Source organism: uncultured Campylobacter sp., from assembly GCF_938030145.1.
Lineage (GTDB): Bacteria > Campylobacterota > Campylobacteria > Campylobacterales > Campylobacteraceae > Campylobacter_B.
In genome coordinates, this window is the sequence record NZ_CALHGM010000033.1 from 56,995 (window position 1) to 101,392 (window position 44,398).

At 48.7% G+C, this 44,398-nt stretch carries 44 protein-coding genes and 1 pseudogene (1 of these 45 cut by a window edge); 23 read left to right on the forward strand and 22 right to left on the reverse strand.

The features are described from left to right. The 8 genes and pseudogenes from Q0323_RS07375 to der all read right to left on the reverse strand — a co-directional run. Window positions 1–392 carry the 5' portion of a hypothetical protein gene (locus tag Q0323_RS07375; protein ID WP_298053081.1) on the reverse strand. It extends 61 nt beyond the left edge of the window, so 392 of the gene's 453 nt are visible here — the first part of the coding sequence; it begins with the start codon at window positions 390–392; its stop codon lies beyond the left edge, outside the window. 440 nt (window positions 393–832) lie between these two features. Then, a complete protein-coding gene (locus Q0323_RS07380) occupies window positions 833–1,246 on the reverse strand; it encodes a hypothetical protein (protein ID WP_298053082.1) in 414 nt (137 codons plus the stop codon). A gap of 24 nt (window positions 1,247–1,270) precedes the next feature. Then, window positions 1,271–2,608, reverse strand: coding sequence for a PFL family protein (locus Q0323_RS07385; RefSeq protein ID WP_298053084.1), 1,338 nt, complete (start codon window positions 2,606–2,608; stop codon window positions 1,271–1,273). A gap of 9 nt (window positions 2,609–2,617) precedes the next feature. Then, window positions 2,618–2,884, reverse strand: a complete 267-nt coding sequence (locus Q0323_RS07390) for an ACT domain-containing protein (protein ID WP_004321567.1) — start codon at window positions 2,882–2,884, stop codon at window positions 2,618–2,620. Between the two features lie 54 nt (window positions 2,885–2,938). Beyond that, window positions 2,939–3,436, reverse strand: coding sequence for a DUF2628 domain-containing protein (locus Q0323_RS07395; protein ID WP_298053089.1), 498 nt, complete (start codon window positions 3,434–3,436; stop codon window positions 2,939–2,941). Between the two features lie 10 nt (window positions 3,437–3,446). Further along, window positions 3,447–4,415 carry a tryptophan--tRNA ligase gene (trpS, locus tag Q0323_RS07400; protein ID WP_298053092.1) on the reverse strand — a complete coding sequence of 323 codons (969 nt, stop codon included), beginning with the start codon at window positions 4,413–4,415 and terminating at the stop codon, window positions 3,447–3,449. A 487-nt stretch (window positions 4,416–4,902) separates the two neighbouring features. Continuing rightward, window positions 4,903–5,397: pseudogene (locus tag Q0323_RS07405) on the reverse strand (shikimate kinase); the annotation flags it as partial. Then, window positions 5,384–6,769: a ribosome biogenesis GTPase Der gene (der, locus tag Q0323_RS07410; protein WP_298053095.1), complete on the reverse strand. Its 1,386-nt coding sequence runs from the start codon at window positions 6,767–6,769 to the stop codon at window positions 5,384–5,386. The pseudogene Q0323_RS07405 and the gene der, both read right to left, overlap by 14 nt. Window positions 6,770–7,242: 473 nt before the next feature. Between der and Q0323_RS07415 the strand changes: the two genes are divergently transcribed. From Q0323_RS07415 to Q0323_RS07495, 17 genes are all read left to right on the forward strand, one after another. Further along, window positions 7,243–8,148: a DMT family transporter gene (locus Q0323_RS07415; protein ID WP_298053097.1), complete on the forward strand. Its 906-nt coding sequence runs from the start codon at window positions 7,243–7,245 to the stop codon at window positions 8,146–8,148. 6 nt (window positions 8,149–8,154) lie between these two features. Continuing rightward, the gene (locus tag Q0323_RS07420) at window positions 8,155–9,087 is read left to right on the forward strand and encodes a DMT family transporter (protein ID WP_298053100.1); all 933 of its coding nucleotides are present in this window, start codon (window positions 8,155–8,157) and stop codon (window positions 9,085–9,087) included. An 85-nt stretch (window positions 9,088–9,172) separates the two neighbouring features. Next, complete coding sequence (locus tag Q0323_RS07425; protein ID WP_298053102.1) at window positions 9,173–9,928, forward strand: acyl-CoA dehydratase activase; 756 nt, start codon at window positions 9,173–9,175, stop codon at window positions 9,926–9,928. Window positions 9,929–9,945: 17 nt separating this feature from the next. After that, window positions 9,946–11,055 carry a double-cubane-cluster-containing anaerobic reductase gene (locus Q0323_RS07430; RefSeq protein ID WP_298053105.1) on the forward strand — a complete coding sequence of 370 codons (1,110 nt, stop codon included), beginning with the start codon at window positions 9,946–9,948 and terminating at the stop codon, window positions 11,053–11,055. 69 nt (window positions 11,056–11,124) lie between these two features. Further along, window positions 11,125–11,982 (forward strand): substrate-binding domain-containing protein, encoded by an 858-nt coding sequence (locus tag Q0323_RS07435; RefSeq protein ID WP_298053108.1) that lies wholly within the window; start codon window positions 11,125–11,127, stop codon window positions 11,980–11,982. Then, window positions 11,975–12,751 (forward strand): 4Fe-4S binding protein, encoded by a 777-nt coding sequence (locus Q0323_RS07440; protein WP_298053110.1) that lies wholly within the window; start codon window positions 11,975–11,977, stop codon window positions 12,749–12,751. Before Q0323_RS07435 ends, Q0323_RS07440 begins: the two co-directional genes overlap by 8 nt. Continuing rightward, entirely contained in the window at window positions 12,751–13,578 is an 828-nt protein-coding gene (locus Q0323_RS07445) for a radical SAM protein (protein ID WP_298053169.1), read from the forward strand. Before Q0323_RS07440 ends, Q0323_RS07445 begins: the two co-directional genes overlap by 1 nt. Before the next feature lie 265 nt (window positions 13,579–13,843). Then, the gene (locus Q0323_RS07450) at window positions 13,844–15,394 is read left to right on the forward strand and encodes a flavocytochrome c (protein ID WP_298053112.1); all 1,551 of its coding nucleotides are present in this window, start codon (window positions 13,844–13,846) and stop codon (window positions 15,392–15,394) included. A 277-nt stretch (window positions 15,395–15,671) separates the two neighbouring features. After that, the gene (locus Q0323_RS07455) at window positions 15,672–16,112 is read left to right on the forward strand and encodes a cytochrome c3 family protein (protein ID WP_298053114.1); all 441 of its coding nucleotides are present in this window, start codon (window positions 15,672–15,674) and stop codon (window positions 16,110–16,112) included. Then, complete coding sequence (locus Q0323_RS07460; RefSeq protein ID WP_298053171.1) at window positions 16,109–16,780, forward strand: NapC/NirT family cytochrome c; 672 nt, start codon at window positions 16,109–16,111, stop codon at window positions 16,778–16,780. Before Q0323_RS07455 ends, Q0323_RS07460 begins: the two co-directional genes overlap by 4 nt. A 363-nt stretch (window positions 16,781–17,143) precedes the next feature. Further along, the gene (proB, locus tag Q0323_RS07465; protein WP_298053117.1) at window positions 17,144–18,265 is read left to right on the forward strand and encodes a glutamate 5-kinase; all 1,122 of its coding nucleotides are present in this window, start codon (window positions 17,144–17,146) and stop codon (window positions 18,263–18,265) included. Window positions 18,266–18,679: 414 nt separating this feature from the next. Next, window positions 18,680–19,939 (forward strand): glutamate-5-semialdehyde dehydrogenase, encoded by a 1,260-nt coding sequence (locus Q0323_RS07470; RefSeq protein WP_298053119.1) that lies wholly within the window; start codon window positions 18,680–18,682, stop codon window positions 19,937–19,939. A 385-nt stretch (window positions 19,940–20,324) separates the two neighbouring features. Further along, window positions 20,325–21,068: an amino acid ABC transporter substrate-binding protein gene (locus Q0323_RS07475; RefSeq protein WP_297914992.1), complete on the forward strand. Its 744-nt coding sequence runs from the start codon at window positions 20,325–20,327 to the stop codon at window positions 21,066–21,068. 93 nt (window positions 21,069–21,161) lie between these two features. Then, entirely contained in the window at window positions 21,162–21,911 is a 750-nt protein-coding gene (locus Q0323_RS07480; protein WP_297905416.1) for an amino acid ABC transporter substrate-binding protein, read from the forward strand. Further along, on the forward strand, window positions 21,908–22,576 hold the full coding sequence (locus tag Q0323_RS07485; protein ID WP_298053122.1) for an amino acid ABC transporter permease: 669 nt from the start codon (window positions 21,908–21,910) through the stop codon (window positions 22,574–22,576). The genes Q0323_RS07480 and Q0323_RS07485 overlap by 4 nt, the downstream gene beginning before the upstream one ends. After that, on the forward strand, window positions 22,576–23,310 hold the full coding sequence (locus Q0323_RS07490) for an amino acid ABC transporter ATP-binding protein (RefSeq protein ID WP_177388051.1): 735 nt from the start codon (window positions 22,576–22,578) through the stop codon (window positions 23,308–23,310). The genes Q0323_RS07485 and Q0323_RS07490 overlap by 1 nt, the downstream gene beginning before the upstream one ends. A 25-nt stretch (window positions 23,311–23,335) precedes the next feature. Further along, complete coding sequence (locus Q0323_RS07495) at window positions 23,336–24,472, forward strand: PLP-dependent aspartate aminotransferase family protein (protein ID WP_298053124.1); 1,137 nt, start codon at window positions 23,336–23,338, stop codon at window positions 24,470–24,472. Window positions 24,473–24,907: 435 nt separating this feature from the next. Here Q0323_RS07495 and polA read toward each other — a convergent pair whose 3' ends face one another. Further along, window positions 24,908–27,724, reverse strand: coding sequence for a DNA polymerase I (gene polA / locus Q0323_RS07500; protein ID WP_298053127.1), 2,817 nt, complete (start codon window positions 27,722–27,724; stop codon window positions 24,908–24,910). 144 nt (window positions 27,725–27,868) lie between these two features. On the opposite strand from polA, the gene Q0323_RS07505 reads away from it, so the two are divergent. From Q0323_RS07505 to Q0323_RS07520, 4 genes are all read left to right on the forward strand, one after another. Next, window positions 27,869–28,213, forward strand: coding sequence for a hypothetical protein (locus tag Q0323_RS07505; RefSeq protein ID WP_298053130.1), 345 nt, complete (start codon window positions 27,869–27,871; stop codon window positions 28,211–28,213). A 17-nt stretch (window positions 28,214–28,230) separates the two neighbouring features. Beyond that, window positions 28,231–29,406 (forward strand): peptidase M50, encoded by a 1,176-nt coding sequence (locus tag Q0323_RS07510; protein ID WP_298053133.1) that lies wholly within the window; start codon window positions 28,231–28,233, stop codon window positions 29,404–29,406. Then, the gene (locus tag Q0323_RS07515; protein ID WP_298053135.1) at window positions 29,403–29,708 is read left to right on the forward strand and encodes a metal-sulfur cluster assembly factor; all 306 of its coding nucleotides are present in this window, start codon (window positions 29,403–29,405) and stop codon (window positions 29,706–29,708) included. Before Q0323_RS07510 ends, Q0323_RS07515 begins: the two co-directional genes overlap by 4 nt. A gap of 75 nt (window positions 29,709–29,783) precedes the next feature. Then, window positions 29,784–30,872, forward strand: a complete 1,089-nt coding sequence (locus Q0323_RS07520; protein WP_298053136.1) for a hypothetical protein — start codon at window positions 29,784–29,786, stop codon at window positions 30,870–30,872. Between the two features lie 96 nt (window positions 30,873–30,968). On the opposite strand, the gene Q0323_RS07525 is transcribed toward Q0323_RS07520, so the two are convergent. From Q0323_RS07525 to Q0323_RS07555, 7 genes are all read right to left on the reverse strand, one after another. Further along, entirely contained in the window at window positions 30,969–32,411 is a 1,443-nt protein-coding gene (locus Q0323_RS07525) for a Ppx/GppA phosphatase family protein (protein WP_298053138.1), read from the reverse strand. Next, the gene (locus Q0323_RS07530) at window positions 32,412–32,657 is read right to left on the reverse strand and encodes a YfhL family 4Fe-4S dicluster ferredoxin (RefSeq protein WP_005871264.1); all 246 of its coding nucleotides are present in this window, start codon (window positions 32,655–32,657) and stop codon (window positions 32,412–32,414) included. Window positions 32,658–32,707: 50 nt separating this feature from the next. Further along, window positions 32,708–33,955, reverse strand: coding sequence for a HAMP domain-containing sensor histidine kinase (locus Q0323_RS07535; RefSeq protein ID WP_298053140.1), 1,248 nt, complete (start codon window positions 33,953–33,955; stop codon window positions 32,708–32,710). A 38-nt stretch (window positions 33,956–33,993) separates the two neighbouring features. Next, the gene (hsrA, locus tag Q0323_RS07540) at window positions 33,994–34,665 is read right to left on the reverse strand and encodes a homeostatic response regulator transcription factor HsrA (RefSeq protein ID WP_005871260.1); all 672 of its coding nucleotides are present in this window, start codon (window positions 34,663–34,665) and stop codon (window positions 33,994–33,996) included. A 76-nt stretch (window positions 34,666–34,741) separates the two neighbouring features. After that, window positions 34,742–35,059, reverse strand: coding sequence for a dihydroneopterin aldolase (locus Q0323_RS07545; protein WP_177388069.1), 318 nt, complete (start codon window positions 35,057–35,059; stop codon window positions 34,742–34,744). After that, complete coding sequence (gene plsY, locus Q0323_RS07550; protein ID WP_298053143.1) at window positions 35,056–35,799, reverse strand: glycerol-3-phosphate 1-O-acyltransferase PlsY; 744 nt, start codon at window positions 35,797–35,799, stop codon at window positions 35,056–35,058. The genes Q0323_RS07545 and plsY overlap by 4 nt, the downstream gene beginning before the upstream one ends. Window positions 35,800–35,811: 12 nt before the next feature. Further along, the gene (locus Q0323_RS07555) at window positions 35,812–38,103 is read right to left on the reverse strand and encodes a DUF87 domain-containing protein (protein ID WP_298053146.1); all 2,292 of its coding nucleotides are present in this window, start codon (window positions 38,101–38,103) and stop codon (window positions 35,812–35,814) included. A gap of 94 nt (window positions 38,104–38,197) precedes the next feature. On the opposite strand from Q0323_RS07555, the gene Q0323_RS07560 reads away from it, so the two are divergent. Next, window positions 38,198–39,121 carry a methylenetetrahydrofolate reductase gene (locus tag Q0323_RS07560; RefSeq protein WP_298053149.1) on the forward strand — a complete coding sequence of 308 codons (924 nt, stop codon included), beginning with the start codon at window positions 38,198–38,200 and terminating at the stop codon, window positions 39,119–39,121. 973 nt (window positions 39,122–40,094) lie between these two features. Here the strand turns inward: Q0323_RS07560 and Q0323_RS07565 are convergent. The 6 genes from Q0323_RS07565 to Q0323_RS07590 all read right to left on the reverse strand — a co-directional run bounded on the left by Q0323_RS07565 (window position 40,095) and on the right by Q0323_RS07590 (window position 43,432). Continuing rightward, window positions 40,095–41,093 carry a beta-ketoacyl-ACP synthase III gene (locus tag Q0323_RS07565; RefSeq protein WP_298053152.1) on the reverse strand — a complete coding sequence of 333 codons (999 nt, stop codon included), beginning with the start codon at window positions 41,091–41,093 and terminating at the stop codon, window positions 40,095–40,097. Window positions 41,094–41,101: 8 nt separating this feature from the next. Beyond that, complete coding sequence (plsX, locus tag Q0323_RS07570) at window positions 41,102–42,094, reverse strand: phosphate acyltransferase PlsX (protein ID WP_298053153.1); 993 nt, start codon at window positions 42,092–42,094, stop codon at window positions 41,102–41,104. A gap of 4 nt (window positions 42,095–42,098) precedes the next feature. Beyond that, on the reverse strand, window positions 42,099–42,245 hold the full coding sequence (gene rpmF / locus Q0323_RS07575; protein ID WP_298053156.1) for a 50S ribosomal protein L32: 147 nt from the start codon (window positions 42,243–42,245) through the stop codon (window positions 42,099–42,101). 18 nt (window positions 42,246–42,263) lie between these two features. Continuing rightward, on the reverse strand, window positions 42,264–42,617 hold the full coding sequence (locus tag Q0323_RS07580; protein ID WP_298053158.1) for a hypothetical protein: 354 nt from the start codon (window positions 42,615–42,617) through the stop codon (window positions 42,264–42,266). Between the two features lie 9 nt (window positions 42,618–42,626). Continuing rightward, window positions 42,627–43,040, reverse strand: a complete 414-nt coding sequence (gene ndk, locus Q0323_RS07585) for a nucleoside-diphosphate kinase (RefSeq protein WP_298053160.1) — start codon at window positions 43,038–43,040, stop codon at window positions 42,627–42,629. Between the two features lie 107 nt (window positions 43,041–43,147). Further along, window positions 43,148–43,432 carry a 4Fe-4S dicluster domain-containing protein gene (locus Q0323_RS07590; protein ID WP_297903244.1) on the reverse strand — a complete coding sequence of 95 codons (285 nt, stop codon included), beginning with the start codon at window positions 43,430–43,432 and terminating at the stop codon, window positions 43,148–43,150. 180 nt (window positions 43,433–43,612) lie between these two features. On the opposite strand from Q0323_RS07590, the gene Q0323_RS07595 reads away from it, so the two are divergent. Next, window positions 43,613–44,209 carry a peroxiredoxin gene (locus Q0323_RS07595; protein ID WP_291939968.1) on the forward strand — a complete coding sequence of 199 codons (597 nt, stop codon included), beginning with the start codon at window positions 43,613–43,615 and terminating at the stop codon, window positions 44,207–44,209. The last annotated feature ends 189 nt before the right edge of the window (window positions 44,210–44,398 follow it).

A 44,398-nucleotide genomic window follows, 5' to 3' on the forward strand; every position in this document is an offset into this window, starting at 1 on the left:
ACCCCAATGCCAAAAGGCTCGAAAATATCAAGCGCGCCCTCGGCAAATCTCAGCAGCCACTGCGTATCGCGTGCGTAAAACGTGCATTGCGGCAGCCCAAACGGCAGATCGCAAACGGGCATGTCAAGCAGCCTAAGCTCATCCTCGCCCAAACGATACTCGCGTCTAAGCTCGTCTCGCAGGAAGACAAGAGCGTCTTTTATGTGCCGATCGATATCCCAGGCGTCGCTGCGCGAGCAAGACCCCACATCGTCCACATCCGCCGTATCTGCAGACACGAGACAAAACGGTACCTCGCTAGAGCTTTCGCTTTTTAGCTCTGCGTACCAAATAAAGCCCTCCTCCGTCGCGACTTTTTCAAGATCGTCAAATTTCCAAGCCATTTTTTGCATTTTATTTCCGCCTCATATTTTCGCTCATCTTTTAAAATTTTGATGCCGCGCCCGTTTTTGCGCGCCGTGTTTAAATCCGCCGCCGAAATAGAATCCCGCTCGCTTCTTAAGCGGACGAGCAATGATAACGAAGTAGATTGCTTTTAAATTTTAAAATTTTAATGCAAGCCGCTTTAAATTTAAAATTTCAAAAAACCCGCCGCTTGTCTGTCGTGAGCGGAGATGAAATTTTAACTCCGCGTCTTATGGCGAGATTTTAAAATTTTACCTCGCCGCGGGGATAGCGCCGTAAAATTTCACGGCGAAATTTCAAGCTGAAATTCTAACTCAAAATTCCACGCCCGTAGCACAGAATTTAAAGCCCGAAAAATTCCATCGCGGCGACTTAGAATTTTACTCGCTAAATTTTATAAATTTTGCGCGCTTTTAAATCCGCAAATTTAATACGCCTTTACGAGCCGTAAATTTTTTAGGTATATGACGCCGTCAAAAACGCCGCCTCCATTCGGCGCAGGCCAAGAAATGGCAATTCTTTTCGGCTCCTCGTCGTATTTGGGCTCGCAATAATTCTTTGAGCAGTCTATTTTAAATACCTCTTTATCGTTGCTATCGAAATCCGTCTGAGTAGAATCTTTAGGAATTTCCAGCGTGTGGATTATACGATACGGCTCGCCCTCTTTTGTGCGGGCGGACATTATTTTTATTAGCGTGTCTGTGCTGCCGTCCGAGGTCCTATAGACCCCGTCTTGCCCCAAGCCCGCCAGCTCGAATTTTTTCTCCTTGCTATAAAACGCCGAGATTATGGAGCAGCCGCTTAAAAGCAAAGCTGCCGCAAATAACGCAAACGCTCTCATCTTTCCTCCTTAAGTCGGTTAAATTTAGTTCTTAAAACTATGAATAGGCGCGGGTATTTGGCCGCCGCGGGCGATGAAGTTGGCGGACGAGTTTTTATTTACGCTCATCACGGGCGCGCTGCCCAGAAGCCCGCCAAACTCCAGCGTGTCACCCTCTTTGCCTTTTGGGATGATGCGCACGGCGGTCGTTTTTTGATTTATCACGCCGATCGCGGCCTCGTCGGCTATGATCGCGGCGATCGTCTGCTCGGGCGTATCCTGCGGGATCGCGATCATATCGAGCCCCACCGAGCAGATCGCAGTCATCGCTTCGAGCTTTTCTAAGCTTAGCGATCCTGCGCGCACCGCGGCGATCATGCCCTCGTCTTCGGAGACGGGGATGAACGCGCCGCTAAGCCCGCCTACTTGGTTGCACGCCATTACTCCGCCCTTTTTGACCGCATCGTTTAGCAGCGCCAAAGCCGCAGTAGTGCCGTGCGTGCCGACGCGCTCCAGCCCCATCTCCTCAAGCACGCGCGCGACCGAATCGCCCACCGCAGGGGTCGGAGCTAGCGAGAGATCTACGATGCCAAATTTCACGCCCAGTCGCTCGGACGCCATTTGTCCGACGAGCTGTCCGATGCGAGTGATCTTAAACGCAGTCTTTTTCACGGTCTCGGCGACCACGTCGAAGCTCGCTCCGCGCACCTTCTCAAGCGCGCGCTTAACGACGCCCGGACCGCTGACGCCCACATTTATGACGACTTCGGCCTCGCCCACGCCGTGAAATGCGCCCGCCATAAAGGGATTATCCTCGACGGCGTTGGCAAATACGACGAGTTTGGCGGCACCAAGATCGGAAAGCCGCGCGGTTTCTTTTATCACGCGCCCCATGTCGGCGACCGCGCTCATATTTATGCCCGTCTTGGTCGAGCCGATATTTACCGACGAGCAGACCTTTTGCGTCGCGGCGAGCGCGGCGGGGATGGAGTCGATTAAAATTTTATCGCCCTTTGCGTAGCCCTTTTGCACTAGCGCCGAAAAGCCGCCGATAAAGTCGATGCCGACCTTTTGCGCCGCCTCGTCCATCGCTTTAGCAAGCGGCACGTAGTCTGCGGCATCCGTCGCCGCGCCGATGATGGCGATAGGCGTTACGCAGACGCGTTTATTTACGATCGGGATACCGAGCTCTGCTGAAATTTCATTACCGACCTTTACCAGATCGCGCGCCTTGTCGGTGATTTTTGCGTAAATTTTCTCCGCGGCTTTGCCCATATCGGGATCGATACAGTCGAGCAGGCTGATGCCCATCGTGATCGTGCGGATGTCGAAATTTTGCTCCTCGATCATCGCGATCGTTTCGGTTACGTTTTTGATGTCCATATCGGGGCCTTAGATGTTGTGCATGGCGTCAAAGATCGCCGAGCTTTGGATGTTGATTTTAACTTTTAGCTTTTCGCCTAGCTCGTTTAGCTCCCCCTTTAGAGCCGTGAAGTCCTGCTTTTCCTCGCTGGAAACCACTGCCATCATCGTAAAAAACTCGTCCAAAACCGTCTGGCTGATGTCGTCTATGTTTAGCCCAAGCTGCGCGAGCTTAGCCGAAACGCCCGCCACAATGCCAACTTTGTCCTTGCCGATCACCGTTACGATCGCTTTCATTCTTACTCCTTTTTAAAATTTAGTGCTTTTGAGCGTGGAAGCCTTTTAAAATGACTAAGCTTTGCCGCCGTTTGAAATTATCAGCGCAAACACGATTGCGACCAAAGCGTAAAATATTACCGCGAGCCATATCGCCCATCTATTCACGCCGCCGCCCCGCCTTAGAGCTTCGTCGTCCTGTTTATCCAGCAATGAAACAAAACTATCGCAAACGCAATATTCCGCCATAGCCGCACTAGTAACGCTGACTGCGATCCCTACGGCACTATCGTGTCCATCTAAAAACGGAATAAAGCAGCTAGCCACCATAACGGCAAATAGGGCTGCGGCAATTTTATACTCCTTGCGGTACAGAAAAAAGAACAGCGTGCCGAAAAAGGCCCACCAACTCCACGTGCTTACGTAATTTAACTCACGCTGCTTGCCCGCAGCGAAAAATTTCTCGCAGGCGCGTGCGTAAATTTCAACCTTGCTAGGGGTTTGCAAGAAAATTTCCAGCTTCTGTCGAAGCAACTTGCCGTCAGATAAAATTTCTCTAGCGTAATCCGTCATCTCACCCTCCTTAACGATAAATCCCCACGGCGGCGCGAACCTTTTGCATCAATGAAGCAGCCGTCGCAGCCGCTCTTTGCGCGCCCTGTCTTAGCATCTCATCCAAAATTTCGCGGTGACTTTGATAGTATTCGAATTTATCTCGCGCGTCTTTGAAATAGCCCTGCACTAGCTTGTTTAGATACGCCTTGAAGTGCCCGTGCCCCTCGCCTCCGCGCTCGTAGCGAGCCTGTAGCGCCGCCTGCTCCGCTTCGCTTAAAAATAGCTTCGCGATATTATAGACATTGCATCCGCGCCACTGCTTAGGCGCCTCTAGCGGCTCGGAGGTCGTTACGATACTTGAAATTTGCTTCTTTAGCGTCGCGGCATCTGCAAAAATATCGATCGTATTGCCGTAGCTCTTACTCATCTTGGCACCGTCTGTGCCCGGCACGATCGCCACTTCATCATTTACGCGCGCTTGCGGAATAGTTAAAATTTCGCCGTGGGCGTTGTTAAATTTAAGCGCGATGTCGCGGGCGATCTCGACGTGCTGGATCTGATCCTTGCCCACAGGCACGACCTCCGCGCTGTATAGCAAGATGTCTGCCGCCATCAGAACGGGGTAGCTGAATAGATCGTGCTTGCTCTCAAAGCCCTTGGCGATCTTATCTTTGTATGCGTGCGCTCGCTCGAGTAGCCCCATCGGCGTATATCCGCTTAAAATCCAGTAAAGCTCCAGCACCTCTTTTACGTCGCTTTGCACCCAAAACACCGTCTTTTTCGGATCGATCCCCAGCGACAAAAACGCCGCGGCGGCCTCGTAGGTGGAGTTTTTTAGCTTTGCGCCGTCGCTTACGGACGTGAGCGCATGGTAGTTTGCGATAAACATAAACATCTGCTCGCCCGCGTTTTGCGCATCCACCATCTGCTTGATACTCGCGAAGTAGTTGCCCAAATGCAGCTTGCCGCTGGGCTGAAGACCCGTTAAAATTCTCATCATTGCTCCTTTAAATCAAAATCAAATCGCCGTCTACGAAGCCCGCAGCAACGTGCTTGCACTTAAAAATTTTTGCATCTGGCATCTGCTCTCGCAGCTCGCGTAAAGCCTGCACGAGCATTTTTAAAACCTGCCGCCACGAAAGCTCGCTTAAAAAATCAAGCTGCAAGCGCGAGCTTTGTGGATAAAACTCATCCTCGTCCTCGCACGCCCAGTCGTCGTCATCCGCGTCATAACTGCTCGATCCGGCCAGCTGTAGCGCGTAAGGCTCGTAAAGATCGAAGTGCCACGCGATTACGCGCTTTGGAATTTGCTCGCGCTCTAAGCCCTCTAGTAGCTCGCGCAGCTTTTGCTTTAGCGCCTCTTTCTTTTCAAGCTTATCGCCTTTGCTCTCTTTACCGTGCGGCTTGGAATTTTTGCCGCCGCCCGGGCACTTTTGTTTAGACATCTTTTTTCCTTTTAAATTTAGCCCGTCGCAGGCGGAGCAAATTTCTTTTACGATCTTTTTTACGCTTTTATTTTCCACGTCGATTACTATGTCGGCCTTTTTTTCATAAGCCCCGTCTCTTTGAGCGTGCAGCGCCGCGGCCTTTTGCAGATCGGCTAGCAGCGGGCGCTTGGCAAATTTTTTCTCCGCGTTTTCGCTGTTTTTTAAGCGATCAATAATCCCTTCAAAGCTTGATTTTAGATACACGACGGTGCCGATTTTGTTTAAATTTTTCACGGCGTAAAAGCCGCCGCCGGTGGAGATCACGGCGCAGCGGACGGACTTTTCTAAAAATTTTGCAAGGCTCGCTTCCATCTTTCTAAAGCTCTGCTCGCCCTGCTCTTTAAAAATTTGCCCGATCTTTTTATTGGCGTAGCTTTCAATCATATCGTCGCAATCAAGCGCAAACATCCCGCTTTGCGCAGCCAGCGCCCGCGCTACCGTGCCCTTGCCGACCCCCATAAAGCCGATAAGCACGATGTTACCGCTCTTCATCGCCCTCCCCTTTTTTGCGCGGCAGCAGCACTAGCGGACTTCCCGAAAGAGCAAAGCTCGCGCGCAGCCTGTTCATCAAATAGCGCTTGTAGCTAAAATGTAGCGCTTGCGGGCGGTTCATTACAAGAGCGATCTTCGGCGGCGCAAAGCCGATCTGCGCGGCGTAGTAAATTTTAACCGATTTGCCCCGCTCGCGAGGTATCGGATGCGCCTTTATCGCGGCTTCTACCGCTTCATTGATCCTTGCGGTGCCGAGCTTGCGCGTGAAATTTGAATAAACCTCCAAAATGAGCGGGTAAATTTTATGTATCCGCTTCTTGTCCGTCGCGCTGACGCTGATGATCGGCGCGTAGGAAAGAAATTTAAACCTATCGCGCAGATCGCGGCAAAACTCGTCGTAATCGCGCTCGCAAAGATCCCATTTGTTTAAAATTATGATGAGCCCGAGTTCAAATTTAGCCGCAAGCCCCGCTATACGCTCGTCCAGCTCGTTTAGCGGCTCGCTTGCGTCAAGCACCAAAAGCGCGATGTCGGAGTTTTGCAGGATTTTTTCGGTACGATTTAGCGCGAAACGCTCGATGCCTTCGATCTTACCGCGACGGCGAATGCCAGCTGTGTCGATAAACTCAAGCGTACGCCCCCCAAATTCCGTGCTTTCGTTCACCGGATCGATCGTCGTGCCCGCATAATCGCTCACGACTGAGCGCTGCGAACCCACAAGCGCGTTTAGAAGGCTTGATTTACCGACGTTCACCCGCCCGATGATACCCACGCCGATGGTTTTACTGGCGTAAAATTCCTCGTCGCGCCCCTCTTTCGGCTCGCCCTCGTCGTTAAAGCCCTCTATAAAATCATCAAAAATTTCATCCTCGTCCTGCTGCGCGGGCGCAGGGTCCAAGAAGCCATATATCCACTCTTTCAGCTCATCGATGCCGCTGTTGTGCGAGACGGAGATCGGGAAAAATTTAACGCCGAATTCGTTAAACTCCCAGCTGCGCTCCTCGTCGCGCTTGCCGTCGATCTTATTGACCGCCAAAGCGATGGGCTTGCCAAGCCTCTGCAGCGAGAAAAATATCCGCCGCTCATCATCACTCGGAAGCAGCTTGCCGTCCGTCATAAAGATTATCAAATCCGCGCCCTTGACCTCGCTTAGCGTCTTAGCCTGCACGCGCGCAAACAGCTCGGAGGCGTCGTCCAAGCCGCCCGAATCGATCACGCGCACGCGGCGATCGAAAATTTCCGCTTCGGCTCTATTGGTATCGCGCGTCGTGCCCGCAACATCGCTCGTGATGGCGATGCGAGCGCCCGCTAGGCGGTTAAAAAGGCTCGACTTGCCGACGTTGGGGCGTCCGATGATGATCAAACTTTTCACGTTCGTCCTTGTAGTTTTTGGCGCGATTATAACCAAAAATAGATTAAAGCCAAATTCTACGCGCTCGCTCGCGGAGCTAAGCGGCAAAATTTTATAAAATTTAGGCGCTAAATTTAGCGAAATTTTATCGCGACACTAGCGGAACGCCGCCTAGATAAAAGGCCTTAAGGCGCACGATCCGTCGCCGCGGATGACGCAAAACTGGAGCTACGCGTAAATTTATAAAATTTTAAAACTGAAGCCTGTCCGCGAAAGCTAGCAACCGAAGCGCGAAACAGACACAACTGCGCGAAAGTATAAAAGTCCGCAGCTGCGTAAATTTTGACTATTCCGCGCATACAAGCGCCGAAGTACAAAACCAAGCCGTCGCGTCCAAACGTGCAAAAGCAGGCGGCGCGGCAAAATATTAAAACAGCGGAATATTAAAATTTAATCATTATGCGTGTATAATTTCGCAAATTTAAAGGGTCGCGATGAAATACAACAACTTCTTGCTGCACCATCTAAGCGTGTATTATATGCTGATGGCGTGCTTTTACAACTCTCTTACGGGCGTTTTTGCCAAGCTTTTGGGCGCGCAAATTTCATCGCTTGAGGTCGTGCTCTTTCGCAATCTGCCTGGACTTTTGATCCTGCTTTATAAAATCAAGGCTCGTCACCGTACGGCGCGCTTCGCAAACAAAGGCGGTCATCCTTTTACGCTCGCGTTTCGCGGCATTATCGGGATTTTGGGACTGATGGTATTTTTTTATAACATCGCTAACATCAGCCTAGGCGAGGCATTTACTTTTCAAAAAACGGCGCCCATTTGGACGGCGATCATTGCGTACTTTACCCTCGGCGAAAAATTCGGCGCGATGGACTGGTTCTCGGTCTGCTTGGGCTTTGTGGGCATCGTTTTGGTAATTCAGCCGCAGTTTGGCTTGCAGCCGAGCGATATTTTTGGAATTTTAAGCGGATTATTCGCCGCGATGGCGCTTACCTCCGTGCGCGGGCTACGTAAATACTATAGCTCCGATACGATCATCCTCTCTGCGCTTCTTGCCGGCACGCTGATGCCCGTAGCGCTTATGATCGCGGCGGAATTTATAGACGCGCCCGCGCTGAGCTTTATGCTTTCTAAATTTAAAATTCCAAACGCGCAGGGCTGGCTCTTTGCCGTGCTTCTGGGGCTGCTGGGGCTGTTTTATCAAACCTACGTCACCAAGGCCTACGCCGCGACGCGCAAAGCGGGCATAGTAGCTACGATCAGCTACACAGACATCATCTTTTCGACGCTATTTGGGCTGCTGCTAGGCGACGCCCTGCCCGATTTCATGGCGCTTGGGGGTATGGCGCTCATCATCGTCGCGGGCGCGCTAGTGGCGAACCGAAAGTAGCGCGCGATGAAACAAAAATTCTACTCCGCGTTTTGGCTAAAACATCTGGGCGTTTATTATATGCTCGTAGCGAGCTTCTATTTCGCGCTAAACGGCGCGCTAGCCAAGGTTATGGCGGAGCGGATGAGTAGCGCCGAGATCGTGTTTTTCCGCAACGTCGTGGGGATCGCGATCGTGCTGTTTTCGCTACGGCGGGTAAAAAACCTAGGCCCGGGCGGCAAGCCGTGGCTGCTCGCGTTTCGCGGCTTTATCGGCAGCTGCGGTATCTTAGCGACCTTTTACAACATCGCTCACATCGATCTTGGCACCGCTTTTACCTTCCAAAAGACGGCGCCCATTTTCACCGCGCTATTTTCGGCATTTTTCTTAGGCGAAAAGCTAAGCTCCAAGGGTTGGTTTGCGATACTGCTCGGCTTTGGCGGAATTTTACTCGTCGTGCGCCCGCACATCGGCATCAGCGTAACCGATGCGGTGGGAATTTTCGGCGGCATGTGCGCTGGGCTTGCATATACGAGCGTGCGCGAGCTTCGCAAACACTACGCCACCAACCTCATCGTGCTGGTTTTCGTCTCGTCCGCTACCTTTCTAAGCGCGATGATGATGGCTGCGGGCTGGGCGCTTGAAGGTAGCGAGGTTAAAATTTTAGGACTTTTCAGCGGCGCGGATTTAGCGAAGCTCGCTTATTTCAACCCGCCAAGCCTTTTTGGCTGGGTGCTAGTGGCGCTTCTGGGCGTCAGCGGTATCTACTTTCAAATTTACATGACGCGCGCTTACGCCGCTTCGCGCAAAGCGGGCATCGTCGCCGCGATCAGCTACAGCGACATCCTCTTTAGCATGGCGCTAGGAATTATGCTAGGCGACCGACTGCCGGGCCCGATCGTGCTAGCGGGCACCCTAGTGGTGATTTTAAGCGGAATTTTAATCGCCCGCGAGCGCTAAATTTCAGCGATATAAAAGTCTTAAAAAGCTAAGATTGCGATAAAGTTCTACGGCGTAGAAATATTTTTCGACGGATTTAAATTTTATGCATTTTATCGGTATCGACATCGGCTCGACCTCATCAAAGGTCGCCGTTATGGATGAGTGCGGCAAATTTTGCGAGCTGTTTTTGCTACCTAGCGGCTTTAGCGCGGTCAAAGTCGCGCGGCAAATCAAGCAAAATTTAGAGCAAAAAGGCTACGCAGGGGGCTTCGTGACAGCTACGGGCTACGGACGCGTCAGCGTGGACTACGCGCAGCTTAGCATGAGCGAAATTTTATGCCATGGCCTTGGGGCGCACTTTTTGTTCGAGAAAGACTGCACCGTCATCGACGTGGGCGGGCAGGATACGAAGGCGATCAAGATCGAAAACAGCAAGCCCGCGGATTTTATCATGAACGACAAATGCTCGGCCGGCACGGGCAAATTTTTAGAGATCAGCGCGGGGCGTTTGGGCCTCGATCTGAGCGAAATTTACAAAACCGCCCGCAAAAATCCCGCGATCAAACTAAGCTCGACCTGCACTGTTTTTGCCGAGAGCGAGATCGTCTCGCTAAGCGCAAATGGAGCCGAAACGAGCGAGATCGCCTACGCCATCGTGGACTCGTCCGCGCACAAGGTCGCCTCTCTCATCAAACGGCTGGAAAATCAAATTTATTTTTTAAGCGGTGGGCTTAGCAACGTGCCGCTCTTCAAACAGCTTCTAGGCGAGCATCTGGGGGCTGAAATTTTTACTCACGAAAACGCAATCTACTGCGGCGCGATGGGCGCTTCGCTTATCGGCGCACGCAAAGCAAATTAAATTTCAAAGGAGACGAAATGAAGATGGATTTTGACGCGCTTAAAAAGCGCAACGCAATGGCTCTGCACGATCTAAAAGAGCAAGGCAAACACGTAGTGGGAATGTTTTGCACCTATTCGCCAAAGGAGCTCATTTACGCCGCGGGCGCCGTGCCGGTTGGGCTTTGCGCCTATGACGAGAGCCCGATAGACGCCGCTCACGCGGAGCTTCCGCGCAATCTTTGCCCGCTGATCAAGGCAAGCTACGGCTACGCAGTTACTAAAAAATGCCCCTATATGAACGCCAGCGATCTCGTCATAGGCGAAACGACCTGCGACGGCAAGAAAAAGATGTATGAGCTGCTGGCAAAACATAAGGACGTCCACGTGTTGCAACTGCCGAATATGACCGGTGGCAAGAGCTTGGAGCTTTTTACCGACGAGCTTAGAGAATTTCGCAAAGTTTTAGAGCGAAAATTTGATACGAAAATCACCGATGAAGCGCTGCTCGATGCGGTGCAAATTTACAACGAAGAGCGCGATGTGATGCTGGAGCTTTTAGAGCTTGGCAAACTAAATCCGATGCCGGTAGCGGGCAGCGAAATTCATCAAATTTCATTTGCGAGCGACTTCATATATGACAAGCAGGAGAAGCTTAAAATGATACGCGCCTACATAGCCGCCGCAAAGGAGATGACGCCGCCGAAAACTCGCAAAAAGCGCATCATCATCACCGGCTGTCCAAGCGGGGGCGTGTATGAGAAGGTTATCAAGCAGATAGAGGAGCTGGGCGCGGACGTAGTGGCCTTTGAAAACTGCTCCGGCACCAAAGGCTATCAAAACCAAGTAGAAACGAAGGGTGATCTAGTCGCAAATATCGCCGAGCGCTACCTTAAAATTCCATGTTCGGTGATGTATCAAAACGACGCACGCTCGGATATTATCAAGGAATTTATCCGCGAATATCAAGCAGATGGCGTCATCGACGTCGTGCTAAGCGGCTGTCACACCTACGCGATCGAGACAAATCGCATCAAAGAGGCAAGCCGCGAAGCCGGAGCGAACTATATGAGCTTGGAGACCGACTACTCCAAACAGGACGTAGGGCAAATTCGAACGCGTCTAGAAGCGTTTATAGAACTGCTTTAAGTGGGGTCGCTCGAAATCTTAAAATAAAGAGCTTTGTAAATTTAACAATCCAAAGAAAGGAGAGATTGCATGAAATTTAAAGAGATAGACGAATCTCGTCGCGGCTTTTTAAAAGGAGCTTTGGCGACGGTGGCCATCGCCGGACCCGAATCGATGCTCGCTGGCTTCACGCCGTTTAAGCCCGATTCGCTACAAGTTTGGTCGTGCGGAGGTTTATCTGAGGCTTTTGCGCAGATAAATCAGGCGTACGAGTCCAAAACGGGACATAACATCCAGTACACAGGCGCCTTTGCGGGTGCGCTCGGAAAGTCGCTGCTAGCCTTGCAGGGCAAGACGGAGGTTTTCGGCGCCCGCGTTTTGGAGCTCTCTCAAAAACTACGCAAAGCAGGCCTTAGCCTTCGCTTTAGACCGCTATGTTTTACCGACTATGTTTTAGTAGTGCCAAAAGGCAATCCCGCGGGCATTCGCGATCTGAAGGATCTAGCGGAACCCGGCGTGCGGGTGATGCTGCCGCTAAGGGCTTCGCCTCCGGGCAGCGGACCGGTAAAGGGAATTTTGAAAAATTCCGGCCTCACAGGACCGGTTATGAAAAATATGGTAGCCAACGGAGCGTGCGTAATTACTATGATGTGCGATCTCGTAGACGGCAAGGGCGATGCGTCCATCATCGAAAAGCGCCTAACGAGGCACGATAGATTTAAAGACAGGATCGAATATATGCCTATCGACGAGAAACTCATCCCGCCCGGGCCGCTTACGTTTACGCTAAATATCATGAAATACGTAAAAGACGAGAAGCTTGCCGATGACTTTGCGGACTTCGTCTGCTCGGACGGGCAGGAAATTTTTGAGCGACACGGCTTTACCTCCATCCATTCGGCGCGTGGGCTTGAACTCATAGAAAGGTTTGGTGTAAAAGATGTTTAGTATCGTAAATATGGCAAAGATGAAAAAAGTCTCTAGGCTAACTAAAATTCGTCGTTTGGTGCAGCTGATTTTTATCGGCGCGATCGGACAATGGGCGTATTATGGAATTTTTAGATGCCCATTTATCGTGCCTTTCGTAAACTGCCAATCCTGTCCGATCGTTACGTGCTGGGGGCGGATCGCGACCGTGTTTTTCGGCTTTTGGCTATTTATCCCAGTGCTTGTTATTTTCCTCGGACGCGCGTTTTGCGGCTGGCTTTGCCCGGGCGGATTCGTAAATCAAATGCTCGGCAAATTTGCCGCTTTTAAGCTCAAGCTAAAAAATAACAGGAAGCTACGATATGCGCAGATAGGCATGGTTATAGCCGTTTTACTTAGCGCGGGCGTGTATTTTATCTACGGCAACCCCCGCGTCATGATCCCTATCCGCACCAGCGACGAGTACCTAAACGCCGTTATCATGTCCTTTAAATTTTCCGACTGGTACTGGGCGGTTCGCACTGCCGTCGTCGTGGCCCTCATCGCCGCGTCCTTGATCGTCGCAAATTTATGGTGCCGCTTCGCCTGTCCTAGCGGCGGCATAATGGAGCTGCTGCGTAAAATTTCAATATTTCGCGTTTATAAAACAGACGCCTGCGACAACTGCAACGCCTGTTTGCGCAAATGCGAAATGGGCACGAGACCGGACGAGATGAACTGCACGAACTGCGGCGATTGTATGGACGTTTGCCACGCGGACGCCATCAAATTCGGAAGGAAAAAAGATTGATGAATTTTTTCGCCAAACCCTCCTTCGATAATCACCCCTGCTTTAGCAAAAAAGCGTCCGCCGTCTGCGGGCGCGTGCACCTTCCCGTAGCGCCGCATTGCAATATCCAATGCAATTTTTGCAACCGCATCTACGACTGCGCTAACGAAAATCGCCCCGGCGTAACGGGGAGAGTGCAAAGCCCGGACGAGGCCGTGGAATACGTGGAAAATCTATTTAAATTTAGACAGGATATCTCGGTCATCGGTATCGCAGGGCCCGGAGATCCTATGTGCGATGCCGACAAGACCCTAGCGACTTTTGAAAAATGCAAAGCCCGCTTCCCTCGCGCCCTACTTTGCCTATCCACAAACGGTCTGTCCCTGCCCGAACACGTGGATGATATCGTGCGAATCGGCGTGAGCCACGTGACGGTGACCGTTAATGCCGTAACGCCGGGCGTAGGCGGCAAAATTTATGCGTGGGTGCGCCACAAAAACAAAATTTACCACGGCGAAGAGGGCGCTAGAATTCTTGGGGAACGCCAAGAGGAAGGAATCCGCAAACTAAAAGAAGCCCGTATGATCGTAAAGATCAATACGGTCGTAATCCCCGGCGTCAATATGGATCACGTCCCCCAAATCGCAAAAAAAGCCAAAGAGTGGCAGGCCGATATCATGAACTGCATGGCGATGATCCCCGTGCATGACACCCCTTTTGCAAATATCAAATCGCCCTCGAATGAAGAAATTCGCAGCATGCGAAAGCTCATCGGCGGCTCAATGGCGCAGATGACTCACTGCAGCAGATGCCGCGCCGACGCATGCGGCAAGCTTTGCGAGAAATGAAGACCTGCTTTTAGCGGGTCTTTTATCCGGCGCAGGATACACGCTCTCATAGCGCACAAAATTTTATGTAGAGATTTAAATTTAAAATTTGTCTAAATTTAGAGCTAGTAGGCAACCGATAAGCGGCTTTTTAGCGGCGGCGGTTTTTTAAAATTTAAAAACGATTTTTCAATAATATTATTTTGCTTTTATTTAACTTTGGGTATAATTCTCCCAAAATTAGGCATCTGAAAAAACCGTATAACGGTAAAATAAAGGAGACATCATGGAAAAAGTTTCAAGACGTGATCTGCTCAAAATGAGCCTAGTTGGCGCGGGTGCTTTAGCGCTCGGCTCCGTAAACGCAAATGCTGCGGTAAACGCTAAAGACGTCAAATTTGACGAAGAGTGGGACGTAGTTATCGTGGGCTCTGGCTTTGCAGGACTAGCAGCCGGTATCACCGCAGCCGAAAAGGGCAACAAAGTCCTAATCCTAGAAAAAATGGGACGCGTCGGCGGTAACTCCGTAATTAACGGCGGAATATTTGCCGTTCCAAACAGCGACAAACAAAAAGCCGAAGGTATCAAAGATAGCAACGAGCTATTTATCAAAGACTGCCTAAAAGCCGGTCGCGGACTAAACCACGTAGATCTCATCGACACCATCGCTACTCGCGCTCAAGACGCATATAAACTAACTCTAAAATGCGGCGCTAAATACATCGACAAGGTTACTCACGCAGGCGGACACAGCGTACCTAGATCGCTTCAAACCGCTAACGGCTCGGGTTCCGGTATCGTTCAGCCGATGGTAGAATACTTTAAAAACCTACAAGGCTGCGAGCTAAGACAAAGAGCTAAATTTGACGAATTCGTCCTAGGCGAAGATGGCGGCGTAGACGGCGTGATCATCAGAGAGGATTATAAATTTGATCCAAAGAGCCAAAAAGACGATGCCGAAAACACTACTGGAACTAAAAAGACTATAAAAGCTAAAAAAGGCGTAGTGCTAGCTGCGGGCGGATTCTGCCGCGACGTATTCTTTAGACAGGTTCAAGATCCGTCTATCTTGCCTACTACGGATAGCACAAACCACCCGGGCGCAACAGCAGGCGCTATGAAAGAGGCATTTAGGATCGGCGCAACTCCGGTGCAGCTAAGCTGGATACAATTCGGTCCATGGGCATGCCCTGATGAAAAAGGCTTTGGCGTTGGCTCTATGTTTAACGTAAACGGAAGCTTCCGCTACGGAATTTCAGTCGATCCAAGAACCGGCAAACGCTATATGAACGAGCTAGCAGACCGCCGCACCCGCTCTCAAGCTATGTTTAAAGTAATCGACGCAAAAGCAGATATCTATCCTATCAACTTCTGCGACTCTGAGGGTGTAAAAAACATGGTCATACCTGAGCACTACACTAAACCGCTGGAATCTGGCGTACTAAAGAAATTTGAAACTCTAGACGAACTAGCTGCAGCTTATAAAATCCCTGCCGCAGAGCTAAAAAAGACCGTCGAGAGATATAACAGCTTCGTTAAATCAGGCAAAGACGAAGACTTTGGCAAACCAATGGATAAAACCACCACAAACGGCGTAGATATCTCTAAAGCGCCTTTCTACGCTATGCGCGGTACGCCAAAACTTCACCATACTATGGGCGGTATCGATATCAATACCAAAGCTCAGGTTATCTCTTTGCAAACCGAGATGCCAATCCCAAGATTATTTGCAGCAGGCGAGATCACAGGCGGCGTACACGGAGCTAGCCGCTTAGGTAGCGTGGCGATAGCAGATTGTCTAACGTTTGGTATGATAGCCGGTGAGAATATAGGCTAATTTGAGGCGTCTTTCGGACGCTTTTTGTGGAGCTTGCTAAAATTTTGCTTGGCAGACTAATTTTTGCTTCGCGTTGCTCGCAACTGCAAGCAGGAGTCTAGCCTGTGCAAAATTTTAGCCGCACAACCCCAAAAATCGCCTCGAAATACTTGCAAATCTTATTTCGTATCGCAGGTCAAATTTAAGACTAAATTCGAGAATTCGGCTTGCGATACTTTTAAATTTAAAGCCGAATTTGCAGTTAAATTTGTAAATTTGACATCCGAAAGGAATTCGCATGAAACATAAAGCGTTTCTCGCCTTGTGCGTATCTATGCTACTATGCTCTTTTGCATTTAGCGCAGAAGCCTTAGGCGCAAAGATAACGTCTTTAGCCGATCTTAACGTCACCGACGAGCTGCGAGCCAAACACCCTTTAAAACCTCACCACGAAAAGCTAAGCTTCACCTGTCTTGATTGTCACGAAGGACAAGGAAACGATGCTAGTAAATTTAAATCTATCGGCGATAAAGGCTGTATATCCTGTCACGGCGACAAGAAAAAGATAGCTAAAAGACTAGAATACATGGATCTGCTAAAAGCAAATCCCCACAACTCGGTTCACGACGGCCCTACGCTATACTGCGACGAGTGCCACAACGAGCATAAAAAATCAACCAATATGTGCACGGAGTGCCACGAACACGAAGTTCCGCAATGGATGGGGGTAACGCCATGAAAATTTCAAAGAAAGTACTAGCGCTTATTATATTAGTAAGCGGCATTATAGGGTTTTTAGTCGTACTGCCCGTGCATTACGCCCTAGAAGAAACTAGCGGAGAGAAGTTTTGCGTAGTATGCCACGAGATGGATCCTATGGTTATAGCTTATAGTAACGACGTACATAGCGGTAAAGGTAAAAGCGGAGTAAGGGCTAAATGCGTGGACTGCCACATACCTCATGATAACCTAGCCAAATACGTTTTAACTAAAGCTAAAAACGGACTCATGGAGGGATACGTTCATTTCTTTAAAGACCCGGAGGCTATAGACTGGCATAAAAATAGAGAGAAAAGAGAGCACTTCGTATTTGATAACGGTTGCGTTAGCTGCCATACGAATTTGGTAGATAATAAGCTAACCTCAGCCCAGGCTCAAAAGATGCACGCTCACTATCAAAGCTTGTTAAATACCGATAAGCAACTAACCTGCGCTAGCTGTCACGCCGAGGTAGGCCACAGCGGACTAAACAACATGCTAAACTACTGGAAGCCTGAATACAAAATCTACGAAAAGAAAGCCGCAATCAAAAAAGAAGAGATAAAGAAGGCTTATTTTGGGGAGGATTATGTGGGGCCAAAAGAGGTGAAGACTGAAGATAAAGAAGGCAATGCCACCAAAAAGTAGGCTAAAATGAAGAAATTTTGCTCGTTAGCGACGACGTGGAGATGCAACTAAGTCTCAACGCCGCGCTTTAGCAAGAATTCGGCAAATTTTAAGCCAGCAAAATTCACACGATAACGGGAGTCGGACTCCCGTTATGATCTTCATAGACAGACCATCTCTACGCTTTATAAGAAAATTTACTACGCCAAATACGACTACTTTATAATCAAACTTTTACCCAAAAAATTTTATCTCTCGTATTTAGAAGCTGCCGAATTTTATTCGGGAATAAATTTTAACCAAAGCTCGCATCTACTCAGCTCAAAACATAAAATTTAAAATAAGCCGTTTTCGATATAATTTTCAAAAATTTCGGAGCGAGAAATGGGTAGAAAAGAGCTTTTGAGCGGCATAAAACGTATCGTCGTAAAAATCGGTACTTCGACGCTTACCAATGCGGACGGTTCTCTAAATGAGCGGCTCATCAAAAGTCTAGTCGCGCAAATTTGCAAGCTAAAAGATGCGGGCTTTTGCGTGGCTTTGGTAAGCTCAGGCGCCGTGGGCGCGGGCATGGGGCTGCTAGGCATCGCGCAAAGACCTAAAATTTTAAGCCGCAAGCAGGCTCTAGCGGCGGTCGGACAGGTCGCGCTGATGCATCTTTACGAGCGGCTGTTTTGGGCGCATGACCGCATTATCGCGCAGCTGCTGCTAAGCCGCGGCGATTTTAGCGACAGAGCGCGCTATCTTAGCGTGCGAAACGTCTGCGCGGAGCTACTCTCGCGCGGCATCGTACCGATCATAAACGAAAACGACCCCGTCGTAGCAGATGAACTCAAAGTGGGCGACAACGACACGCTAAGTGCGCTAGTAGCGGGGCTAATCGATGCTGATCTGCTCGTGATTTTAAGCGATATCGACGGGCTGTACGACAAAAATCCGAACGAGCATGCGGACGTAAAACTTTTAAGCTTTATTGAAAAAATCGACGAGCACGTCGTCAAAATGGCAGGCGGCGAGGGCAGTAAATTCGGCACGGGCGGCATGGCGACCAAGATCGCGGCGGCGCAAATGGCAAATCAGATCGGCACTAGCCTGATCATCGCAAACGGGCGTACGGACGGAATTTTGCTTAAGATAGCGGCGGGCGACGAGGTCGGCACCCTCTTTAGCGCGGGCGCGGCGCGGCTTAGCTCGCGTAAATATTGGCTCGCATACGGCGCGATCAGCAAAGGTGCGGTGATTATCGACGCGGGGGCGGCAGAGGCGATAAAATCGGGCAAAAGCCTGCTTGCGGTCGGGATTGCCGAGGTGCGCGGCGAGTTTGAGCGTGGCGAGATCGTAAACGTCTACGCGACCGACGGCAAGCTGCTGGCGCACGGCATTAGCAACTATTCAAGCTGCGAGCTTGAGCGCATAGCGGGCGCAAAAAGCGATGAGATAGAGCATGCTTTAGGCTACAAAATCGACGATGACGCGATCCACGCGGATAATATTGCGCTGCAATGAAATTTTAGCCGTGTTCTGTGCGTTTAAAATTTCAAACGGAAGGCGTAGATGAAAAAGATTATATTTTTTTGCACTACTCTTGGCGGGCGCGGCGTGGACGGCGAAATTTGACGAACCGGACGCCGATAAAAACGGCGAGCTAGACGTTCTTGAGCTGCGCGGATATTAGCTAGTGTGGATTACGTAAAAGCGCATGCACGAATTAGAATGAGAAGGTTGGGCGTAATGCCTGGCGAGTAAGCGAAATTTTGACGCAAGAAAATCAGAAATAAAATGACCCAAAAGGCGCGCTAAATTTAAGCCGCTGCGCACGGATCAAATAATAACGCGCAGGAATTTTAGACGCGATAGAGGCGCTACTCGCGGTATTTTGATACAAAGCGTGCGATTTGATTTATAGATTAAGGAGCGAAAATGAACGAAATTTTAGAGATCTGTAAGCGCGCAAAGGCCGCTTGCGGCGAGCTTTTGAGGCTTGGTAGCAAGGCTAAATTTGAAATTTTAAACGCCGTAGCAAACGAGCTGCTAGCGCAAAAAGAGGGTATAAAAGCGGCAAACGCCAAAGACCTTGCAAACGGCGAGAGATCGGGCCTTAGCCTAGCATTGCTGGACCGCCTAAGGCTAACCGATGCCCGTATCGAGGCGATGGCGCAGGGCGTGCGCGAGGTGGCGGGCTTTGCAGAGGTTGTGGGCGAGAATCTAGGCGGCTGGGCTCATCCAAACGGCATGCAAATCAGCCGCGTGCGCGTGCCGCTGGGGGTGCTTGGTATCATCTATGAGAGCCGTCCAAACGTAAGCATCGACGCTGCGGCTCTAGCGCTAAAAAGCGGCAATGCAGCGATCCTGCGAGGTAGCGCCAGCGCGCTAAATTCAAACATCTTTTTAGTAAATTTATTTAATGAAGCGGGGGCGAAATTCGGCTTACCGACGGGCGCAGTGCAGCTCGTAGAGAGTCCTGAGCGCGAAGTAGTGGCGCAAATGGCGAAAATGAGCGAGTATATCGACGTTTTGATACCGCGAGGCGGCAAGAGCTTAAAAGATTTTATCGCGCAAAACGCGACCGTGCCGATTATAATGACCGGTGCAGGGGTTTGCCACATCTTTGTCGATGAGAGCGCAAATTTGAGCGAGGCGGCAAAGATAATCAAAAACGCTAAAACCCAGCGTCCAAGCGTCTGTAACGCCGTTGAGTGCGTGCTTTTGCATGAGCGCGTGGCGGGCGAAATTTTGCCTGAGCTTGTGCGCGAGATGCCGGAGGTCGAGTTTCGCGTGAGCGAGCAGCTTCTGAGTGCGTGCGAGTCGGAGCTGCGAGGCGCTAAAAACGTCAAGCTCGCAGGCGAGAGCGACTTTGGCGCCGAGTTTTTGGATCTCGTGCTAGCTGTGCGCGCCGTGCGGGATACGCAGGAGGCGATTAGCTTTATAAATGCGCATTCCAGCGGGCATTCGGACGCGATTTTAAGCGAGGATTACGCAAACGTCGAGCGGTTTTTAAACGAAGTCGGCAGCGCGGTCGTCTACGGCAACGCCTCGACGCGCTTTAGCGACGGCAGCGAGTTTGGATTCGGCGGCGAGATCGGCATCAGCACGCAAAAGCTGCACGCCAGAGGGCCGATGGGGGTGAGAGAGCTCACGACCTATAAATACGTCGTCCGCGGAGGCGGGCAAATTCGTTAGCGGCTCGTCTTTTTCTAAAAGGCTCATCTTGCGAGCGCTTTTGAGAGAAATTTTGCTTCTCTTGCGCTCGCAACTGCAAGCAGAAGTCTAGCTTGCGCAATTTTTAGCTTCTAACTCAAAAAATCGCCTCAAAATACTTGCAAATTTTATCTTATATCGCAGGCTGAATTCCCTCTGTGATACTTTTACCTAATAAACTTGAAATTTTATAAATCACCTCTGTCAAAATTTTAAAAATATATGAGCTAAAGTTTTGTCATGCAGGCGAAATTTTGTATCACGTCTTACTAAAATTTAAAATTTTTAATAAAAATTATATATTCCGCACGATATAATCGCGCATCTGCTCGCAGCGCGAGCGATAGCTAAATTTCAAGGAGATTCAATGAAAATATTTAAAGCCCTGCTCGCAACAGCGCTAATCACCGCCACCCTAAGCGCTAAGACGCTTAAAGAGGGCACGCTCGTAATAGCCACGGAGGGGACTTACTCGCCGTATTCTTTCTATGACGAGAAAAATAATCTTACCGGCTTTGATGTCGATATCGCTCGCGCACTAGCAAAAGAGCTAGGGCTAAAGGCGGAATTTTTAACCGCGCCGTGGGATGCGATGCTCGCGGCATTTGACGCAGGCAAAGCGGACATAGCGATGAATCAAGTAAGCATCACGCAGGAGCGCAAGAAAAAATATAATTTCAGCGAGCCTTATACTGTGGCTTATGCTGCGCTAGTAGTGCGAGCTGATAACGAGGAGATTAAGAGTTTTGCGGATCTTAAAGGCAAAAAAAGCGTCCACTCCGCTACTAGTAACTGGGCTGACATGGCGCGCAACTATGGCGCTGAAATCGTCACAGCAGACGGATTTAGCAAGGGTGTGGAGCTTATCATAGCTCGTCGCGCAGACGCTACGATCAACGACAACATCACATTTTTCGACTATATGAAGCAGCGCCCGAACGCCCCGCTAAAGATCGCAGCTCAAGGCAATGAGCCGATCTATTCCGCCGTGCTGCTTAAAAAGGATGATGAGCTGACGGCGCAGATAAATTCCGCGCTAAAATCGCTAAAGCAAAAAGGCGTGCTGAAAGAAATTTCACTTAAATATTTTGGCAAAGACATTACGGAGTAAATTTTACGACCGCTTAGTTGAAGCGTGGAATTTTAAACTTAGCTGAGCGGAATTTTGCATTTTAAATTTCGCTCATAAAATTTTGGAGGAATTATGAAAAATTTAATAAAAACTTTGCTTGCGTGCGCACTTTTAATATGCGGCGCAAACTCTAAAACGCTACGCGAAGGTACGCTTAAAGTAGCTACGGAAGGTACTTTTTCGCCATTTTCGTATTATAACGACAAAAATGAGCTCGTAGGATACGACGTAGATGTCGCGCGCGCAGTCGCCGAAAAGCTTGGTCTAAAAATAGAATTTCTAACCGCGCCTTGGGATGCGATGCTTGCAGCATTTGATGCAGGCAAGGCAGACGCTGTGTTTAATCAAGTAAGCATTACTGATGAGCGCAAGAAAAAATATGAGTATTCTGTGCCCTACACCGTCGTTTACGGAGCTATCATCGTGCATAAAGATAACAACGACATTAAAAGCTTCGAGGATTTAAAAGGCAAGAAAAATGCAGACTCCGCTACCAGCAACTGGGCGCAAGTCGCTAAAAAATACGGCGCGCAAAACGTAACTGTAGATAGTTTCGCTAAAAGTATGGAGCTGCTGATCGCTCGCCGCGTAGATACCGTCGTGCGCGATAATACCGTATTTTACGACTTTTTAAAGCAGCGCCCGGACGCTCCGATTAAGATCGCTGCAAAGCTAAAAGACGTCGATTATAGCGCTGCAATAGTTCAAAAGGGCAATAAAGAGCTCGCAGATCAAATCAGCAAAGCCTTAAACGAACTCAAAGCCGAAGGCAAGCTAAAAGAAATTTCGCTTAAATATTTCGGCAAAGATGTGAGTGAATGAACGAAACAAGCAGAATTCTAGAGCTTGTTAGGAGCTCGCTAGAACCAATGGCGCTAGCCCTGCTGCAAGTTACGATCCCGCTTACGATAATCTCATTTCTGCTCGGGCTCGTGCTTGCGGTGCTGACGGCGGTCGCACGCATCGCAAATTTTAAAATTTTAAAGCAGCTAAGCGAAATTTATATTTGGATTTTTCGCGGCACTCCGCTTTTGGTGCAGCTTTTTATCGTCTATTTCGGACTTCCAATCGTTGGGATCACACTTGATGTTTGGACTGCTGCGATAATTACCTTTAGCCTAAATATCGGCGCTTACGCTTCAGAGGCGGTGCGAGCTGCGATCCTATCAGTGCCAAAGGGGCAATGGGAGGCGGCTACCTCGCTAGGCATGAGCTATGCTCAAATCCTGCGCCGTATTATCGCTCCGCAAGCAGCACGCATATCGCTGCCGCCGCTATCAAATATATTTATTTCTACACTTAAAGACACTTCGCTTGTAGCCTCGATTACGATGGTCGATATGTTTATGGTCGCTCAACGTATCGCTGCGCGGGCATTCGATCCGCTTACGTTATACGTACTGGCGGCGCTATTTTATCTAGCAGTCTGCACCCTTCTTACGTTCTTACAATCCAAGCTAGAGCGACGATTTTCAAGGTTCGTATGATGATAAAATTTACGAACTTAACTAAGCGCTTCGGCGATCACGTCGTGCTAAATGGGCTAAGCTTAGAATTTCGCGACGGGCAAACGACAGTGATTTTAGGAAGCTCCGGCTCCGGCAAATCCACGATGCTGCGCTGCATAAATCTGCTCGAAATTCCAAGCGGCGGCGAGCTACAGCTAGGCGAGTTTAAGATAAATTTCGACGCTCAGCATAAAACAAGCGAATATCATCCATTCCGCGCGCATACGGGCATGGTTTTTCAAAGCTTCAATCTCTTTCCGCACCTCAACGTCTTACAAAACGTCATCGAAGCACCCGTACACGTGCTAAAGCAGCCACGCGAGCTTGCCGAGGCAAATGCAATGGCGCTGCTAAAAAAAGTCGGTATGGCGGATAAAGCTGGCGCGTATCCGGCTCGCCTCTCCGGCGGTCAGAGCCAGCGCGTGGCGATCGCGCGGGCGCTTGCGATGCAGCCTGAGTTTTTGCTGCTGGATGAGCCTACGAGCGCGCTTGATCCCGAGCTTGAGGCGCAGGTGTTAAAAACTATCGCCGAGCTTGCCGCAGAGGATCGCTCGCTTATCATCGTCACGCACAATATGGGCTTTGCGCGCAAGATCGCAGATAGAATTTTATTCTTAGACGGCGGAGTTATCGCATTCGACGGCGACGCAGAGGAATTCTTCGGTAGCAGCGATGAGCGCATAGCTAAATTTATCGGAGCGATGAGCTTTTAAATCCATTAAATTTTAAGGAGAAAAGATGAAAATAGATACCCTAATCGTAAAGGGCATAGAGGCTAAGTCCAACCCCCACAACGCGGTGATTCCGCCGATATATCTAGCCAGCACCTTCGTGCAAGAAAGCCTGGATGATTTCGGCAAATACGCCTACTCGCGCGGCGCAAATCCTACGCGCAACGCCTTCGAGGAACTTTTCGCAAAATTTGAAGGCAGCAAATACGCCTTCGCGCTAGCCTCGGGTATGGCAGCTACGAGCGCTGCATTCGCGCTGCTTAAAAGCGGCGATCGCGTGCTGCTAAATAATAACGTTTACGGCGGCACCTATCGCTACGTAAGCGGGATTTTTAAAAATCAAGGGGTCAATTACGACTTAGTGGACGATCTGAATTCGATCAGCGAAATTCCGAGCGACGTCAAAATGGTCTTCATCGAAACGCCATCAAATCCGCTTTTGCGAGTAACCGATATTGAGCGCATCAGCGGGCTCGCGCATAAAAACGGCGCGCTTGTGGTGATGGATAATACCTTTTTGACCCCGTATTATCAGCGCCCGCTAGAGCACGGCGCAGACGTCGTGGTTTATAGCGCGACCAAATACATAGGCGGACATGCCGATCTAATCGCCGGCATCGTTACGACGAACGACGATGAGCTTGCTGCAAGAATTCAGTTTATGAAAAACACTCTGGGTGCGACGCTATCGCCTACCGACGCGTATTCGCTCATACGTGGGCTTAAAACGCTAAGCGTGCGCTTCGACCGCCAGAGCGAAAATACGCTAAAGATAATAGAATTTTTACGCAGCAATCCTGCGGTAGAGGCGGTAAATTTTGCAGGCTCGCATTCTGCGAGCGAAAAAGAGATACAAGATCGCCAAGCTAGCGGTATCGGAGCGGTCATCTCGCTGGTGCTTAAGCCACAATACGACTATAAAACCTTTGCGCGCAGCCTTGAGCTATTCGATCTAGCCGTGAGCTTGGGCGGCGTAGAGAGCCTGATCTGCCACCCCGCGTCGATGACGCACGAGAGCTATCCGCGCGAGCTGCAAGAGCGCATCGGCATCAGTCAAAATTTGCTGCGCCTAGCCATAGGCATCGAAAACGCCGACGATCTCATAGCAGACCTTGCCGCCGCGCTAGAAAAATCTAAAAAATAGGCGGCGCGAATTTTACGTAAGCTCGCGAAATTTCTATGCAGGCTTGTAAAATTTACGCGCGCAGAATTCATGCCAAAATTTAGTCCGAAATCCTTATAGCTTCGCTCGTGAGGCTATAAGGGCGCCGGTTTTTACGGACCAGCGCGCAGGCGGGCTTAAAAAGACCTCTTACAGATCATTTCATTTTCTAAAAATTCCTTTTTGCAAAGCCTATGTCTATTTTCTCGCGGGTTAAATTTTGTATGAATTTTCACTCGTTAAATTTCACAAGGCGCGCGTATAATCCGCTAGCCGCTCGCAATCGCTCGGTCTAAATTTAGCGCGATTAAATTTATCAAACGAATGAATTTGGGCCCCGTCCTGCTCAAAATTTAAAATTCTACGCGCCGTTTAAATTCCGCTTAAAATTTTAGCCGCGCTTTAAATTTAGCATAGCTACTTCAGCTCGCCCCAGCGCTTGGCGATGTTTAGGCTCGTCTTTAAGGGCACATTCAGGCTTGCCGCACTTTGCATTATCTCCTGCGCGCGCGCGCCGAAGCTCTGCGCCAAATCGTCCCGCACCTCGAAGATCAGCTCGTCGTGGATCTGCAAAATCAGCCGCGCCTCGTCGCTTAGCAGCGGCGAAATCTCAACCATCGCCTTTTTGATGATGTCGGCGGCGGAGCCTTGAAATTTCGTATTCACCGCCTCGCGCTCGTAGCTCGCATATACCATGTTGTTTCGCGCGTTTGCGAAGTCAAAGTAGCGCCTGCGCCCAAAAAGCGTGCTTACGTAGCCGTCCGCTTTCGCGTCCGATTTTATGCTCTGCAAAAATTCCTTGATCGTAGAAAACGCCGCGAAATAGCGCTCGATATAGCTCTTCGCCTCGGCGCGCGCGATGCCTAGGCTGTCGCTTAGCTTGCCCGCACCCATGCCGTAGATGAGGCCGAAATTTATACTCTTTGCGATCGTGCGGTGCGCGGGCTGCGCATCGCCGAAGATGCTGATCGCCGTGCGCGCGTGAATGTCCTCATCCGCCCTAAACGCCGCCAAAAGCGCAGGATCGCGCGAAAAGTGCGCTAGCAGGCGCAGCTCGATCTGCGAGTAATCAAGCGAGATCAGCGAGTAGCCTTCGTCTGCTAGAAAGCAGTCCCGTACGTCCTTCGCAAACGTGCCGCGCGCGGGGATATTTTGCAGGTTCGGATTTTTGCTCGCTAGCCGCCCGGTGGCCGTGCCGGTCTGCAAGAAATTCGATCTGACGCGGTTTTGCGGATCTGTAAGGGCAAGCTGTAGCAGCGGCTCGCAGTAGGTGTTTTGCAACTTAAACAGCTCGCGATAGTCTAAAATTTTACCCACCGCGGGATGTAGCGCCGTAAGATCCTTCAGCACGCTTTCGTCGGTGCTGTAGCCCGTCTTCGTGCGTTTTGCGGCAGGAAGCCCTAGCCGCTCGAAAAGCACGGCGCCGAGCTGAGCGGGAGAGTTGATATTAAACTGCTCGCCGCAAAGCTCGTAAATTTCATCCGTGAGCGCCCGCAGGGACTTTTCGTTGCGCCCGATTAGGCTCTTTATCATCTCCGCGTCGATCTTGATGCCGTATCTTTGCATCTGCCAAAGTACCCGCACGAATGGAAACTCAAGCTCCTGCGCGAGCTTAAAAAGCGCGGGCTCGAGCAGCCCCTTTAGTTTAAAATACAGCCTCAGCGTCACCCACGCATCCTCGCTCGCATAGATCGTAGCGGCGTCCAACTCCACGGAGGCGAAGGTCTCGCCCTTTTTGACGACGTCGCCGAAATGCACGGTCTCATACCCAAGATACCGCGGCGAGATAGAGTCCATCCCCACGGCGTTTGCGGGATCGAGCAGCCACGCTAGCACCATCGTATCGGCAAAGCGCGCAGGTGGCTCAATGTTAAAATTATTTTTCACGATCTCAAAATCGTATTTTAAATTTTGCCCCACGACATATCCGCGAAACAGCGAGCCGATCGCGGTTTTTGCGGCGTCCGAAGAAATTTGAGCCGGAGCGCCCAAATAGCTATGCGCGAGCGGGACGTAGTAGGCGCGCTCCTCGTTAAATGCAAATGAAAAGCCCACGATCTTGGCGCTCTTGCTATCGACGCTAGTGGTTTCCGTATCAAAGCTCACTAGGGTATCGGCGCTGACGCTCTCGCACAGCCTCGCAAGCTCCGCTGCATCGGTGATACAAACAGGCTCAAATGGCGCTTTAAAAGCGCGCTCAGAATTTTTCTCGCTGCAAGCGGAGCCGCCTGGGATAGAATTTTGCCCGTCTAGCCTCCCTACGGTAGCGTCCAAGATAGATCCGCCGCGAGACGGCTCTGCGCCGGAGCCTTTGCCGCCCGCGCCCAAAACGGAGCTTTTTGCGCCCGCGCTTTTGCCCTCGCTCCAAAGATCAAGCCCGTTTTGCTCCTGCAAACTTAACGCGGATAGCAGTCTATTTAGCGCATAGTCTTTTAAAATTTCGCGGATTTTAAAAAGCGGATTTTGCTGCGGAAATTTCGCGTCCTCTAAAGGCGGGATTTCCAGCTCGTCGTAAAGCGTAGCCAGGCGCTTGCTTATGTAGGCGCTCTGCTTTCCTTCTATCAGATACTCGCGCTGTTTGTTCTGCGGCAGGTGGTCTAAATTTGAATAGATCCCATCAAGCGAGCCCCATTCGTCTAAAAGCTTCTTTGCTCCCTTGTCGCCGATGCCCCGCACGCCCGGGATATTATCGGCGCTATCGCCGCAGATCGCTAAAAAATCCACGATCTGCTCGGGATAGACGCCGTAGCGCTGCAAGCACTCCTCTCTTCCGTAAAGCATCTTTTTGCCGTGGCTGTAAATTTTAACGTTTTCGCCGATGAGCTGATAGAGGTCCTTGTCGGAGGTAACGATGTTGATTTTATGCGTGGCGCCGTGCTTTTTAACGACGCTTGCGATGAGATCGTCCGCTTCGTAGCCCTCGCGTCCGAGCGAGTAAAGCCCCATCTTTTCGATCATCTCGATGCAGACCGGCAGCTGCTGCAAAAGCGCAGGCGGCGGGGCTTGGCGGTTGGTTTTATAGTTGGGATCGATATCCGAGCGGAAGGTCTTACCCTTGCTATCCAGAGCGAAAATTATATAATCGCTCTTAAATTCTTTCGAAAGATTTGCGATGAAGCTCGCAAATCCGCTCACCATGCCGCTGGGTTTGCCGTCTTTGGTCTTAAGCCCGCTCATAGCGTAGTAGAGCCTGAAAAAAAAGCCGAACGTATCGATGATCGTGATGGTCTGCATAATGGTCCTCGGATTTAGAATTTTAACGCGTAGTGTATTAAAATTCGGCTAAATTTACAAATTCCGAATAGGACTTGACCTGCCTCATTTCAAAATTTTAAAATTTGCTATATAATCGCGCGAAATTTTAAAAAAGGATCAAGTATGAATTTTTTCACAGACTGGCAGGAGCTCGACGCGACGGGCGCTACGGTGAAATTTTATAAAAAATCACAAGGCGGCGTAGAATACATCGGCTTTGATTCGCGCAAATGCGTTCCGCCCGAGCCGATGGTAAATGCGCTGGTGGCGCTAAATTTCGTAAAAGACGAAACCAAAAAGGTGGTCATGGTCAATCATAAATTTCCGATGGGGCTGATCCCGAAGATCGAGTCTAAATTTGACATTGCCCGCGAGGATCTAGAGAGCGACGCGGTCAAGCTCACCATCAGCCTAAAGCCTGGCGCAATCAATGAGGGCTTTGATACCGACGCGAAGTGCCACGGCTAAAGGGCTTTAAAATTTAGATGAATATCACGACATTTTCGCCGCCGTTTCGCATCGTAGGCGGCTATTTCATCTGCGGCTTTATCTTTTTGCTGCTAAGCGCGGCGAGCTTTTTAAAGGCGGATTTCGGCGCGATCCAGGCGCCGCAGACGGCGAGCTTTTTTCATGTATTTTTGCTAGGATTCGTAATCAGCATAATCATCGGAGCGCTCTATCAGCTCACCTCCGTCATCATCCAAAAGGAATTTTTCACCGTCAAATTTGCGTTTTTAAATCTCCTCGCCTACGGCGCGGGCGTGGCTCTGCTAAGCGCGGGATTGCTACTTTCAAATATCTCGCTGATGCACGCAGGCGGCGGCGTTTTGCTGCTTAGCCTATTTTATTTTACGATCTGCTACGCGCTAAGCTTCATCGGCACGCCCAAATGGAGCTTCCCTGCCGTAGCGCTTGCGATCTCGGCTGCGTTTTTAGCCGTAGGGATCAGCCTTGGCTTCGCGCTCGTGTTAGCGCTTAGCGGCGTGGAGATTTTCGGAGTGTATTTTTCAGAAATTTTATCCTATCACATATACTTCGTGCTAGGCTTTGTGTTTTTCGTCATCGTAGGCGCTGCGTGCGTGCTGCTGCCGATGTTTAGCCTGGCGCACGATCTAAGCTTCGCGCTAGCAAAAGCTTCACTGGCGCTGTATCTGCTCGCGGGGCCGTTTTTGCTAAAAGATTTTGGAATTTTCATCGCCTTTGCCGCGCTTGCGAGCTTTGCGGCTCAGGCGATCTATATCCTAGCCAGGCGGGTGCGAAAAGCGATCGATTATTGGAATTTAAACGTCTATATCTCGCTGGCGGCTTTGGGATTTAGCGCGGCATTTTGGCTAATGGGTCGCGCGGATACGGCGGCGTTTGGGCTGCTATACGGCTTTTTGTTCGCCTTCATCGTCGCGCACCTTTATAAAATCGCGCCCTTTCTCATCTGGTATCACTACGTCTCGCCCTTCGTCGGCAAGCGCAAAATCCCTATGCTTGAGGATATGATAATCAAAAAGATCGCCTATGCAGCCTGCGCGCCAAACGTCTTAGCGCTTGCATGCGCGAGCTTCGGAGCGCTAACGCCCGCGGTTATCTTGCAAGCGGTAAGCATAATTTTGGTGCTAATCAACATCGTAAATATCTTTAACTACATAAAATTTGGAGAGGAAAAATGAAAGTAACAAAGGAGCAAGTTTACGACGCGCTTCGCGCCGTGGTGGACCCTGAGGTGGGTTTTGACGTCGTGTCGCTAGGGCTCATCTACGACGTAGCGGTAGATGAGGCAAACAACGCCAAAGTCACGATGACGCTATCGACTCAGTCGTGCCCGCTGCATGAGATGATGGTGGAATGGGTACGCGCGGGTGCCGAGAGCGTGGATGGCGTCGGCGAGGTAGAGATTGATCTCGTCTTTGAGCCGATGTGGAATATTGACATGGCGGAGGATCACGTCAAAGAAGCGCTCGGCAAATTTTAAATAGCTTTGCCGCGCCCCGTAGTTTAAGCTTTGAAATTCTAAAATTAGACTTCAAATTTATACCTAGGGGCTGCTATGAAAAAATTTACCGATGGCGAGAAAGAGATCCTGCTTCAAACGCAAGGGCTTAGTTTGATTTCAAAGACGCTACAAAACGGCAAAGAAAGACTGAGCTCTAAAGAATTCGTAAACCACGATGCTCTGCAAAAAGCTTTCGTAAAAAAGCAAGTTGATGCTCTAAAAAAGGGCTTCATCTACGAAAACAAAAAAGCGAAATTCGGCGAGGCGCTAGCGCATGCCTATATCGGCGGCGGATACAGCGGGGCGCTTGGATTTGCCGAGTTTGAGGATAAATTTTACGTCTATAAATGTAATTTTGACGAGCATGGCTGCGATTATTTAATCGTGCTGGACGACGAGCTAAAAACTCTTGCGCAAATTAAGCTACCAAAAATTTTAGCGTGGAAAATGACTGCTACCAAAAAAGCTTTAGTGCTTGATTTGGACCACGAATTCTTTCTTTTTGACGGAGAGAAATTCAGTAGGCTTTTTGAAGCCTGGGGTATCACAGGAGAAGGCTTTAGCTCTGCTCTAAGCGGCAACGGCGAAATTCTAGCCTGCGGCACGGATGGAATTTTAGCTTTCGGAAGCGACAAGAAGCTAAATTTTAAAACGGAATTTTCTGCAAAAGCAATAGGCTTCGGCAATAAAATTTGCGTAGTCTGTGGGGATAAAGGCGGCAAAAATGTCGCTAGGCTCTACCGCCTAAAAGACTTCGCCGAGCTTTGCCGTATCGAATGCGACGTGGGCTATATCCACTCTCTAAACGTAGGGCTTATCAAAAATGATGCAATTTTGGTCGTAAATAACGGCTTTGATGAGCTGTATTTTTGGGACGTCGCAAGCAAAAAGCGTCTAAGCGCACCAAAAAGCTTGCCAAGAAGCGTAATGAGGTTTGCCGCAAACGATCAAATTTTTCTTACATACTTTTACGGTGGATTTAAAGCATTCAGCTTGGAGGATTTTCGCCCCTTAGGCGAGTTTGAGTGCGAGCACTGCGTCAAAACTGCTGCTATTAAAATCTCAGGCGAGCGCCTTTGCGTTCGCACCGACTACGGATTTTTTAGCGTCTATTCTTTAGCCGAGAATGGAATTAAAATTTAAAAAGCGCTATTGATAGGGATTTATCGCCCGCTTCAAGCTCATAAAATTAAACGAACTCCGCCCGCCTTAAACTTGCGCGACAAGCAGGGGCGCTATTTAAAGAAATTTTATTGCAAAAATCGCGGGTTTTGAGAACTTTTTAAGGCTTCCTTTAAGCATTATCAAATTATCCGCGCCGGAGATTTTAAGAGTGGAATTTTCAAAGCAAAATTCTAAATTTTTTAGCGCGTTTTCGCTTAAGAGGCGCGCAAGCTCCAAAATATAGCTCAGCCAGGCAAGCTTGGCGGAATCAGGCAAAATCGCGCTCAAAGGCGCGAACGTAGCGCCCAGCTCGCGCTTTCCGTGCATCGAGATGATCGCAGCTATGAGCGCCTTTTCTTTGTGCGTCGTGCGGTAGTTCAGCCCGCCGAGCACCATATCCGCGCTGGTTTCGTGCTTGGCATAAAAGCCGATCGCCCGCCCGATCTCGCAAAGCGATGCCGCAATCTGCAAAATTTTAATATATTTTTCGCCCAAGCCGTGTAGAGGCGATAGCGCGCAAAACAGCGCCTTTGCGAACTTCGGAGCCTCGCTCGGCTCGGAAGCGAAGCGATCTTTAAGGCTTCTTAGGCTCGGATTAAAGCCTCTAGGCAGGTTTGCGCCGCGCAGAATCGAGCTTAAAAAAGCCCCCTCTCGCACTCCCACGCCGCTTGTGATGATCTTTTTCGCTCCCAGGCGCCTTACGATCTTATCAAAGATGATGGCGCCCTCTCTGATCGTGTCGTAGCGGTCTTTTTTGATCGGGAATTTCGCCAAATCAAGCGTCTTTGCGCTCATCAGCTTGGCAAAAAACGGCGCGTATTTTTCATAATCATAGCTGAAATTATGCACGATCTTTAGCGGGTGGTTTTGCAGGCTCATCACGGCGCCGGAAAGCGCTCGCGCGGAGCCGCCCATTACGATTAAATTTTGCGTGCGAAACTCGGCGCCTACTTGCGAGATCGCGCTGTTTATGTATTTCTCCAGCCCCTTTGTGTCGCCGCGGTCGAAAAACAGCTCCTTTAGCCGCACCGTGCCTAAATTTAGAGAAATTTTATTTTCTATCCTGCCGTTTTTTATGTAAGCAAGCTCGGTCGAGCCGCCGCCGATGTCCAGCGTAACACCCTCGGAAAAGTCACTAAGCAAATTCTGCGCCGCATAGGCACCCAGATACGCTTCCATCTGCCCATCTATCTTGCGGATCGTAATACCCGTTTGCTTGCGGATGAGATTTATAAACTCGCTCCCGTTCGGCGCATCGCGAAGCGCGGATGTACCGATGCAAAGCACGCGCTTGGCCTTGTAATTACATACCAGGGTTTTAAATTTTTTAAATGCGAGTAGGCATTTTTGCATCGCTTCGGTGGTTAAAATTCCGCCGTTTTCGTAAGCGCCTTCGCCTAGTCGGATCTTGATCTTGTGCTCGGCCAAGATGAAAAATCCGAGCCTGCTAGTACGCTCGAAAATCACGACTCTGGCGGAATTTGAGCCCAGATCTATGACTGCGACGCGCTTGGGCATTTAAATTTCCATATGGACGTGTTTGTATTTCAGCTCGTCCGCCGTCTCGATATTATCGGGATCGGTGATGATGCACTCGACTGGGCAGACTACGATGCAAGCGGGCTCAGAGTAATCATCTACGCACTCGCAGCATCGATCGGCGTCTATGATGTATATCGGCTCATCCTCGAAAATCGCTTCATTAGGGCATTCCTCGCGGCACGCGTCGCAACTGATGCATTCTTTTGTAATCAACAATGACATATAATTTTACCTTGATGAAAAAATTTATGGCGTTTATACCATAAAAAGCTTCATTTTGTTTTAAAATAGCGGAATTTCGGGCTATTTCTTAAATTTTTTAGTGGAAATTTGAAAATCGCGACGATTAGCGAGCGCCCTTTGTCGTTTTTAAGATCTACTTGCGCACCCATCGCTTGAGCAGCATTTTTGGCTAAAAATAGCCCGAGCCCCGCCCCCGGCTTGCCGCCATAGCGCTTAAAAGGGGCAAAATAATCGATCTCTTCGTTAAGCGGCTCGCCTTTGTTTGCGACCCGCACTATGAAATTTCCATCCGAAATTTCGCTCTCGATTAACACCTTTTCGCCGTCCGGAGAAAATTTTATGGCGTTTTGGATGAAATTTTGAATCACGTGCATAAAGAGGCTTTTCTGCATCGAAATTTCAAGCCGTTCAGGCTTAAGATCCATCGTTAAGTCCTTGCCTGCCGTACGCGCTAAAATTTTAAAGCCCACGCATAGCTCCCGTAGATACGCGATCATATCGGTCTGCTCGGGCGCCTCAAACTGCGCCCCCTCCTGCCGACCTATCTCTAGGATGGAGCTGATCATCTTATTCATATTATCGATCGAATCATTGTTATTTTTAAGCGCCTCGATATATTTCTCTCTCTCGCGCGGCTTGATGAGAGTAACTTCGTTTTTGGTTTTCATAACCGCAAGCGGAGTTTTAAGCTCGTGCGCGATGCCGATAAAAAGCTCTTTTTGATACATAATAAAGGTCTCGATGCGCTCAAGTAGGCGGTTTATGCTGTTTGAAAGCGGGCTAAATTCGCTTGGAATTTCCGCTGCGTCGATCGGCTTTAGAAATTTTTCATCCACCGAAGCAAGCCTTTGACTGATTAGCTTAATCGGCATCAGCAGCATACGCGAGAGAAACATTGCATAAAACACTACCAAAAATATCATAGTCAAATTTACTAAAATTATGTCGATGAGTATTTGATTTACGATGTTTGCATAGACGCTAACGTCGGCTCGAATACTTAAAATTTTATCCTTACCATAAGGGTAGTGCAGCTGTAAATAGCTCCTGCCGCCCTCGGAACTTTCGATAAATTTAGGCTTATTGATACTTTCGTTTTCGATGATTTTGCTCTCGTATTCGCCCGGCGTGTTTTGCAAAAAAGATGAAATTTTCTCAGGCGCCACGGAGACCTCTACAATTTTTTGTGCTCTTTGGATTAAATTTTGAACGGGAGTTTCGAAGATGGTAATTCTCATATAATTATAGAGCATTACCGAAAAAATGACAATTAGCATCAACGAAGCGGATGCTAATTGTATTACAAAGCGGACTCTTAGGCTTTTTGTGGAAAGCAAAATCTATATCCGCGTCTGCGAACGGTCTCGATCGTAGAGATATTTAGAGGCTTATCCATTTTCTGGCGGATTTGATTGATCGCGACTTCGATGACGTTTGGCGTAACGAGCTCAGGCTCCTCCCAGATAGCGTCTAATAGCTGCTCTTTACTGACGATCTGATCGCTGTGGCGCGCCAAGTGAGTTAGTACCTCAAACGGCTTGCCCTTAAGCTCGATCTCTTGACCTAGATATGTGATCTTTTCCTCGTCCGGATCGATGATAAGATCGTCGATTTTGATGATATTTGAGCCGCCGAAGCGAAGTCTAGCCTCGAGACGCGCTACTAAAACATCAAAGTCGAAAGGTTTTTTGATAAAATCGTCCGCGCCAGCGCGAAGCGCTTTTATCTCGCTTTCTTTATCGTCTTTTGCAGATAGCACGACGACAGAGGTGCGCGCGGATTTTTGCTTAACTAATGCGATGAGATCGATGCCGTTGCCGTCAGCTAGCATCCAATCGGTTAGCACCAAATCATAATTTCTAATGCCGATATAATACTCTGCGTCCTTAAAACTCTCGGAAGTATCCGTCTGATAGCCGAACTCCATCAAGCCCTCCGCTATCGTCTTGTTTAAAGTCACCTCGTCCTCGACTATTAAAATTCTCATTTAATTTCCTTGCCTTAAAATTTTGCGGCGATTTTAACATATTTTAAGCAAAATTTCAAGATTTTTTAAAGAAATTTTAAAATTTTATCTCTATTTCCGCGCCGACGCTCGCGTCTTGTAAAATTTCGGGCTTTAAAATTTTCATATAAAAATAATCCATCGATCGAAATTTTGAGTGAAACTCCTGCGCGAAGTATTTTAGCGCGTCCTCTACGAGGCGAAATTTTTTCTCGCGGAACTCCGCTTTGATATATTCGCAAACCCGCGCATAGTCGATAAATTCTTCTGCTCCAAACTTCGCCCACACCCAGACGCGCTGCTCGCGCTTGCGCTCAAAATCCAGCGTCCCGATTATAGCGCCAAATTCCAGCTTTTCGATTAAAATTTTAATCATACTACGCGCTTTTCCTCGCCCTTAAGCAGCCTGGCGATATTAGGCGCGTGTTTGTAAAATACGATGAAAACTATCAGAAAGATCGGCGCATGAGTGTTGATCGCCGGCATCTGCGGATGGATCACGTAGCTTGCTATCACTAGCGCAAGCGCCGCTGCAAGCGATGCTACGGATGAAATTTTAACCGTCTTGCCGACTACAAACCAAACGGCAAGCGCGATGATAAGCTCGATAGGGATGAAGCAAGCAAGCACGCCGGCTCCCGTCGCAATGCCCTTGCCGCCGTTAAATTTCAGATACGGGCTAAAGCAATGCCCAAGCACTGCAAAGACCGCCATGCTCCATAGCACGTTTTCATCAAAGCTTAAAGCCCGCGCGATCAGTATCGGCAGGACGCCCTTTAGCGCGTCGCAAGCGACGGTGAGGATCGCGAGCTTTTTTGCTTTTTTCGGATCGCGAGTTTTTAAGACGCGAAGGACGTTGGTAGCGCCTATGGAGCCGCTACCCTCGCTTTTGATATCCACGCCGCCGAGGTATTTGCCGATCAGTAGCCCAAAAGGGATCGCAGCGATCAGATACGCCGCGAAGTAGCACCAAAAATTCGGCGCCGTAAATGTCCTATATAAAATTCCAAGAATTCCGCTTCCTAGAATTCCATGCTCATCTCCTAGAAAATATTTTGAGCTCGGATCGCAGAGTGCGGCGTATATGATATTTAAAATTTCACTAAGTTTATCCATAAAATTCTCCCTTTAGCTCTTCCAAAGTAGCGAAATTTTCTCGTCGTAAATGTCGGTTTTCTTCGGCGAAATTTCTTTCGTTTCGAGTTTAATGTTTTTTAGATCCAGGCTCTGTTTTAGCGCGTCTACTTCAGCCTCAAATTTCTGCGTAAGCACTTCCAGCTCCTCTTGTAGCGCGCTTAGGCTATTTTCGGCATTTTTGGCTTCGCTGCGCTCGTTTAAAATTTTATGCGCACTCTTGGCGCCGCTGATCGCTTTAGAGATATTGCTAGCGCTGCGCGAGCGGCCTAAAAACGCGCCCAAGATCGCTCCGCCTATGTTTAGCGCCGCATCCACCCCGCGACTTAGCACGTCGCCCTTTTCTTTCTCGTATTTTTCGCTAGCGCGCGAAATTTTATCCTCAAGGCGCGCCTTTTCCTTTTCAAATTTAGCCGTGATCTCGTCGGTTTTGACCTCTAGGGCTTCATTTGCCTTATCGCCTAGGCGCACGAAAAACTCCTCCCTGCTCTCGCCCGGTTTTGAGAGCAGATCAAGCGCGCTAAAAAGCTCGAGTTTTTCATTGCGATATAGCCACTCCTTAAAGCTTTTAAGCTGAGCGTTTAAATTTTTTGCGCCCGCGATGAAGCTAGGAAGCGCGCCGTAGAGCGAGCCCGCTTGCTCATGTCCGCTTAAATTTGCAACTTCTCGCGTGCTTGCTTCATTCCAATCTATTTCGCTTGCGTCCGAAAGCGAAAGCAAAAAGGAACGCTGCTGCGTAAAATCGACTCCCTTGTCGCAAAATCGCATCTTTGCGCTTGCATACAGATACGGGCTTAGCTCAAGGCTCGCGCCGTAGCTGTAAAGCTGCGAAATTTCAGCAGAAACTACGGGTTTGGCGGAGCCAGCGGATTTGACGCCTTGAGCGGCGCCTGACACGGACGAAATTTCAGCCTTTTTGTCTTTCATTAAATTTGAAATTTGCTCGTTGCTTAAAGGGCCTTTTAAATAACTTAGCGCAAAGCGCGTCTCGATTACCCGCAGCACGTCCTCGTTGATGTTTTTTACCAAAAAATTTCGCTTTTTGAGATTTGAAATTTTCTCCATAAGCACGCTTTTGTCGATCGGATTTGAGCCGATACCGCTTAAGCCGCTGATGACGCGCTCTTTATCCTGCGCGGTCTGCAAGCGCCCGATAAACCACGTACCGATATTGCTAAGCCCCTTGTAATCGAGATCGACCGGGTTTTGCGTCGATAGAACGCAACCAAGACCGAACGCGCGAGCCTGCTTCAGCAGCGTAAGCATCGGAGTTTTGCTCGGCGGATTGCCGTTTGGAGGGAAGAAGCCGTAAATTTCATCCATATAAAGCACGGCGCGCAGCGAGCTCGTACCGCTGGTGGTGCGCATCCATTTGATCATCTCGCCCAAAAGCAGCGTGACGAAAAACATCCTTTCATCGTCGTTTAGATGCGCGATGGAAAATATATTCGCTCTCGCCCTGCCGTTTTCATCAAAGAGCATCTTGGCGATATTTAGCCGCTCACCCTCGCACCAAAGCTTAAAACTAGGGCTTGCGATGAGTGCGTTAATCTTCATTGCAAGCGCCATTCGCTTATCGCTCGGGAAAAAGGTATTGACGTCGAAAACACCGATTTTATCGAAAGGCGGATTGCCGATCTGCGCGATGAGATCCACCACGCTCACCCCCTCGCCTCTACCGAAATGATAAGACAGAATTTGGCTGATTAGTAAAAATTCCGGCGAGCTGAGATTATCGCTGCTAATCCCCGCGAGGCTTAGCACGCTAGTGGCGATACCGCCGACGTAGTTATTCAAATCCTCTTCGTTTAAGCCCTTCGGCGCTTCAAAGTCGCTTAGCAGGCTGATTCCAAGACCCGCGCTTGATTTGGGCGTATAAATTCTAAAATCGGCGCTGTTTTTCAAAAGCTCCACTCTCGTCAGGTCTTGATACGAGCCCTCGATCCCCTCGCGCCAAGTATTTGCGGTCCCCTCGGCGTACTCGCGCACGCTAAGGCCTTTGTTTTGCGCCTCGGCCTCGTCAGTATAAGGCTCAAAATCCTCGGCCCTCATCTGCGGAAAGGTAAGAGCTAAATTCGTTAGATCGCCTTTCGGGTCGATAATGATGGATGGGATATTATCGATCGCGGCTTCCTCTAGCAGCGTGATACCAAGCCCCGTTTTGCCGCTGCCCGTCATTCCTATGATAAGCGCGTGAGTCGTCAGATCCTTGTTTTTATACAAAAACGGCTCGCTGTTTTCAAGCCCCAGATAAAAAAGCTTTAAATTTTCTTGAAGCGTTTTCATTGCGTTCCTTAAATTTGCAATTTGCGCGGCATTATATCATTTAAATTTTTAAATTTAAATTTGCTACAATGTGCGAAAAATCAAGGAATGGCAAGTGTTAAAAGAAAAAATTAGAAACGAAAAAAGCGGAATTTTGCTCTATGGCATCGTTCCGCCTAAAATCACGTCCTCTCAAGACGAGCTCGAGCGCCTAGGTACGGCGTGGTCGCAGCGCCTAGGCGAATGCGAATGCGACGGCATCGTCATCTACGATCTACAAGATGAAAGCGCGCGCACGAAAGATGAGCGGACCTTCCCTTTTGTGCATACGATCGATCCTGCGCGCTACTACACGCAGTATCTACACACCGATAAAGAAGCGATCATCTACCGCGCGGTAGGCAAATACGACGAGGCGGAATTTTGCGAAATTCTAAGGCATGCCGCAAGCGGACTGGGTGTTTTCGTGGGGGCGAGCTCCAAAAACGAAGAATGCAAACTGCATCTAAGCCGCGCCTACGAGATCAAGCGACTTGTAGCGCAGCATCTTTGCCTAGGCGGCATCTGCATTCCTGAACGCCATGAAAAGAGCCGCGACGAGCACCTTAAAATCGCAGAGAAGACTGCAGACGGATGCGAATTTTTTATCACTCAGGCGGTTTATAATGTGCAAAATGCCAAAGATTTCATCGACGATTACGCCGCTTTGGAGTGCAAAAAGGTGCCGATAATCTTTACTTTCACGCCGTGCGGCAGCCTAAAGACGCTTGAGTTTATGAAATGGCTTGGCATCTCGGTGCCAGATTTTTTGCAGCAGCGGCTGCAAAGCAGCGTCGATATCTTGCAAAGTTCAACAGCGCTGTGCGCAGAGATGTTTGATTTCATCTATAAATATGCCCTCGCAAAAGGCGTAAGCGTAGGCGCAAACGTCGAGAGCGTAAGCACCCGCCGCGTCGAAATCGAAGCCTCGCTCAGCTTACTAAAAGAGATCAGAAAAATTATCCTTAAACACGAGAATTTGGGATTTTACGTTATTTAAAATTTTAAACCTGGCGCACGAGCAACACTCTAGATAGTCCAAGCTAACGGAGGAATTTTAAATAATTTCAGATCGCTTTCTAAAAAATAATCGAAATTTTATCCGAACGGAATTTGAACTTAAAATTTATAAAAAATTGCCCCAATAATATGCTTTAATAACTGTCGTCCATAATTGTGAGATGATATTTTGTGCGAAATTTTTCAATGCTTACAATGGCATAGAGCTAGGCCTACCATCAAAACCTATAAATATCTGTAGCTTTCGCACTAAAACTAAACGCATTGACCGCTTCAGTCTGCAGCTGACGCGAGACCGCACCCTCCGGCTCGCCGCTATCTACACAGGGATAATTTTAATATCCTATCCTTTTTTAGAGCATATTGTATAGCGGAGAGATGGAATAACTGGAGGTTTTAACGAACCCAATATAGATACGACGCTCCTGCACTCATGACATAGCGTCCCTTATTGTTCCATTCGTAGTATTTGATTTAAATTTACCGGCGTTTATGCTAAATTTCAAATCTAAGGCAATTTGATGCTTGCTGTTGTGAGCGTTTTGGTATTTGAATTTTATTCTACAGTATATGTGTAGGTCACTCAAAAGATCTACATACGCCGCCGTAAAAATACTTGTCGAGCTTTGCAGCCAATTACAAGCCGTTAATGTATAGAATCAGCTGAAATTAACACCCATTTAAGCTATTGCATATTTGATTTCTTTTATATTCTAAAAGCCCGTCACCAAAAAGCAGCAGACCTAAGACTAACGTCGTTTTACTATCTCACGCAGAAGCCGATATGCAAACTGCGCAAGATTATAATATGATTTCAATCGCAAACGCTTCATTTTAAAATTTTGAAACCTAACTCGGAATAAATATAAATTTGAAATTAGTTTTGTAAATAAGCTTGGAATTTTAACTCTTAAATATGGCGAAATTCAAAGATTAATGAAATTTAAAAAATGCTAGTTTATGCTCTTGCCACCGAATTTCAAAAGCGCGCTGCCCCACGTAAAGCCGCCGCCGAACGCATCAAGTAGCATAAGCGAGCCGTTTTTGAGTCTGCCACTCTCGTAAGCGTCATTTATCGCCATCGGGATCGACGCCGAGCTCGTGTTGCCGTATTTACCGATCGTAAGCACGCACTGCTCGTCGCTAAATTCTAGCCTCGCCTTAACCGCCTCGATGATGCGTAAATTTGCCTGATGTGGGATAAAAAGATCGACCTGCTCGGGCGAAATTTTATTTTTCTCCAAAATATCCACGACGTCGTTACTAAGCGTCGGTACCGCAATTTTAAAGACCTCACGCCCGGCCATCTGCATGAAGCCCAGCTTTTCGTCGATGATTTTTTGGCTGAGTGGATTGACGCTGCCTGGGGCTGCAGTGATGAGAAGATCGCCCTTACTGCCGTCGCTAGCGGTATGAATGTCGATGATTTCGTTATCGTCGCGTGCCGCGATAATCGCAGCGCCTGCGCCATCGCCGAAAAGTATGCACGTAGCGCGGTCGCTCCAATCGACTATCGAACTTAGCTTTTCCGTGCCGATTATCAGTATGTGCTTTTTGGCGCCGCTTTCGATGAGGGATTTTGCAAGCTCTAAAAGATAGATGAAGCCCGTACAGGCGGCATTTATATCAAACGCCGTGATGCCGAAGTTTAAACCCAGCTTATCCGCGATGACGCACGCAGTCGAGGGCATGCAGAAATAATCGGGCGAGATCGTGGCGCAGATTATCGCATCGATCTCATTTTTTTGTAAGCCGCTACGCTCGATCGCCTTTAACGCCGCTTTCGCGCCTAGATCACTAGTACTCTCGCCCTTCGCGATACGGCGCTCATGAATGCCTGTTCGCTTGACGATCCATTCATCGCTCGTTTCAACCATCTTTTCAAGATCGAAATTAGTTAAAATTTCGCTCGGCGCGTATGCTGCGATTGAGATCATCGAGGCTTTTTGCATTCGTTTTCCTATTCGTTTGAAGAAATTTCGCTTTCTATCGCGGAGTTGATTTTGGAGTCTGCAAATTTAAGCGCTTGAAAGATCGCGTTTTTAACGGCTTTCGGGGTACTTTTGCCGTGACTTATGATGACGCACTCTTTGACGCCTAAAAGCGGCGCGCCGCCGTATTCATCGTAATCCGTGCTTTTCTTGATAATTTTAAAGACGCGCTTCATCAAAATGGAGCCAGCGATAGCAATCGGAGATTTTTTTGTTTCGTTTTTGATAAGTTTGCCGATAGCGCTCGCGACGCCTTCGCTGGATTTTAGCATAATGTTGCCAATAAATCCATCGCACACGACCACGTCTACCGAGCCGTCAAAAATTTGATTGCCTTCGACATTACCAATAAAATTTTGCATATTCTTAAGCATATGAAAGGCTTCTTTTGTTACCTCGTTGCCTTTACTATCCTCCTCGCCGTTGGATAATAAGCCGATGCGTGGTGCGTTTAGGCCCATAATCTCCTTGGCGTATGCTTCGCCCATAATCGCGAATTGAAACAAATTCTCAGGCTTACAATCCACATAAGCGCCCACATCCAGCACAAGCGTGCGACCGCCTATGGAATTTGGCATCAGCGTAGCAATCGCCGGGCGTAAAATGCCTTTCAGCCTTCCTATGCGAAGCGTAGCAAGGCTCATCGTAGCACCGCTATGTCCTGCTGATACCACGGCTTTGCAAGTGCCGTCTTTTACTAGATCGACCGCTTTAAAGATGCTACTCTCTTTGCGTTTAAGAGCGTCCGTCGCACCCTCTTTCATCTCGAAAACTTCGCTTGCAGCTACGTAAGTAATATATTTCTCAAAGCCTTGATCTTGTGGAATAAAAGGCTTGATTTGCGCTTCGTCGCCTACCAAAAACGCATTAAATTTACGCTCTCGTAGCGCATCTACGACTCCGTTTATTATCGGCTCGCAGCCGAAATCACCGCCCATCGCGTCTATAGCAACGGAAATCATCGGATTAATATTCGCCCGTAGTTTTGTTTATTCTATGCGGAATTTTCCAGCTTCCGTCTTTATCTTTGACGGGAATCGGAAGGGTCACTTTGTAGTGAGTGCGTCTTTTCGCCGCACGAGTTTTACTAACTCTTCGCTTTGGAACTACCATTTTTTCTCCTTTATAAATTTAGTTCTTGCATTCTTCGCAATAAAAATAGTCGCTTTTGAAAGCTTCCGTTTCGCTTCTTAAAATTTCATCCAGATCAACTTCGGCGCCGAAAAACTCCATAACATCCAAGCTTTCGTGCCTTTCGTCGTTAAAAACACCTTCGCTTAAAAGCAAATCTACACTCTCGTTTACGTCAAGATCAAATTCTTTACCACAGCGGTCGCAAATGTATGGAATTTTACCCTTAATTTTGCCCTTGCACTCGATAAACTTAGAGTCTTTTCGTTTTAAATTTCCGCTAAGCTTAAGCCCGTCCCTCGAAATTTCAAACGGCACGGGCGTGGTGGAAATTTTAGCAAAAGCGATCTTCACGCGGCACTCTTAGCAAATTTCTCTTTTTGCAAAGAAAAATGCGATCTCGATTTTTGCGTTTTCTAGGCTGTCGCTGCCGTGAACGGCGTTAGCGTCGATACTGTCCGCAAAGTCTGCTCTGATCGTGCCTTTATCCGCTTTTTTCGGATCGGTAGCGCCCATTAGCGCACGATTTTTAGCTACGGCATCATCGCCTTCTAGCACCATTACGACCACCGGGCCGCTAGTCATGAACTCAATCAGATCTTTATAAAAAGGGCGATCCTTGTGAATTTCATAAAATTTGCCTGCATCTTCGGCGCTTAGGCATACTTTTTTAGCCGCTGCAATTCTTAGTCCGTGACTTTCGAAACGATCGATAATTTTGCCGATAACGCCCTTTTTAACGGCATCGGGCTTAATAATAGAAAGCGTTTGCTGCATATAATCTCCTTAAAGTGAAAGGCGGATTGTATCGAAAAATAGGTTAAAATTTATTTAAGGATTGAATGAATTAAAATTCCGCGCATTTGATCGCGGAATTTTATCTGCTAAGCAAATACCGGGGTGTCTCCGCTGCGCAGATCCGCACCTATACTATCCCTGCTAGGTTGACCCGCTACGATGTCGCTCCAGACTATACAGCCGTCGGTCGGACAGGCGTTTGCGCACGCAGGCTCGTCGTTGTAGCCCACGCACTCGACGCATTTATCGGCATATACGTAGTAGCTATCCTCGCCGCTTGGGTTATCGCTATCGTCCACGATCGCATTTACCGGGCACTCGTCGATGCATGAGCCGCAGCTTATGCAAATATCGGTGATTTTTACAGCCATTTTTTCTCCTTTATCAAAAAATGAAGCGCGATGATAACATACTAAATTTAAAAAATGATAAAATTTAATATTATCAAGTAAATAAATTTTATTATATAAAAATTTTCATCAAATTTCAGCAAATCTAAAGTTTTAAAATGTATAATCGCCATCATAAATTTTATTAACAAGGAGAAACAAATGATAGTAACCAACAAAGCCGTTGATTTCACGGCAACTGCGGTTTTAGGCAACAACGAAATAGTTGAGGATTTCAACCTCTATAAAAATATCGGCGAAAAAGGCGCGGTCGTATTCTTTTATCCAAAAGATTTTACCTTCGTCTGCCCGAGCGAGATCATCGCGTTCGATCACAGATATCAAGATTTCAAATCCAAAGGCATCGAAGTTATCGGCGTTAGCTGCGATAGCGAGTTTACGCACCTTGCGTGGAAAAATACTCCAGTAAATGCAGGCGGTATCGGCAAAGTGCAGTTCCCACTCGTCTCAGACATTACGAAGGACATCGCGCGCAGTTTCGACGTGCTGTTCGGCAACGCCGTAGCGCTTCGCGGTAGTTTCTTGCTCGATAAAGACGGCACCGTCCGCCACGCAGTCATCAACGACCTACCGCTTGGCAGAAACATCGACGAGATGCTAAGAATGGTCGATACGATGCTATTTACAAACGAGCACGGCGAGGTCTGCCCTGCAGGCTGGCACAAAGGTGACGCAGGGATGAAAGCAGATCCTAAGGGCGTCGCAGAGTATCTAGACAAAAACGCAAGCAAACTATAAGTTGTAAAATTCTTCGCGCGGGCGTACAAATTCTAACTGCGTAAAGTTTAAATTTAGCCTTGCGCAGGCTATTAAAGCTCGCGAAGCTTTCTAAATTCCGCTGCCAAAATTTTAAGTCGCGGCGGCGGAATTCCAAAAATTCCAAAAATTCCAAAAATTCCAAAAATTCCAAAAATTCCAAAAATTCCA

Bases quoted from the DNA above. Each gene is read 5' to 3' on its own strand.
- hsrA (WP_005871260.1), bottom strand. From the start codon at position 34,665: ATGAGAATTTTAATAGTCGAGGACGAGGTGACTTTAAACAAGACGATA.
- Q0323_RS07475 (WP_297914992.1), top strand. From the start codon at position 20,325: ATGAAAATATTTAAAGCCCTGCTCGCAACAGCGCTAATCACCGCCACC.
- Q0323_RS07495 (WP_298053124.1), top strand. From the start codon at position 23,336: ATGAAAATAGATACCCTAATCGTAAAGGGCATAGAGGCTAAGTCCAAC.
- Q0323_RS07425 (WP_298053102.1), top strand. From the start codon at position 9,173: ATGCATTTTATCGGTATCGACATCGGCTCGACCTCATCAAAGGTCGCC.
- Q0323_RS07470 (WP_298053119.1), top strand. From the start codon at position 18,680: ATGAACGAAATTTTAGAGATCTGTAAGCGCGCAAAGGCCGCTTGCGGC.
- Q0323_RS07445 (WP_298053169.1), top strand. From the start codon at position 12,751: ATGAATTTTTTCGCCAAACCCTCCTTCGATAATCACCCCTGCTTTAGC.
- Q0323_RS07535 (WP_298053140.1), bottom strand. From the start codon at position 33,955: ATGCTAATTGTCATTTTTTCGGTAATGCTCTATAATTATATGAGAATT.
- Q0323_RS07505 (WP_298053130.1), top strand. From the start codon at position 27,869: ATGAATTTTTTCACAGACTGGCAGGAGCTCGACGCGACGGGCGCTACG.
- Q0323_RS07415 (WP_298053097.1), top strand. From the start codon at position 7,243: ATGAAATACAACAACTTCTTGCTGCACCATCTAAGCGTGTATTATATG.
- Q0323_RS07430 (WP_298053105.1), top strand. From the start codon at position 9,946: ATGAAGATGGATTTTGACGCGCTTAAAAAGCGCAACGCAATGGCTCTG.
- Q0323_RS07515 (WP_298053135.1), top strand. From the start codon at position 29,403: ATGAAAGTAACAAAGGAGCAAGTTTACGACGCGCTTCGCGCCGTGGTG.
- Q0323_RS07480 (WP_297905416.1), top strand. From the start codon at position 21,162: ATGAAAAATTTAATAAAAACTTTGCTTGCGTGCGCACTTTTAATATGC.
- ndk (WP_298053160.1), bottom strand. From the start codon at position 43,040: ATGCAGCAAACGCTTTCTATTATTAAGCCCGATGCCGTTAAAAAGGGC.
- trpS (WP_298053092.1), bottom strand. From the start codon at position 4,415: ATGAGAATTTTAACGGGTCTTCAGCCCAGCGGCAAGCTGCATTTGGGC.
- plsY (WP_298053143.1), bottom strand. From the start codon at position 35,799: ATGGATAAACTTAGTGAAATTTTAAATATCATATACGCCGCACTCTGC.
- Q0323_RS07380 (WP_298053082.1), bottom strand. From the start codon at position 1,246: ATGAGAGCGTTTGCGTTATTTGCGGCAGCTTTGCTTTTAAGCGGCTGC.
- Q0323_RS07595 (WP_291939968.1), top strand. From the start codon at position 43,613: ATGATAGTAACCAACAAAGCCGTTGATTTCACGGCAACTGCGGTTTTA.
- Q0323_RS07455 (WP_298053114.1), top strand. From the start codon at position 15,672: ATGAAACATAAAGCGTTTCTCGCCTTGTGCGTATCTATGCTACTATGC.
- polA (WP_298053127.1), bottom strand. From the start codon at position 27,724: ATGCAGACCATCACGATCATCGATACGTTCGGCTTTTTTTTCAGGCTC.
- Q0323_RS07525 (WP_298053138.1), bottom strand. From the start codon at position 32,411: ATGCCCAAGCGCGTCGCAGTCATAGATCTGGGCTCAAATTCCGCCAGA.
- proB (WP_298053117.1), top strand. From the start codon at position 17,144: ATGGGTAGAAAAGAGCTTTTGAGCGGCATAAAACGTATCGTCGTAAAA.
- Q0323_RS07385 (WP_298053084.1), bottom strand. From the start codon at position 2,608: ATGGACATCAAAAACGTAACCGAAACGATCGCGATGATCGAGGAGCAA.
- plsX (WP_298053153.1), bottom strand. From the start codon at position 42,094: ATGATTTCCGTTGCTATAGACGCGATGGGCGGTGATTTCGGCTGCGAG.
- Q0323_RS07490 (WP_177388051.1), top strand. From the start codon at position 22,576: ATGATAAAATTTACGAACTTAACTAAGCGCTTCGGCGATCACGTCGTG.
- Q0323_RS07460 (WP_298053171.1), top strand. From the start codon at position 16,109: ATGAAAATTTCAAAGAAAGTACTAGCGCTTATTATATTAGTAAGCGGC.
- rpmF (WP_298053156.1), bottom strand. From the start codon at position 42,245: ATGGTAGTTCCAAAGCGAAGAGTTAGTAAAACTCGTGCGGCGAAAAGA.
- Q0323_RS07420 (WP_298053100.1), top strand. From the start codon at position 8,155: ATGAAACAAAAATTCTACTCCGCGTTTTGGCTAAAACATCTGGGCGTT.
- Q0323_RS07545 (WP_177388069.1), bottom strand. From the start codon at position 35,059: ATGATTAAAATTTTAATCGAAAAGCTGGAATTTGGCGCTATAATCGGG.
- Q0323_RS07435 (WP_298053108.1), top strand. From the start codon at position 11,125: ATGAAATTTAAAGAGATAGACGAATCTCGTCGCGGCTTTTTAAAAGGA.
- Q0323_RS07450 (WP_298053112.1), top strand. From the start codon at position 13,844: ATGGAAAAAGTTTCAAGACGTGATCTGCTCAAAATGAGCCTAGTTGGC.
- Q0323_RS07590 (WP_297903244.1), bottom strand. From the start codon at position 43,432: ATGGCTGTAAAAATCACCGATATTTGCATAAGCTGCGGCTCATGCATC.
- Q0323_RS07485 (WP_298053122.1), top strand. From the start codon at position 21,908: ATGAACGAAACAAGCAGAATTCTAGAGCTTGTTAGGAGCTCGCTAGAA.
- Q0323_RS07390 (WP_004321567.1), bottom strand. From the start codon at position 2,884: ATGAAAGCGATCGTAACGGTGATCGGCAAGGACAAAGTTGGCATTGTG.
- Q0323_RS07395 (WP_298053089.1), bottom strand. From the start codon at position 3,436: ATGACGGATTACGCTAGAGAAATTTTATCTGACGGCAAGTTGCTTCGA.
- Q0323_RS07440 (WP_298053110.1), top strand. From the start codon at position 11,975: ATGTTTAGTATCGTAAATATGGCAAAGATGAAAAAAGTCTCTAGGCTA.
- Q0323_RS07530 (WP_005871264.1), bottom strand. From the start codon at position 32,657: ATGTCATTGTTGATTACAAAAGAATGCATCAGTTGCGACGCGTGCCGC.
- Q0323_RS07565 (WP_298053152.1), bottom strand. From the start codon at position 41,093: ATGCAAAAAGCCTCGATGATCTCAATCGCAGCATACGCGCCGAGCGAA.
- Q0323_RS07510 (WP_298053133.1), top strand. From the start codon at position 28,231: ATGAATATCACGACATTTTCGCCGCCGTTTCGCATCGTAGGCGGCTAT.
- Q0323_RS07555 (WP_298053146.1), bottom strand. From the start codon at position 38,103: ATGAAAACGCTTCAAGAAAATTTAAAGCTTTTTTATCTGGGGCTTGAA.
- Q0323_RS07520 (WP_298053136.1), top strand. From the start codon at position 29,784: ATGAAAAAATTTACCGATGGCGAGAAAGAGATCCTGCTTCAAACGCAA.